Annotated in this window: 47 protein-coding genes (1 of these 47 running past the window's edge); 31 read left to right on the top strand and 16 right to left on the bottom strand. The window is 41.5% G+C overall.

Annotation, left to right across the window (positions count from 1 at the left end; all coding sequences use genetic code 11):
- Both mnmA and AB5217_RS08695 read left to right on the top strand, forming a co-directional pair.
- Window positions 1-764: the 3' portion of a tRNA 2-thiouridine(34) synthase MnmA gene (gene mnmA / locus AB5217_RS08700; RefSeq protein WP_032845211.1), read on the top strand. Its footprint begins 304 nt before the window's first position; the window shows 764 of its 1068 coding nt (coding positions 305-1068); its start codon lies beyond the left edge, outside the window; it ends in the stop codon at window positions 762-764.
- A gap of 172 nt (window positions 765-936) precedes the next feature.
- Window positions 937-1092: a hypothetical protein gene (locus AB5217_RS08695; protein WP_229115770.1), complete on the top strand. Its 156-nt coding sequence runs from the start codon at window positions 937-939 to the stop codon at window positions 1090-1092.
- Between the two features lie 22 nt (window positions 1093-1114).
- Here the strand turns inward: AB5217_RS08695 and AB5217_RS08690 are convergent, their stop codons facing one another.
- The 7 genes from AB5217_RS08690 to AB5217_RS08660 form a co-directional block, all read right to left on the bottom strand.
- A complete protein-coding gene (locus AB5217_RS08690) occupies window positions 1115-1774 on the bottom strand; it encodes a response regulator transcription factor (RefSeq protein ID WP_032845216.1) in 660 nt (219 codons plus the stop codon).
- Window positions 1775-1862: 88 nt separating this feature from the next.
- Entirely contained in the window at window positions 1863-2453 is a 591-nt protein-coding gene (locus tag AB5217_RS08685) for a DUF4251 domain-containing protein (RefSeq protein WP_004305931.1), read from the bottom strand.
- Between the two features lie 67 nt (window positions 2454-2520).
- Window positions 2521-3948 (bottom strand): Na+/H+ antiporter NhaC, encoded by a 1428-nt coding sequence (gene nhaC, locus AB5217_RS08680; RefSeq protein WP_368112778.1) that lies wholly within the window; start codon window positions 3946-3948, stop codon window positions 2521-2523.
- Window positions 3949-4104: 156 nt separating this feature from the next.
- Window positions 4105-4539, bottom strand: coding sequence for a hypothetical protein (locus AB5217_RS08675; RefSeq protein ID WP_004296952.1), 435 nt, complete (start codon window positions 4537-4539; stop codon window positions 4105-4107).
- A gap of 46 nt (window positions 4540-4585) precedes the next feature.
- Window positions 4586-5761: an MFS transporter gene (locus tag AB5217_RS08670; protein WP_004296951.1), complete on the bottom strand. Its 1176-nt coding sequence runs from the start codon at window positions 5759-5761 to the stop codon at window positions 4586-4588.
- A 26-nt stretch (window positions 5762-5787) separates the two neighbouring features.
- Window positions 5788-8211 (bottom strand): penicillin-binding protein 1C, encoded by a 2424-nt coding sequence (gene pbpC, locus AB5217_RS08665; RefSeq protein WP_004296950.1) that lies wholly within the window; start codon window positions 8209-8211, stop codon window positions 5788-5790.
- 14 nt (window positions 8212-8225) lie between these two features.
- The gene (locus tag AB5217_RS08660; RefSeq protein WP_032845209.1) at window positions 8226-13856 is read right to left on the bottom strand and encodes an alpha-2-macroglobulin family protein; all 5631 of its coding nucleotides are present in this window, start codon (window positions 13854-13856) and stop codon (window positions 8226-8228) included.
- Window positions 13857-13955: 99 nt separating this feature from the next.
- On the opposite strand from AB5217_RS08660, the gene AB5217_RS08655 reads away from it, so the two are divergent.
- Window positions 13956-14357 (top strand): FKBP-type peptidyl-prolyl cis-trans isomerase, encoded by a 402-nt coding sequence (locus tag AB5217_RS08655; protein ID WP_004296948.1) that lies wholly within the window; start codon window positions 13956-13958, stop codon window positions 14355-14357.
- A gap of 24 nt (window positions 14358-14381) precedes the next feature.
- Here AB5217_RS08655 and AB5217_RS08650 read toward each other — a convergent pair whose 3' ends face one another.
- The 5 genes from AB5217_RS08650 to AB5217_RS08630 form a co-directional block, all read right to left on the bottom strand.
- Window positions 14382-14768: a LytTR family transcriptional regulator DNA-binding domain-containing protein gene (locus AB5217_RS08650; RefSeq protein ID WP_004296947.1), complete on the bottom strand. Its 387-nt coding sequence runs from the start codon at window positions 14766-14768 to the stop codon at window positions 14382-14384.
- A gap of 165 nt (window positions 14769-14933) precedes the next feature.
- Entirely contained in the window at window positions 14934-16046 is a 1113-nt protein-coding gene (locus AB5217_RS08645; RefSeq protein ID WP_004296945.1) for an AraC family transcriptional regulator, read from the bottom strand.
- Window positions 16047-16174: 128 nt separating this feature from the next.
- Window positions 16175-16528: a DUF1622 domain-containing protein gene (locus tag AB5217_RS08640; RefSeq protein WP_004296944.1), complete on the bottom strand. Its 354-nt coding sequence runs from the start codon at window positions 16526-16528 to the stop codon at window positions 16175-16177.
- Window positions 16529-16869: 341 nt separating this feature from the next.
- Window positions 16870-17880, bottom strand: a complete 1011-nt coding sequence (locus AB5217_RS08635) for a GGGtGRT protein (RefSeq protein ID WP_004296943.1) — start codon at window positions 17878-17880, stop codon at window positions 16870-16872.
- Between the two features lie 20 nt (window positions 17881-17900).
- Window positions 17901-18602, bottom strand: a complete 702-nt coding sequence (locus tag AB5217_RS08630) for an iron-sulfur cluster assembly scaffold protein (RefSeq protein WP_004296942.1) — start codon at window positions 18600-18602, stop codon at window positions 17901-17903.
- Window positions 18603-18840: 238 nt separating this feature from the next.
- Here AB5217_RS08630 and AB5217_RS08625 point away from each other — a divergent pair, with 238 nt between their 5' ends.
- The 9 genes from AB5217_RS08625 to AB5217_RS08585 all read left to right on the top strand — a co-directional run bounded on the left by AB5217_RS08625 (window position 18841) and on the right by AB5217_RS08585 (window position 27430).
- On the top strand, window positions 18841-19245 hold the full coding sequence (locus tag AB5217_RS08625) for an HsmA family protein (protein WP_004296941.1): 405 nt from the start codon (window positions 18841-18843) through the stop codon (window positions 19243-19245).
- Between the two features lie 596 nt (window positions 19246-19841).
- Complete coding sequence (locus AB5217_RS08620) at window positions 19842-20342, top strand: DMP19 family protein (RefSeq protein WP_004310795.1); 501 nt, start codon at window positions 19842-19844, stop codon at window positions 20340-20342.
- 82 nt (window positions 20343-20424) lie between these two features.
- Complete coding sequence (locus AB5217_RS08615; protein ID WP_128857879.1) at window positions 20425-21207, top strand: hypothetical protein; 783 nt, start codon at window positions 20425-20427, stop codon at window positions 21205-21207.
- Window positions 21208-21233: 26 nt separating this feature from the next.
- On the top strand, window positions 21234-21779 hold the full coding sequence (locus AB5217_RS08610; protein ID WP_008021718.1) for a Yip1 family protein: 546 nt from the start codon (window positions 21234-21236) through the stop codon (window positions 21777-21779).
- 9 nt (window positions 21780-21788) lie between these two features.
- Window positions 21789-22241, top strand: a complete 453-nt coding sequence (gene smpB / locus AB5217_RS08605) for an SsrA-binding protein (RefSeq protein WP_008643258.1) — start codon at window positions 21789-21791, stop codon at window positions 22239-22241.
- A gap of 89 nt (window positions 22242-22330) precedes the next feature.
- On the top strand, window positions 22331-25078 hold the full coding sequence (metH, locus tag AB5217_RS08600; RefSeq protein ID WP_050486450.1) for a methionine synthase: 2748 nt from the start codon (window positions 22331-22333) through the stop codon (window positions 25076-25078).
- Window positions 25079-25089: 11 nt separating this feature from the next.
- Entirely contained in the window at window positions 25090-25689 is a 600-nt protein-coding gene (locus tag AB5217_RS08595) for a nitroreductase family protein (protein ID WP_004296933.1), read from the top strand.
- A gap of 71 nt (window positions 25690-25760) precedes the next feature.
- On the top strand, window positions 25761-25886 hold the full coding sequence (locus tag AB5217_RS08590; RefSeq protein WP_004296931.1) for a symporter small accessory protein: 126 nt from the start codon (window positions 25761-25763) through the stop codon (window positions 25884-25886).
- Window positions 25883-27430: a sodium:solute symporter family protein gene (locus tag AB5217_RS08585; protein WP_032843771.1), complete on the top strand. Its 1548-nt coding sequence runs from the start codon at window positions 25883-25885 to the stop codon at window positions 27428-27430. The genes AB5217_RS08590 and AB5217_RS08585 overlap by 4 nt, the downstream gene beginning before the upstream one ends.
- Window positions 27431-27466: 36 nt before the next feature.
- On the opposite strand, the gene AB5217_RS08580 is transcribed toward AB5217_RS08585, so the two are convergent.
- Together AB5217_RS08580 and udk are read right to left on the bottom strand one after the other, a co-directional pair.
- Window positions 27467-28858, bottom strand: a complete 1392-nt coding sequence (locus tag AB5217_RS08580; protein ID WP_004305959.1) for a transglycosylase SLT domain-containing protein — start codon at window positions 28856-28858, stop codon at window positions 27467-27469.
- A 24-nt stretch (window positions 28859-28882) separates the two neighbouring features.
- A complete protein-coding gene (gene udk / locus AB5217_RS08575) occupies window positions 28883-29494 on the bottom strand; it encodes a uridine kinase (protein ID WP_008648370.1) in 612 nt (203 codons plus the stop codon).
- Between the two features lie 108 nt (window positions 29495-29602).
- Here udk and AB5217_RS08570 point away from each other — a divergent pair, with 108 nt between their 5' ends.
- Window positions 29603-29902 carry a Dabb family protein gene (locus AB5217_RS08570; RefSeq protein ID WP_008774925.1) on the top strand — a complete coding sequence of 100 codons (300 nt, stop codon included), beginning with the start codon at window positions 29603-29605 and terminating at the stop codon, window positions 29900-29902.
- Window positions 29903-29917: 15 nt separating this feature from the next.
- Window positions 29918-31975, top strand: coding sequence for a protein-disulfide reductase DsbD family protein (locus AB5217_RS08565; protein ID WP_009000895.1), 2058 nt, complete (start codon window positions 29918-29920; stop codon window positions 31973-31975).
- A gap of 105 nt (window positions 31976-32080) precedes the next feature.
- Here AB5217_RS08565 and AB5217_RS08560 read toward each other — a convergent pair whose 3' ends face one another.
- A complete protein-coding gene (locus AB5217_RS08560; RefSeq protein ID WP_004296925.1) occupies window positions 32081-32785 on the bottom strand; it encodes a pirin family protein in 705 nt (234 codons plus the stop codon).
- A gap of 195 nt (window positions 32786-32980) precedes the next feature.
- Between AB5217_RS08560 and AB5217_RS08555 the strand changes: the two genes are divergently transcribed.
- The 17 genes from AB5217_RS08555 (at window position 32981) to AB5217_RS08475 (ending at window position 54821) form a co-directional block, all read left to right on the top strand.
- Window positions 32981-33583, top strand: a complete 603-nt coding sequence (locus tag AB5217_RS08555) for an RNA polymerase sigma-70 factor (RefSeq protein ID WP_004305965.1) — start codon at window positions 32981-32983, stop codon at window positions 33581-33583.
- A gap of 86 nt (window positions 33584-33669) precedes the next feature.
- Window positions 33670-34659, top strand: a complete 990-nt coding sequence (locus AB5217_RS08550) for a FecR family protein (protein ID WP_004310803.1) — start codon at window positions 33670-33672, stop codon at window positions 34657-34659.
- A gap of 208 nt (window positions 34660-34867) precedes the next feature.
- Complete coding sequence (locus tag AB5217_RS08545) at window positions 34868-38311, top strand: TonB-dependent receptor (RefSeq protein WP_022199198.1); 3444 nt, start codon at window positions 34868-34870, stop codon at window positions 38309-38311.
- A 23-nt stretch (window positions 38312-38334) separates the two neighbouring features.
- Window positions 38335-39726 carry a RagB/SusD family nutrient uptake outer membrane protein gene (locus tag AB5217_RS08540; protein WP_032843770.1) on the top strand — a complete coding sequence of 464 codons (1392 nt, stop codon included), beginning with the start codon at window positions 38335-38337 and terminating at the stop codon, window positions 39724-39726.
- A 27-nt stretch (window positions 39727-39753) separates the two neighbouring features.
- The gene (locus AB5217_RS08535; RefSeq protein WP_032843768.1) at window positions 39754-41718 is read left to right on the top strand and encodes a PQQ-binding-like beta-propeller repeat protein; all 1965 of its coding nucleotides are present in this window, start codon (window positions 39754-39756) and stop codon (window positions 41716-41718) included.
- Between the two features lie 6 nt (window positions 41719-41724).
- On the top strand, window positions 41725-42606 hold the full coding sequence (locus tag AB5217_RS08530) for a sugar phosphate isomerase/epimerase family protein (protein WP_004310806.1): 882 nt from the start codon (window positions 41725-41727) through the stop codon (window positions 42604-42606).
- 1 nt (window position 42607) lies between these two features.
- Window positions 42608-43666 carry an MBL fold metallo-hydrolase gene (locus AB5217_RS08525; protein WP_032843766.1) on the top strand — a complete coding sequence of 353 codons (1059 nt, stop codon included), beginning with the start codon at window positions 42608-42610 and terminating at the stop codon, window positions 43664-43666.
- Between the two features lie 20 nt (window positions 43667-43686).
- Complete coding sequence (locus AB5217_RS08520; protein WP_004305975.1) at window positions 43687-44586, top strand: glycerophosphodiester phosphodiesterase family protein; 900 nt, start codon at window positions 43687-43689, stop codon at window positions 44584-44586.
- 12 nt (window positions 44587-44598) lie between these two features.
- Window positions 44599-45966 (top strand): MFS transporter, encoded by a 1368-nt coding sequence (locus tag AB5217_RS08515; protein WP_004310809.1) that lies wholly within the window; start codon window positions 44599-44601, stop codon window positions 45964-45966.
- Between the two features lie 206 nt (window positions 45967-46172).
- Window positions 46173-46829: a DUF2490 domain-containing protein gene (locus AB5217_RS08510; RefSeq protein WP_022199201.1), complete on the top strand. Its 657-nt coding sequence runs from the start codon at window positions 46173-46175 to the stop codon at window positions 46827-46829.
- A 306-nt stretch (window positions 46830-47135) separates the two neighbouring features.
- On the top strand, window positions 47136-49040 hold the full coding sequence (locus AB5217_RS08505) for a fimbrillin family protein (RefSeq protein WP_032843764.1): 1905 nt from the start codon (window positions 47136-47138) through the stop codon (window positions 49038-49040).
- Between the two features lie 73 nt (window positions 49041-49113).
- The gene (locus AB5217_RS08500) at window positions 49114-49605 is read left to right on the top strand and encodes a PaaI family thioesterase (RefSeq protein ID WP_004296910.1); all 492 of its coding nucleotides are present in this window, start codon (window positions 49114-49116) and stop codon (window positions 49603-49605) included.
- 258 nt (window positions 49606-49863) lie between these two features.
- On the top strand, window positions 49864-50715 hold the full coding sequence (hisG, locus tag AB5217_RS08495) for an ATP phosphoribosyltransferase (protein WP_004296908.1): 852 nt from the start codon (window positions 49864-49866) through the stop codon (window positions 50713-50715).
- A gap of 41 nt (window positions 50716-50756) precedes the next feature.
- Window positions 50757-52046 carry a histidinol dehydrogenase gene (hisD, locus tag AB5217_RS08490; RefSeq protein ID WP_032843762.1) on the top strand — a complete coding sequence of 430 codons (1290 nt, stop codon included), beginning with the start codon at window positions 50757-50759 and terminating at the stop codon, window positions 52044-52046.
- On the top strand, window positions 52006-53103 hold the full coding sequence (hisC, locus tag AB5217_RS08485) for a histidinol-phosphate transaminase (RefSeq protein ID WP_050486451.1): 1098 nt from the start codon (window positions 52006-52008) through the stop codon (window positions 53101-53103). Before hisD ends, hisC begins: the two co-directional genes overlap by 41 nt.
- A gap of 3 nt (window positions 53104-53106) precedes the next feature.
- Complete coding sequence (hisB, locus tag AB5217_RS08480) at window positions 53107-54231, top strand: bifunctional histidinol-phosphatase/imidazoleglycerol-phosphate dehydratase HisB (RefSeq protein ID WP_004296905.1); 1125 nt, start codon at window positions 53107-53109, stop codon at window positions 54229-54231.
- Window positions 54232-54260: 29 nt separating this feature from the next.
- Window positions 54261-54821 carry a dual specificity protein phosphatase family protein gene (locus AB5217_RS08475; protein ID WP_032843775.1) on the top strand — a complete coding sequence of 187 codons (561 nt, stop codon included), beginning with the start codon at window positions 54261-54263 and terminating at the stop codon, window positions 54819-54821.
- A 117-nt stretch (window positions 54822-54938) separates the two neighbouring features.
- On the opposite strand, the gene AB5217_RS08470 is transcribed toward AB5217_RS08475, so the two are convergent.
- On the bottom strand, window positions 54939-56864 hold the full coding sequence (locus AB5217_RS08470) for an NAD(+) synthase (protein ID WP_032843760.1): 1926 nt from the start codon (window positions 56862-56864) through the stop codon (window positions 54939-54941).
- Window positions 56865-57671 lie beyond the last annotated feature (807 nt).

Here is a 57671-nt window from a genome sequence, read left to right as displayed (position 1 = left end):
AATTCGGCTGCTTTGAACAGCGAGTCGGGAAAGACTTCGACTTTACGGCAACCGGTCATTATGCCACCACCTTGCAACGCAACGGTAAAACTTGGTTGGGTACAGCGAAAGACCCTGTGAAAGACCAGACAGACTTTCTTGCACAGATTGATTATCTGCAAGTTTCCAAACTCATGTTTCCCATTGGAGGTTTGATGAAACAGGAAGTACGTGAGATTGCCAATAAAGCCGGATTGCCGAGTGCCAGAAGGAAAGATAGTCAGGGTATCTGTTTTCTCGGAAAGATAAACTACAATGATTTTGTCCGTCGCTTTTTAGGAGAAAAGGAAGGGGCGATTATTGAATTGGAAACCGGAAAGAAATTGGGTACACATCGCGGCTATTGGTTTCACACAATCGGCCAACGTAAAGGGCTCGGATTGAGTGGTGGTCCCTGGTTTGTAGTCAAGAAGGGTATTGAGGAAAATACCATCTATGTATCTCGTGGCTACGGTGTGGAAACACAGTACGGCAATGAGTTCCGGATGCATGATTTCCATTTCATTACTGATAATCCCTGGAAAGGGCAGGAGAAGGAGATAGACATCACTTTCAAGATTCGCCACACTCCCGACTTTACCAAAGGAAAACTGATACAGGAAGGGGAGAAGCAATTTTATATTTTGTCCTCTGAAAAGCTACAAGGCATTGCTCCGGGACAGTTTGGGGTGATTTATGATGAAGAGGCGAAAGTTTGCGTGGGAAGCGGAGAAATCATCTGTTAAATAGTTTATTTTGAAAGGTGAGGATTCGATAATCAGGATAATTTTCACTACTTTTGTTTCGCAGAATAATAAATAAAGGAGGATTGCTTATGACAACGATGGAATTGAAAAGTCTGAAAATGGACTTGGTGAGGAACTCCTGAGCTTGAATGATGAGAAAAAGCTCAAATGAATGAAGACTTATCTGAAACGTCTCAAAAAAGAACCGGAATTTATTAGTAAAGAAGAACTTATTGCGGGAATTGACGCTAGACTGAAAGAAGTTAAACTTTCCATAGATGGCAAGCTGAAATTAAAGGATGCTTTTGAATTGCTTGATGAATTATAAGTTGAAGTAGAAAGAAGTTTTTTTAGATGTAGTATTCCGCTAAATCCACAATTCCTGCCCTCATCGCATATTTAGTAGCCTCGTGCACATTATTCACCCCCAATTTGCGAAAGATATTCTTACGATGGCTGTTGATCGTATGGAAACTAAGATTTTTCTCTGCAGCAATCTCTTTCGTCGTTTTCCCTAATGCAATTTCTTTTAGGATATTCTTTTCTGTCTGCGTCAGCAAATGGTCGTCCATGCTTGACATTGCCAGCGGAGAAGAAGCTCCCGAAAGCAGCAGATTGCTGACATGGTTGCAAATATACCGTTGTTTGCGGGTGGCGCATTGAATGGCAGTCATGATTTCTTCTTTTGAGTTATCTTTCATCACTACTCCGAAAGCCATGCTGCTGAATAATACCTGACGGAGAAAGTTCAGGCTTAGTTCATCAGAGAATAGAATCCAGTCGGCTTCCTTGAATCTTTCCTGCAAGACAATCAACTCATCCGCCCCGGCAAAATTGAACAATGTATAATCCAGTACAATCACCGCTTGCGGATGCAATCGTAACTGCTGAATCAGTTCAGCCTTACTATCAGCTTCTAAAAGGAGGGATACTTCCTTCTGTTTATTTAGCAGAAACATCATTCCCGCCTTACTGATATCCTGATTGTCTGCAATGATAAATTCTCTCATAAGCCATACTGAATAAAAAAACTCCGCTACAAATGTACGCATTTTGCGCGATTTGTAGCGGAGTTATGATAAGATTCTTGTATCCGGATTACCAGGAACGTCCCTTGAAGATATTTGACTGGTCAAGCGGAACGATATTTCCGTTCAATGTCAGGTTGTTGTTGCTGAAGTTCGGGCTGATACTAACCGAAGCTGTATTGTTTCCACTGCTCATATTAATAAATACTTGAGCGGAGATGCCGATACCCTGAACACTGAATGAACAGTTCACATTTCCTTTTTTGTCGATATTCATCTTCATATCCGAAGAATTACCATCTACTGTCACACCACCGATTCCGTTAGGACCTGGGTAAGGAGTGTTGAAAGCAGTCTGTACGGTAGCTCTGTTGCCGTTCATCAGGACGAAGTTGGTGTTTGAAGTAACAAAAGCACTCATACCGTTGCGGAAGACAACCTGATTAGCTTCCAATACAAATTGCTTGTTTTTCAAAGCCTGTACAGCTTGTTGATAGGCTGCCATGTCCTGCACCTCTTCTTCGGCACGGAGTTTCGCTCTCTCTGCATCTCTTTGAGCTTTTCTTTCTGCGCGGCGTGCTGCTGCGTTACTTTCTTGTGCATACATCATTGTGCTTGCACTCACTAATACTAATGCTACTAATGCAATAAACTTTTTCATAACTTTTTTTTGTTTAGGTTTAATATGTTGTTCGTTTATTGCAAAAACAAAGTGTATGCCAGATTGTTCACGAACGTCGTGCAATTTTATATCCGATGGCTGCCACGGTGATACTCATTAAAGGACTGATAATGTTGAAAAAACAATAAGGGAGATACACAAGTGTGGGTACACTCAAGATGGTGGCTTGAGTCATTCCACAGCTGTTCCACGGGATCAATACGGATGTAACGGTTACTGCATCTTCCGTGGTACGGCTTAGTAAGCAACTTTCATACCCTTTCTTGGCATAAATATCGCGAAACATATTTCCCGTCAGAATAATACTGATATATTGATCGGCAGTGGTCAGATTAAGAAACAGACCGGAACAAACCGTCGCACTGACCACGCTGACTGTTTTCTTCATAAAGCGCACAAAGATGGAAGTGATACTTCCCACCATGCCGCTTGCTGTCATTGCTCCGCCGAAACACATGGCACATAGTATCAACCAAATCGTATTCATCATTCCTGACATGCCACGTGTGGCAATTAAATCTGTCAGAACGGCATTATCCGTGTGTAAATTTGTCTCTCCGTAGATAGTCATCATTAGTCCTTTAAACAGTGAATCGAATCCGGAAGCGGCAATTCCTGAAATTTCTTCCAACAAATCCGGCTGAAAGATCAAAGCAAAAACAGCAGCCAGCAGGGTAGACAGGAACAGCGTAACGATAGACGGCACTTTCTTCGCTATCAATATCCCGGTTGCTACGGGAACTATCAGTAGCCACGGAGTGATATGAAACTTTTCATTCAGAGCTGTTGCCACTTCTGCGATGTGTTGTGTATTGTTGGCATCATGAGAGAATCCTGCTACGGTGAAAATAATTAGCGTAATGACAAGAGATGGAACCGTAGTAATCATCATATAACGGATGTGACGGAACAAGGGAGTGTCTGTGATAGAAGAGGCCAGGATGGTGGTTTCGGATAAAGGAGATATTTTATCTCCGAAGTATGCTCCTGAAATAATGGCTCCGGCAATCCAACCGTCTTCAAAACCTTGCGCCTTTCCGATACCCATCAGGGCGATACCGATGGTAGCAATGGTAGTCCACGAACTTCCGGTCATAACGGAAATCAATGCGCAGATGATGCAGGTAGATGCCAGGAAGAAACTGGGATGGATAATTTGCATCCCGTAGTAGATTAGCGTAGGCACTACTCCACTAATCACCCAGATCCCGCTCAACGCACCGATTATCAATAGAATAATAATGGCTGTTGCCACTCCGGCAATATTGTTGGTGATGGCGAGCTCATAATCTTTCCAGGGAATTTTATAGAACACCATACCGATAAGGATACAAATAGCTGTAGTGGTGAGTAGTGACACTTGGCTTCCGCCGCTTAGGGCATCACTGCCAAATGTGCGGATAGTGGCAAACAATAATAACACCAGTACAATGATCGGTATCAATGATACAATGGGAGAGGGGGCTTTCTTCATGTTGATTCTTATAACCTTTTATTTGTTTTCCGGCTACTGTTTTGTTTATAGCCGCGCAAAGATACAACAAAAAAGAATGAAATCTTTTGCTTCAAAACGTCAGGCAATAAAAATTATTATAAGTTTGTATTTGATTGGAATATGTATAAGACCGGCTCAATTAGCGAAAGTCTTACGCCTTATCCACCAGTAACGGATGAAAAGTACCCCTGTCAGGATGAGGGCAATGGATAATCCGGTATAGAAAACAGAAATGAACGTTTCGGGCAGAAGATGGAAGCTACGTATGGTAATTCCCAGAGAAATCATGAAGATCATTGTAATCCAACTTTTCACATCGAAAAAGGAGAACGGGCAATTTCTGTGTTCTTTCTTTTGTTCGATTCGCTGGGTATGTTTATAATAAAGCCTTCTGAACACCAGAACGAAGAATAACAAGAAAACGACGGTAGCTTCTCCTATTTTGAACATCCAATCTTGGGAGGTGTTTAACCAGGTTACAATTCCTATTCGCAGAATATTGGCACCGGCTATAATCCAGACGGTGCCGGCTGTGATAAGTAAGATTTGTCTGTTAACTCCGTATTTCATTGGCTTTTTTATTGTAATAAACGGTTTGACCGTCTGTTTTGTTGACTCACTTCTTGTAGAAAGTCGTAATTAATAAAGAAATTCCGGTTAAAACGACTCCGGTACCGATAACTCCGTGCCAACCATACAGTTGCCAAAAGCTGCCCGCCAGAAATGTTCCCATTGAACCGCCAATAAAGTAAGTAGTCATGAAAACTGTATTGATACGGTTCGAAGCGCGCGGGTCTAGTTCGAAGATACTTGTTTGGTTGCTAAGTTGGATACATTGCATCCCTATGTCAATGATGATGATTCCGGCAATGATACCAATAAAAGTGTTTTCACCGATGAAGAACAGTAACCAGGCAAAGAGAATCAATCCGCAACCGATAAAGTTAAAGCGGCGTACACCTACTTGCTTTACGTATCTTCCTACGAAAGAAGCAGTCAATGCTCCGGCCACTCCGCAAAGTCCTAGCATACCGATTACGTCGCTGTTGGCGAAGAACGGGGCTTGTCCCATTTTAAAAGCCAGACAGGACCACATGGCGAGGAGGGAACCGAAATTCAGTGCCGCCCGGATCGAATAAATGCGCAGTTGCGGGTATTCTTTCACTAAGGCTAACAGAGATTTCATCAGGCCGCTATACTTTCCCTGAAAGTTGGTCTGAATGTCAGGAAGGACTTTTAATACAACGATTGCGCAGATAAACATCATGCCTGCAGCGATGTGATACATTTCCCGCCAGCCAATCAGTTCACCGATAAATCCGCTGACGACACGTGAAGCCAGAATGCCGGTCAATAGTCCTGATAAGACAATCCCTACATTTCTGCCTTTATTTTCCGGACGGGAGAACTGGGCGGCTATCGGAATGAATATTTGTGGAATCATCGAACAAACTCCCGTGAGGAATGAAGCGATAAGTATCAAATGAAAATAGTGCGTCAGGGCGATAGTCAATAGAGAGAATATCAGAACGGTGAAGTTGACCAGGATGATTTTCTTACGCTGATATAAATCTCCCAGAGGGGTGATAAACAACAATCCTGCCGCATAGCCTATTTGCGTGACCATGGCAATCAGGTTAGTTCTGAACTCTGATATGCCAAGTTCATGGCGTATCATATTTAATAGAGGTTGAATATAATAGATGTTGGCTACCGAGACACCGGCCACAATAGCAAGTGTCCAGAGGATAGATGCCGGTAGTCCACCGTTTTCTTTTAATGGCTGTTTCATGCGGCAAAGATAATAAAATAAGATGTTTATTCGATAAAGAAAGTGGTGGAAACTGTGTTGCCTTCTCCGTCTACTGCCGTCAGGGAATGTTTGCCGGGAGCAGGTTGCAGGGAAATTTTGTGGAAATCCTGTGTCTGTGTCTGATAGGTGTCGTCGAGATGCCAGAAGATAGTGGCATTGGGATTGCTGTGTGCCAGTTCCACCGTGATAAAGCCTTTGCTGCCATCCAGTTGCTTGGGCAGCTTGATGTGGGCGTTCATCGGAGGGTAGATGAACTGCATGGGTTGGAAAGAATCTTCTCCGCAGCCGGCTTTGAAAGGTGGCAGCGGTTTATATTCCGGATGGTGTTGTTTATAGTACCATTCCCATACGGGCGGCAGGGCAAACCATGATTTCTGAATGGTAGGTTCCGTGTTTGCACAGTTTTCATAGATGCGGTGGCTTTCGTCGGCGGATAGTGTGACGAGATGATGGTAAGGACAAGCCTCTGTCCGTAATCCGACGGGAAGGATCAGTACGGTGTCGGTTTCTTCACAGAAACGTCCTTTCAGATGACCGGATTGACGGCATATCTCTGCATCAACAAAAATTCCTGTGGGACGTTCAAACCAGGGTGAAGATGGGAGATAATTGAATATATCGAATAATACGGGACCGGCTGTCTGTGCACCGACCAATCCGGGTTTTCCTTCTCCGGTTGCATTTCCTACCCATACGCCTACTGCATAGCGGGGAGTCACGCCAACGGCCCAGGCATCACGGAATCCGTAACTCGTTCCGGTCTTCCATGCGATAGTCTGCATCGAGGGGATTGATTTCCAGTCAATTTCTTCAGGGCGGTTGACTTCTGTTAAGGCGGAAAGGGTGAGCCAGGCCGCTCCTGCCGAAATGACTCCTTCTGAAATAACTCCTTCTGATATATCCTTTCTCGAAGTTGTTTTTCTTGAAATGGTCTTTCCTGAAGTAACTTTTCTTGAACCATCTCTTTCCGAAACTGTCTTTTCTTCTGTTCCCAGTAGTATCTGCACTTCCTTTTCTTGGGGAAGGTCGTTGGAATGACTGTTGGAGAGGCTTCGTCCCATTTGTGCATAAGCATTCGTCACATCCCATAAAGTAGCTTCGGCACCTCCTAAAATGAGTGATAATCCATAATGGGAGGCTGATCGGTTGATAGTCTTGAACCCCATTTGTTGCAGCATGTGATGAAATTTGGGTACTCCATATCTTTGTAACATGGTGACAGCCGGGATATTCAATGAGCGGGCAAGAGCTTCGGAAGCGGGGACGGCTCCTTCAAACTGCAGGCTGAAGTTTTGTGGAGTAAAGCCGTTGATATTAACGGGTACGTCCGGTAACAGCATTTGCGGTAATAGACTTCCCTCCTGTAGCATGGCACCATAGAGAAAGGGTTTTAAAATACTGCCTGTACTTCTGGGAGCTTGAATCACGTCTACTTGATTCCCCCCTTGCTTACGGTCGAAATGTACATTTCCGCAGTATGCTACCACTTGATTGGTGGGAATGTCTATAATTAGGATAGCCAGGTTACGGATATCACTTCGATTAAATTCATTGCTCCACCGTTCCGCCAAACTCTCTATATGGGTTTGTATTCCTTTATCGATGGTTGAGCGGGTATATAATCCGTTTCTTTCTTGATAAAAGCGGGTAACCAGGTGGGGGGCTATTTGAGGAAGAGGATGTGGTTCGTCGGGTAACGGTTCGCTGATAGCCAATTCATAGGTGGACGCATCAATAATCTCTTCTTCAAAAAGTTGTTTCAATAAACGGTTGCGTTTGGAAAGTAGTGTTTTTCGTCCTTTGGATAGATGAATCATGGCGGGGGCATTGGGCAGGACGGCCAGCATGGCTGATTCCGCCCATGATAAATCTTCGGCAGAATGACCGAAGTAGCGCCAGGCAGCAGCATCCAGTCCTACTACATTTCCTCCGAATGGTGCATGGGAGACATACATGGATAAGATTTCCTCTTTGGAAGTCCGAAACTCCAAACGGGTAGCCCAGATCATTTCGATGACTTTCTCTCCGATAGTTCTGGGTTTGTTCCGGGCGAGACGGATGGTCTGCATGGTAAGGGTACTGCCTCCGCTTACAACACGTTTATTCTTTAAATTCTGATAGAGTGCTCTTCCGGTAGATAGCGGATTAACTCCCCAATGGTGGTAAAAGTGTTTATCTTCGAAGGTAATAAGACATTGCTTGATTTTTTCAGGTGTTGTCTTTCGGGGAGGAAACCGCCATTGACCATCCGAAGCGATACGTGCTCCCAGTAATTCTTCGTTTCGATCAGTCACAACGGTGGAGTAGGGTACATGAAACAGTTGCCGGGGAAGGCAAAAGATGTATCCTATCATCAAAAGAGCAATGCTTATTGTCATTACTTTCTTAGTAACAGATAATCGTTTGAAGAATTTATATATAGGATTCATTTAAATGTTAAAAGCTATCGACTGACAGTTGTTCTTCCCGCTTTGCTGCGTGCCTGTACGTTTACATCATACATTGCTTCACATTGAACGGCAGGAAGAATAAAGTTACCTGCATAAGTCGCTTGCAGTCTGACAGTGAATACTTTTGTTTCACCACGACGCAAATTGAAATAAGTTAATACCCTGTCATCGCGTATATCCAGATAATTATATTTGCTGACGGATTTACCGGAACCGTCGGCTGCTCCGCTTTCCGTTTCGGGGGCAACCATTCTTTCGTTGTATATTTCCCAACCGGACGGTATGATATGCGTCAGTGCCAGATTGGTGTAATCGGAAGTTCCGCTAATATTGGATATGGAGGTGATAGCCATAAAGTCAGTTCCCTGTATAATATCATTGACAGAGATCGGTGTACCGTTCAGGTTGGCATATCTTATATCCATGCGAAGATTGTCGCTGATGGCCGGTAATGTATCGTTCAACAACTGTGTGCGTGTGATAAGGTCTACGCTAAGCGCTCCTTTTCCTTGATTCTTCACAGCAATCATACCGGATTTGGGAGTGGTGGCGATTTCCTTTTCAAACACAGCTTTAGCCGATTTCACGGCAGGTTGTTGTTTGTCGTTCCATGTCCATACGAAATCCAATGTGCCTGACAGCTTTTCAGCCAGACGTCCCATTGCCATAAGAGCAAAAGCGGTGGATTGTGTACTGAACCACTCCTCTTGTGACAGATTCTTTGAAACGACTTTTGCCTGCTGTAAAGCATCCCGTTCCCGGTTCATCAGGATCAGTGTTTCCAGAATCATAGCTTCATCACGGTCGGAGGAACCGTAAATCTGATTCATGGAAGAGTAGGGGCTTACTGTTGTTTCCGCATTATACACCAGTTCTTCAGCCGGTTTCATCTTTCCGGTCAGTGCATAGGTTGCTGCCAGTCTCCATTTAGCCTGAATGGATAATCCTGCCTGTTCTTTCATCCGGTTCATGGCCCCATATTCCGGTGCTCCTGCCAATGCAAGCGTATATAAACGGAAAGCCTGTTGCAATTCCGACTGCCATTGTTGCCAGCCGCTTGCATCCTGCGGCATCCGCCAGTTCTGTGCGGCAGCACGTTGGAAACGCTTCCACTTGTTCAATACGTTCGAATGAACGGCGTATCCTTTTTCTTGTGCCAGTGTCAGGAACATTCCTGCATAAGAACTGATCCATTCGTCGGCAACAGCATTTCCCGGCCAATATACAAATCCGCCATTGGGGAGTTGACGACCATAAATCTGCCGGATAGCTTCCTGTAGATTTGTCTTTATCTTTTCGGCTTCTATCTTATCTATTGTTTTGAATTGACCGACAAACAGAAGAGGCAAAGCCTTGGAAGTCAACTGTTCCGTACAATGGTGCTGATAGTTGTATAAGAAGTCGAACCGGCGGCTGATATCAACCGAAGGTATGCGTGATACTTCCAGCTTTATCTGGTTATTTGCAGAAGAACTGCTTAGATTGTATGAAAGTTCTTTGCTTTGTCCGGCTTCTGCCCATTGACTGTTGCGCAGGGTTACTATCGGATTCGGGTTGCGTACTTCTATTTCAATGGTTTCTTTAGTTTGTTGTCCGCCACCATTGGCTGTCAGATGGATGGTAGCCTTTCCTGTTTTACTACCTGTTTTTAAGGTAAAGAACACGAGCTGGTCATCCGGTTGGCTAAATTTGAGCGACTGTTGGTTGGCCCCTACAATCTGTACTCCTCCACCGGATGCCTGAAGTGATACGGTTACATTCTTCACTTGATTTTCCATCGCAAAGATATTTACCGGAACGGTGATTTCTTCCTGAATACTAAGCACACGGGGCAAGGTGGACAACATCATTAACGGAGTCCGCACGAAAGCCGTTTTTTCCGCATTGCCGTACGCTCCCTCTTGTCCGGCAACCACCATGGCACGTACCGAACCTACATACATCGGAAGTTTCAGCGTATGCGTCTGGCTCTTACCTTTTCCCAGATAGAAAGGACCTATAAACTTGACTACCGGTTTGAAGCGGTTTGCTTTTGCATCGGCAGGTTTTAATGTGGCGTCTCCACCCGTACTGAAAAGTGAACTGTAACTTCCGGCGGAAGCTCCCAATACATTATCATACATATCCCATGTCCGGATGCCGAGTGCTTCGCGTGAATAGAAATCATTCCATGGGTCCGGGGTTTTGAAATTGGTAAGATCCAGCAAACCGTCGTCTACAATAGCTAATGTATAAGTCATCGGTTTTCCGGTCTTTTCGCTGACGGTCACATTGAAGTTGGTTTCCGGGCGTAACACTTCCGGCATCTGTATCTGCGGTTGCAACACCGTCTGACTGTTAGTCACGAATACCGGAACGACGCCATACATACGGATAGGCAGGTCATTGACTGTTTGCGCGTGAGGCTGTAACAGACTGATATGCAGATATACATTCGGAGTCATCTCCGGTGTAATCTTGAATGTATATTTCGTATCTCCTCCGTTGGAAACCTCTATCCATTCTTGTCGTAATACGGTAGAACCGTTTTCTATGGATACCAGTGCACGTCCTCCCGCTGCTGCAGGAATGATTGCTGTGGCTGTTTCTCCTATTTCATAAGAATCTTTGTTCAGCGAGAAAGCAAGCATCTTGATACCGCTGGGATCAGTCTTGCTCGAACGTCCCCGCCATTCCGGCCAGTCAACATAAACTGTACCTCCGGTGGCATGTCCACTCTCTTTATCTTTCACGTAAACCAGGTAGCGTCCCCATGACGGATAATCGATACGGAATTTGAAAGATGCTTTTCCGCCTCTTGTCTGTAAATTGCCGCTGGCAACAGGAGTGATGGAACTGTTGTTGATATACGTTCCGAAAGATTCACCACTGTTTTCCCACCACCAACTCCAGCCGATGCGGTATATTTTGTATTCCAGATTAGAACTGTTCACTAACTGTCCCTGCGTGTTTACAGTTACAATATCGAATACATGATCTTTGTCAGTTTCAATATATTTGCCTTTTGGCTGGTTCAGATTGATACCGACATAAGAGGTGAATGGTGAGAATGGAATTGTTTGAGTGTAGATGCTGGCATCTCCTCCCGGTTCGAACACGCGGGTGGTGAAAGTGGCGTTCAGCATACCCGGCGCTTCCGTTGCGGTCGGAACTTTCAGCATGACATTTGCTTTTCCTTCTGCATCCAGTGTGCCGTCAAATATATCTGTTTTGATAGTCGTGAAATCCGTAGCCGGATTGTTAAAGATATATTGTCCGTAATTCTTAAACTGTGTATTCACTTTCGATAAAGACATTTCTACTTTGGCTTTCAGTTTGGAGGCAGTTGCTCCTGTCAGCCAGGTTGAAGTGAGTGGGGCATAGAAATTCTTGTCCGTGGCTTGAAGCACCTTCGGCAATGCCAGATTTATTTTCAAGCGGTTGGGCTTTATGGTTTCGATACGCAGACCTTTGTGGAAGGTGGTTCCTCCCACCTTAATATACGCATTCCAAAGTCCGGTCGGGTCTGTTGCCTGTGTCGGAACGTCGAATGTATAGAATCCGTTCATTCCTTGTGTTGAAATCATTTTTGTGTAGAACTGTCCTCTCGGATTGTAAATCTCCAGTGCTACGGGATGCTTGTCGGGGATTCTCTTTTCGCGGTCTTCCAATATAAAGGAAATGTGCAGCGTGTCTCCCGGGCGCCATACTCCTCTTTCGCCATATATAAATCCTTTCAGTCCCTTTTGAATATCTTTTCCTCCCACGTCGAATCTGCTGACGGACTGTTCTTCACCGTCCACAACGCGGACGTACGCTTTTTGCTTGTCCGATTCTGCCACGATAATGAAAGGCACACCGTTCGGAGTGATTTCAACGAATCCTTCTCCATTGGTTTCTCCTTTCCCTATGGGTTGTAATTGGAAATTATACGCTGTTACCTGTGCTTTCCCTATCGGTTTTGTATCCAAAATATTACTAACGGCAATCCACAGTTTATTCAGTGAGTTCCGTTTTACAATCATTCCCAGGTTGGAAGCAAAAACGTTGCAGGCAGCTGCCCGGTCTGAATCCATATAATAAGACGGATGGCAGGGGTTGTCGCGTTCCGTCCATCGGTACACACTCCAGTCCATTGTTCCGCCATTGTAATAATAGTAGGCTTCGGGGGTATTCCAGATTGCTTCATCTTCTTCGGACAAAACACTTCCACTTACTTTGGTCAGCCCGTCGGAGGTGCTGCTGTCGGCGAATTTCATATCCTGATTCTCGCCTCCTCCACAAGGATAAGCGGAGTATTCCTGACGAAATGAAAGTATGACACGATAGATGGCACCCGGTTCCTGGTGGATTAATCCGGCAAGGTCTATCGAGTAATCTCCCCAATGATGAATGTCTTTGGAAGCATCTTTGGCAAGCCATAATGTTTTCTTGTAAACCAGTCTTCCCGAACGGCGTAGCTCATTGGCCGAGGCCAGTGAATTGGTTTGCATAAACATCAATACATTGTTCTCGAAAATGCGGATCACGCTCAAATCCACAGCGTATAGGTTGACAGCCCTGAAAGGAATAATCAGACTTTTCGAATCGGGCAGGATAGCGGCGGTAGTAGACATTTCCACTTGTGGCTTCAGACTTACTTCACTGAATGAGATCGTATGAGAAGTTCCCAATGCTTTACCTTGACAGTCTTTGACTCCTTCATGGATATTCAACGTCAGTTTGTTCTGTGTGTTTGCTTCGAAATAGATAAAAACTCTGTTCTCACTGATTTGGAAGATCGATGAGGAGATTTCCGGGATCTCAATCAGTCCTTTTAAATCTTGAGTAGTGGATAAGGGAGCGGAGAAAACAATCTCGATTCCATTTTCCGGTTGGTCGATGCGTTCGGCAGACATGAAACGGAAACAATCTTTCGCCGGTATCAGTACTTCTTCGCTTTGTTTACGGTCGATGCCGGCTGCGTTGCCGTTGGCTGTGATAGTCAAGGGGTAATCATCAGCTTCTCTGGGGATTTGTCTGATACTAAACAAATACCGGGTATGATTGTCGGTTGCGGTGACTTCCACCGGATAACTCTTTTTTCCGTCACTGGCAGTCAGCATCTTTTCTACCTCTTCCTTTTTCACTACGTCGCTGAAACGTATCTCTCCTTTAATATTTATTTCATTCGGTCGGGTAGCTGTAATCGGCAATGATTCCAGTTGCAGGGTGAAGTTACGTTCCTGTACACGGAATGAGAAGTTGAACTCTTTCAGCTTTTTGTCCACTTCGATGAAGTCTCCGAGCCGGAAAGTTCCTTCGTAAAGTGTTCCCGGTTTCAGCGCTCCTTCTTCGGGCACAAATTCAATGGTGTTGTTGCTAACCCAATATGCTTTTCCTTTTAATGAAGGTGAGAAACTGAACGGATTGCTTTTTAACTCATTGTTCATATCCACCATGGGTTGGTCGTGGGTCAGTTCTATACGTATGGTCGAATTTTGCGAGATGACTCCTCCCGTATACGCATTTACATACGGTGCATAATCGGCAGAAGGAATGATGTCTTTTTGAGTGCGTGTGCATGAATATAGGCCCACAGTCATCATGATAAGTAAGAATAGTCCGGTAGCACTGATGCTACGTGTAGTCTTTGTTTGTCCCATAGTGAGAAGTTTTTTATAGTTCAACAAACAAATATACAGTTTTTATGCTAAATCCTTTGTTATTCTGATTATTTTTGCAAGTTCTTAATCAATTTATTTATGGGGAAAAAGAAAGAATACAAAGAGGCCAATCGGCGATTTTTGAAAAAACTATCTTTTCAGGAAGGTGTTTTCGCGTTGCCGTGTGGAATCTATTACAAAGTTTTGGAAACTGGCGAAAGTACGATTTCTCCGGGTGCACGGAGCATTGTTACCGTGCATTACAAAGGAAGTCTGATTGATGGCCAGGTGTTTGATAATTCTTATGAGCGTACTTGTCCCGATGCCCTACGTCTTAGTGATGTAATAGAAGGGTGGCAGGTGGCACTTCAGAAAATGCATGTTGGTGATAAATGGATTATTTATATTCCTTATGCAATGGGATACGGTATCAAATCTTTTGATTCTATTCCTGCCTACTCGACATTGATCTTCGAAGTGGAATTGCTTGGTGTTGCATAGAGCATAAAGATGAGCTATATACAATCAGATACATGGATATTTTTCTTTTAGCTTTTTCATAAAAGACTTGCTTACTTGTAAAAGTTCCATCTCATTAAATGGAGGAAGCAATATGCAATTGTTGTCTTCAATCGAAACCAGATAGCTTATATTGATAATGTGTGACTGGCTAATCTGGATAAGATAGGGATGCAGACTCAATATCTTTTGTGAGTTTGTATTTCTTTTGAGTGCCAGGGTATGATTATTATTTAATACAGCTTCCCATAGTTTACTCTTGGAGTTATACCGGAAATAGCCAATCTGTTCTAAATGGATTAGTTGCAAGTTTCCAGTAATGGTAGTATATAAAAAGATCTTTTCTTCTTGATGTTTTTCTGTGTCGGTGTGATTACAATTGTCAATATTCATATTCTATTTATCTTAGTATTCGATTAATCTGTTGATGATGCCAACGTCGTAGTTTTATTTTGCATCAAAAGTAACGGATTGCTTTTAGCTATAAAAATAAAAAGTGTCTCATTCCTGAAATGAGACACTTTTTACTATTAAGAATTGTGCTTTTAAAAAAAGAAATTATTGTTCTACTCTTTGATTCTCAATGAATTTACTGGGTGATACACCATACTTTTCTGAAAAGTTACGATAGAAAGTTGCCCGGGAGGTGAAACCGCATGCAAACATCAGTTCTTTTACATTACTCTTTGGATTTTCGGCGGCTAACTGTCTGAAATATTCCAGTCGAAGATAATTAATGTATTCCCGGAAACCTGTAAAGCCCTGACTTTTGATTGCTGCTGAAATATCATGTTCCTGTTTATTCAGGGACTTGGCTAAAAGTTCTATATTATACCGTTGATCGGTATAGGGATGCTGTTCCTGAAGATAGGCTTCAATCGTTGAGAAGAGCGGGAGAGTAGGAGATGGCTTTCCAGCTTGTAGCATTATAGTGCTTTCCGTATTCTTTGCATTATGAATCATGTTTATATGGTTCGAAAACGGATTCTCATAACGTAAATATTGTATGGAGAATAAGACCGTAAAAACGATTGCCATAATGCCGAACAGATTGAAAACAAATTCATTGATATTTAGAGTGAACAAAATGTATATCCCTAAAAATACGAATAGAAAACCGATGAATAGATACATGTTATTATTTATCCTGCGGTAGGTCTTGTTATTCATCATCGGATAAATAAGAAGAACGAGTGGGGTAAAAACGGATAACAGGAATATGCAAACCCTAAGCTTGACATCTATTTGATGGATATTCGGAATAATTTCATCTATGGAGTGGATGGGAGTGATATTCCCATTGAAACCTAAATAACTGATTCCTACAGTTATCGTAATGATGGGTAATAATAGAAAAGTAAATATTCTGAAATGGTTCAGATAGCCCGGTGATAAAGAAGCGATAGGGAACAGGGCTACAATATTTGCTAAAGCATACCATTTGAGCATTTTCTCTATGTTGAGCAATTCTGTGAAGTTGTATTCCGGAGTGTCTGTGACAATTGTCAACCATCCGATATTTTCCCATGAAAACATAATGCCGATGCCGGTTGCTATAATTCCCCAATATAATTTCGGATAATTGTCTTTAGCACGTATAATAAGGATGATTCCTATAATTAACGCAATCAGATCAAGTGTAAGCTCAATAGATAGATGTGTAATTCCCATTTTTTTGACGTGTTTCTATTCCTTGCCAGTCAGTGTGTAAATGTTTCCCGTACAAAGGTAGGCAAAATAGAAATATCAGGCAATAAAAAAGATATGGCTTTGGAGAAACTTAGTTGTGCGGCGATATGCTATATTTCTTTCGCTGAATCATTTTCGGCCAATTCTTTGATCTCTTTATTCAAAAATACAGAAAGCACAGTTCTTACTACAACCACTCCACCCAGGATTGCCAATTCGTCCAACGTTGGATCAACCACAGTTTTTAGTATGTCGGAAGCAATTAGAAATTCCAATCCAAGCAAAAGGTAAGTGCCAAAATCCGCCCTCAACTGCCGTATATTGTTAACCGTATATGTTCCGTTGAATCGTTTTATTTCATTGCGTAAAAAGGCGATGAAGCAGACTAATACTCCGTAAGTGACAATTAGCAGACTAATAACACTGATAATAGTGGCAAGTGTATTTAAGAATGTGAGTAGCATTGTTGTATAATGTTTTAGTATCTGTTATGTAAACAGGCGAAGTCATACAAAAGTTCTCGAATTAGCTACATTATTTGCTCTTACAGGTTTATATTTGTATATTCAAGTTAAAAGCTACCTATTTGTCCAGTTTAAATAGTGTCTGGAGGGTATTCAAAGTGGGTTGAAAGTGGATGTAAATCAAACACTGATTGGTACAAAGGAGAAAGAAAAGATGATATGGTTTATATGAAGTAATACATTTCTGAATAAATTTATCCATATCAAATTATTACAAATAAAAAGAACTCCTGTAATCGTTAAGATTACAGGAGTTCTTTATCTATATAAAGTAACCTGAATTACTTACCTAAAGCCTGAGCAACATCAACCGCACAAGCTACTGTACATCCTACCATCGGGTTGTTACCAATTCCCAGGAATCCCATCATTTCTACGTGAGCAGGAACTGATGAAGAACCAGCGAACTGTGCATCAGAGTGCATACGACCCATCGTATCCGTCATACCATAAGAAGCAGGACCGGCAGCCATGTTATCCGGGTGAAGAGTACGACCTGTACCACCACCAGAAGCAACAGAGAAATAAGGTTTGCCAGCAAGAACACGTTCTTTCTTGTAAGTACCAGCAACTGGGTGTTGGAAACGAGTCGGGTTAGTAGAGTTACCTGTGATAGATACGTCTACACCTTCTTTCCACATGATAGCTACACCTTCGCGAACGTCGTCAGCACCATAACATTTTACTTTTGCACGAGGGCCGTCAGAGTAAGCGATTTCGCGAACAACTTTCAGTTCACCTGTGAAATAATCGAATTGAGTCTGAACATAAGTAAAGCCGTTGATACGAGAGATGATCTGAGCAGCGTCTTTTCCAAGACCGTTCAGGATGCAACGCAACGGTTCTTTACGTACTTTGTCTGCTTTTGCAGCGATTTTGATAGCACCTTCAGCAGCAGCGAAAGATTCGTGACCTGCTAGGAAAGCGAAACATTTAGTTTCTTCGCGCAGCAACATAGCAGCGAGGTTACCATGGCCGATACCAACCTTACGGTCGTCAGCTACAGAACCCGGGATGCAGAATGCTTGCAGACCGATACCGATAGCTTCAGCAGCTTCAGCAGCGTTTGTGCAGTTTTTCTTAAGAGCAATAGCAGTACCTACTACATAAGCCCATTTTGCGTTTTCAAAACAGATAGGCTGAGTTTCTTCACACGTTTTATAAGGATCAAGTCCGGCAGCTTCGCAGATAGCGTTAGCTTCTTCGATGTCTTTGATGCCGTTAGCGTTCAAGGCTTCAATGATACCTTTGATACGACGGTCTTGGCTTTCGAATTTTACTTCTCTAATCATAGTTTTCTTTCCTCCTTATATTATTCGTGACGTGGATCAATAGATTTAACTGCTCCCTGTTCTGCTGTTACGCGTCCATAAGTACCTGTAACTTTCTTCAAAGCTTCGTTAGCATCAGTACCTTTCTTGATTTCGTCCATGAACTTACCCATGTGTACGAATTCGTATCCGCAGATTTCGTCGTTCTTGTCCAAGAAGATTTGTTTGATATAACCTTCTGCCATTTCAAGGTAACGAGGACCTTTAGCCAAAGTACCATAAAGAGTACCTACCTGGCTACGCAGACCTTTACCCAAGTCTTCCAAACCTGCACCGATAATCAAGCCACCTTCAGAGAAAGCTGATTGAGTACGTCCGTATACGATTTGCAAGAAAAGTTCGCGCATTGCAGTGTTGATAGCGTCGCAAACAAGGTCAGTGTTTAATGCTTCAAGAACTGTTTTACCCGGAAGGATTTCAGAAGCCATAGCAGCTGAGTGAGTCATACCAGAGCAACCGATTGTTTCGATCAAGGCTTCCTGGATGATACCTTCTTTAACGTTCAGTGTCAGTTTACAAGCACCTTGTTGAGGAGCGCACCAACCGATACCGTGTGTCAAACCAGAAATATCAACGATTTCTTTAGATTTTACCCATTTGCCTTCTTCGGGTATGGGAGCCGGTCCATGGTTAGGACCCTTCTTTACAACACACATGTGTTCCACTTCGTGTGAATAAGTCATAATTAGCTCTTTTTTTAAGTGATATAATTAAAAATACGTAGTCACGATTCTCTAAATCGCCCACAAAGGTAGTCGATTTATTTGTTTCTGCAAATCGCCTTTTATTACTTTTTTGTGAAAAGTGACAAATCTGTTTACGTTTTTTTGTCGTTTGTAAAGTCGGGATTGCATTTGTGAAAGATTGAGACCGGGAGAACTATCTATTCTTTGCTTTGTTGTTATTAGAAAAAGAAAATTTATGGAACTGAATCAAGTAGATATACATTATTTAATAGCGGCAATTTGCGTTATTTCATCTGCACTTATTTTTTATACGATAGGTGTTTGGGGAGAACGTCTTCAAAGGAAATTAAAGTTTTGGCATCTCATTTTCTTTCTTCTCGGGTTGTTGGCTGATACGGTGGGTACAAGCCTGATGGAGCATATTGCCGAACTGACTCATCTGCATGACGAAATGCATACGGTGACAGGGGCAATTGCTATTCTTCTGATGTTTGTACATGCGTTATGGGCGATATGGACCTATGTGAAGGGAACGCCTATAGAAAAGAGACATTTTAATCGTTTCAGCATTGTAGTTTGGTGCATTTGGCTTATACCTTATTTAATAGGGGTTTATTTGGGGATGCGATTACACGTATAGGATTAGGCAGCAGATAAATAGGGGGAGAGGGATTATTCCGCTAAAAGCTTACGTTATTTAGTTCAAAAGGATACAAAAATGAGGGTGTTCGGAGAGGGGTGTACAAAGCGCTGAAACGCCCACCAGTAAAGGGGGAAAAGCCAATGAAAACCAGTAGAGTAGAGAAGAGTAAAGAAGAGTAAGTAAAAGTATTATTTCTGTTATAAACAACAGCAATAATACTGGGCAGAGAAGATGGCTTTGGATGCTGCCGTTGTCGGTTCGGATCACTTCGTCGGTACCGTTTCTGTTCCCGTGTCCCTCATGAACTGTTCGTCCGGCAGATGACCGACTTTTGTCTGGTAGGTTGTTGATGCTCGCCCGGTAGGTAACGGACATTCACACGGTAGATAACCTACGTTTGTACGTTAGGTAAATTCAATATTATTTCACGGGCTACCGTTTCAATACTTGTTTGCTAAAGTATCATTTGCTTCAAAACCGTACCGGAAGGAATGAAACGGATTGATAATTGTTTTTAGTAAGATTGTAGGCGTATCATTATTAGATATGGGATTAAAGTTGTAACTTTGTTGCTTCAAATATTAAATGAAGATATGATCGAAGTTTTAGAGTCTGCTTTACAGAAGGCTGCGGGTGAAGGAATGGATGAATTTATCCAAGCGTTTACAGATAAATATAAAGAGATTATCGGTGGCGAACTAACTGCCGAAACAATGCCTCTGCTGACAGGAGAACAACATTCTTTGCTGGCATATCAGATTTTTCGTGATGAGGTGATGGTAGGGGGATTCTGCCAATTGATTCAGAATGGCTATGGTGGCTATATCTTTGATAATCCGTTTGCGAAAGTGATGCGTTTGTGGGGAGCGGAAGAATTCTCTAAATTAGTTTATAAGGCTAAGAAAATCTTTGATTCCAACCGGAAAGATTTGGAAAAGGAACGGACGGATGATGAATTTATGGCTATGTACGAGCAATATGAAGCTTTTGATGAGTTGGAAGAAGCTTATTTAGAGATGGAAGAACAAGTCACAGCATTGATTGCAAGCTACGTAGATGATCATTTGGAACTTTTTGCAAAAATAATAAAGTAACGGATGCAGTATTTTTTAAGTACTTGCATTTATTAATTATGAATTAGAATTTATATCTTTGCAAAATCTAAAAAATATGTTTATGAAACAAGTGAAATTTTTCTTGGTGGCTTTGATGGCTGTGGTTATGGGTATGTCAGTTACTTCTTGTATGAAAGGAGAAAATAATACAGTAGTACCTGTATATGGTGTGATTACTTTAGTAAATACATTCCCATACCAGTTTCAAGTAGAAGGTAGTAACGTAATATTTGAGGCTAGTTCAATGTCAATCCCTGGTTTATCTAGTGATGCATATAGTGGGGATATTGTTCTGCTGAATGCACAATATGATACGGAAACGCAACCTGTTGATCAGAACACAAAAAAGATCATTGTGGAAGCTGCTGGAGCTGAAAAGTTGAATGTTAACTCATACGTTTCTTCAGATGATGTAACGTATAATCGTTCTATAATTTCTCTGAGTAGATATGGCTCTAGTGTTTCACCTTATCTTTACAGTGCAAAATGGATAATATTTCCTATGCCTTTCTGTGTCGAAAAAGAAGAGAATGTGTCTAGTCATACTTTTTATTTAGTGTATGATAAGGAGAATACTGCAAATGATGATAATACTATGGTATTACGTTTACGCCATACTTCTACTGAAGATGCCGATAAAGAAAAGACTGTAGTGACTCGTTATAGGGCTTTTAATATAGCTAATGTTGTAAGTCGTTTTGAAGGTACTAAACTCAAAACTATTAAAATTATAGTACCAGAACAAACGGGTGATTCACCTAAAATTGAAGAAGGTTCAAATAATGGGTATAAGGATGCAACTTATACTATTAATGATTATGATAAATACGTAACTAACAATTGAACTACAAAGAACTATTTAACATAGCAATGAAATTGATTTCCTCTCCGGCCAAGGCTTGGGAGGAAATTTCTATGGAAGAGGATAGGCGAAAAGTATTTATGGCTTTTGTCTATCCTATGATTGGTTTATGCGGTCTGTCCGTATTCATCGGTTCGTTATTGACGAATGGGTGGGGAGGTCCGCAAAGTTTCCAGATAGCTATGACCAATTGTTGCGCCGTAGCTGTAGCCCTGTTCGGTGGCTATTTTCTGGCAGCTTATGCCATCAATGAAATGGGAACAAGGATGTTTGGTCTGCATAGCAATATGCCGTTGACACAACAGTTTGCAGGATATGCATTGGTTGTGTCTTTCCTGCTTCAGATAGTAACCGGACTATTACCTGATTTTAGAATTATTGCTTGGTTGCTGCAGTTCTACATCGTCTATGTGGTATGGGAGGGAGTTCCTATACTGATGGGAGTAGAAGAAAAACAACGATTAAAATACACCCTTTTGTCGTCTGTATTGTTAATACTATGTCCGGCGGTGATACAGATCGTGTTTAATAGACTGACGGCTATACTTAATTAATGAGTAAAGATGAAACAACCTCCTGTAAATATAAAGAATAAACGGGCTACGTTTGATTACGAGCTGATAGATACCTACACAGCAGGTATTGTATTGACCGGTACGGAAATAAAATCCATTCGTTTGGGAAAAGCCAGTCTGGTAGATACGTTTTGCTATTTTACGAAAGGCGAATTGTGGGTGAAGAATATGCACATCGCCGAATATTTCTATGGATCGTACAATAACCATACGGCACGTAGAGAGAGGAAGTTGTTGCTTAATAAAAAAGAATTGGAAAAACTTCAGCGGGAGATGAAAAATCCCGGCTTTACGATTGTTCCTGTACGCTTGTTTATCAATGAAAAAGGTTTGGCGAAACTGGTAGTCGCTTTGGCGAAAGGTAAGAAAGAATATGATAAACGGGAATCTATAAAGGAGAAAGACGACCGTAGAGATATGGCAAGAATGTTCAAGCGGTAACTAAAAACCGCTATAAGATAAACGCCGGACTGCGAAGAGTCTGGCAGATGATGGCAGAGTAGGTAATTAGGAATTAATGTGATAGGGTAATGAAAAAGACAATTTCTCAAGTCGTATCCGAGCGCATCCTTATTCTGGATGGGGCAATGGGTACAATGATTCAACAATATAACCTCAAGGAAGAAGATTTTCATGGTGAACGATTTGCGCATATCCCCGGACAGTTGAAAGGGAATAACGACTTATTGTGTCTCACACGTCCCGACGTGATTCAAGATATTCATCGTAAATACCTGGAAGCAGGTGCGGATATCATCGAGACCAATACATTCAGTTCAACCACAGTTTCTATGGCTGATTATCACGTAGAAGAATACGTGCGTGAGATGAATCTTGCAGCCGTAAAACTGGCTCGTGACCTTGCTGACGAGTATACAGCCAAGAATCCCGATAAACCACGTTTTGTGGCCGGCTCCGTAGGACCTACCAATAAAACCTGTTCTATGAGCCCGGACGTGAACAACCCGGCTTATCGTGCTTTGAGTTACGACGAACTGGCTGCATCCTATCAGCAACAAATGGAAGCAATGCTCGAAGGTGGGGTTGACGCCATTCTGATTGAAACAATCTTTGATACTCTAAATGCCAAAGCTGCAATTTTTGCTGCCGAACAAGCCATGAAAATGACAGGCGTAGAAGTGCCGATCATGTTATCTGTAACAGTGTCTGATATTGGCGGACGAACATTGTCCGGACAAACATTGGATGCATTTCTGGCTTCTGTGCAACATGCCAATATATTTTCAGTCGGTTTGAATTGCTCATTCGGTGCCCGTCAGTTGAAGCCGTTCCTGGAACAGCTGGCATCCCGTGCACCTTATTATATTAGTGCCTATCCGAATGCCGGGTTACCGAATAGTCTGGGTAAGTATGACCAGACACCTGCGGATATGGCTCATGAAGTGAGAGAATATATTGAAGAAGGATTAATCAATATTATTGGTGGCTGTTGTGGTACGACAGATGCTTATATTGCTGAATATCCCGCCCTTGTAGAAGGAGCTAAACCACACGTTCCTGCCTCTGCGCCGGATTGTATGTGGCTCTCCGGACTTGAACTGTTGGAGGTGAAGCCGGAAATAAACTTTGTGAATGTCGGCGAACGTTGCAACGTAGCCGGTTCGCGCAAGTTCCTTCGTCTCATCAATGAAAAAAAATACGATGAGGCTCTTTCTATCGCCCGCCAACAAGTGGAGGACGGTGCTTTAGTGGTCGATGTCAATATGGATGACGGATTGCTGGATGCAAAGACAGAGATGACTATTTTCCTGAATCTTATCATGTCCGAACCGGAAATAGCCCGTGTTCCGATTATGATCGATTCTTCCAAATGGGAAGTTATTGAAGCCGGACTGAAGTGTCTTCAGGGCAAATCAATCGTCAATTCTATTTCTTTGAAAGAGGGAGAGGAAGTTTTCCTTGAACATGCCCGAATCATCCGGCAATATGGAGCCGCTGCTGTGGTCATGGCGTTCGACGAGAAAGGACAGGCAGATACAGCCGCCCGTAAAATCGAAGTTTGCCAACGGGCTTACCGTCTTTTGGTTGACAAAATTGGTTTTAATCCTCACGATATTATTTTTGACCCCAATGTGCTTGCTGTAGCTACGGGGATTGAAGAACATAATAACTATGCTGTAGATTTTATTGAAGCTACCGCTTGGATAAAGAAAAATCTCCCTGGTGCACACATCAGCGGAGGAGTCAGCAACCTCTCTTTCTCTTTCCGTGGCAACAATTATATCCGTGAGGCCATGCATGCAGTGTTCCTTTATCACGCCATCCAACAAGGAATGGACATGGGAATTGTGAATCCGGGAACTTCCGTATTGTACACTGATATTCCGGCTGATGTCTTGGAAAAGATAGAAGATGTTGTCTTAAACCGTCGTCCGGATGCGTCGGAACGGCTTATCGAATTAGCGGAATCTCTGAAAGCAAACATGAGCGAAACTGCCGGACAACCGGCTGTCAAGCAAGATGCCTGGAGAGAAGGAACTGTTCAGGAACGTTTGAAGTATGCCTTGATGAAAGGAATTGGAGATTTTCTGGAACAGGACTTGGCAGAGGCATTGCCTCTTTATGATAAAGCTGTCGATGTAATTGAAGGACCGCTGATGGATGGAATGAACCATGTTGGTGAACTGTTTGGTGCCGGTAAGATGTTTCTTCCCCAGGTTGTGAAGACTGCCCGCACCATGAAGAAAGCCGTAGCTATCTTGCAACCGATCATTGAATCGGAAAAAGTGGAAGGAAGTGCTTCGGCAGGTAAAGTGCTACTGGCAACTGTAAAGGGGGATGTGCACGACATCGGAAAAAACATTGTAGCTGTAGTGATGGCCTGCAATGGTTATGATATTGTAGATTTAGGAGTAATGGTTCCTGCAGAAACTATCGTTCAGCGTGCTATTGAAGAAAAGGTAGATATGATCGGGTTGAGTGGACTGATTACTCCATCTTTGGAAGAAATGGCTCACGTGGCTGTTGAACTTGAAAAAGCAGGTTTGGATATTCCTCTTTTGATTGGTGGAGCCACTACATCGAAGATGCATACGGCATTAAAGATTGCTCCTGTTTATCATGCTCCGGTAGTACACCTGAAAGATGCTTCCCAAAATGCAAGTGTCGCTTCCAAATTGCTCAACCCGCAGGCAAAAGCCGAGCTGGTGAATGAATTGGAAACAGAATATGAAGCACTCCGTGAAAAGAGTGGGCTGATGAAGCGTGAAACTGTTTCGTTGGAAGAAGCACAGAAAAATAAGTTGAACCTGTTTTAAACATTGTCACAATGAAAAAGATTTTCTCTTTCTTATGTCTGATTGTAGCAGTCACTGCTATGACCTCCTGTTCTTCTGCAAAAGAAGAAAAAGGAACATCCGGAACCGGAAATGCTGTGTTGGATAATATTTTCGAGCGCAAAAGTGTGCGTGCTTATCTGAATAAAGGAGTAGAGAAAGAGAAAATCGACTTGATGCTTCGTGCCGGAATGGCTGCTCCTACGGGTAGGGATATCCGTCCATGGGAATTTGTGGTAGTATCTGATCGTGCCAAACTAGATTCAATGGCAGCAGCACTTCCTTATGCCAAAATGCTGACGCAGGCCCGTAACGCCATCATCGTCTGTGGAGATTCAGTACGCTCGTCATATTGGTATTTAGATTGTTCTGCAGCAGCACAGAATATTTTGTTGGCTGCTGAAAGTCTGGGATTGGGTGCTGTATGGACAGCGGCCTATCCTTATGAAGACCGTATGCAAGTAGTGCGTAAATATACTAACCTGCCCGATAATATTCTTCCGCTTTGTGTCATTCCTTTTGGCTATCCGGCTACAAAAGAGAACCCGAAACAGAAATTTGACGAGAAAAAGATACATTATAATCAGTATTAGTAAACAAAAATTTTGTCTTTTCAATAATTTCCTTACATTTGCGTCTAAATTGATTAAAATCTGATACGCAAATGTTTGGAATAGACGACCCTTTTATTATTCTGCCTTACCTGCTTTCGGTGGTATGTGTGATTTTTGCTGCCTGGTTTGGGCTGAAATATTGGAATAAGGACGACGAAAAAGACGAAACCCGATGAATACATTTACTCTTGGACTAATTGTGGTAGCTTATCTGCTGTCACTGGCCTACCTCGGCTTTTTGGGATATAAGAAAACAACGAATACCAGTGACTATTTGGTAGGCGGACGTCAGATGAATCCTATCGTAATGGCACTTTCTTATGGTGCTACGTTTATTTCTGCATCTGCTATTGTAGGTTTTGGAGGAGTGGCGGCTGCTTTTGGAATGGGTATTCAGTGGCTCTGTTTCCTCAATATGTTTGTTGGGGTGGTTATAGCTTTTATTTTTTTCGGTTTGCGTACCCGGCGTATGGGGGCGAAGTTGAATGTGAGTACTTTCCCTCAATTATTAGGCCGTCATTTCCGTTCCCGTAATATACAGGTATTTATTGCTGCTGTTATTTTCATCGGAATGCCGCTTTATGCAGCGGTTGTAATGAAAGGTGGAGCCGTATTCATCGAACAAATCTTTCAGATTGATTTCAATGTTTCCTTATTGATATTTACCTTGGTTATTGCTGCTTATGTCATAGCAGGGGGAATGAAAGGAGTAATGTATACAGATGCTTTGCAAGGAGTTATCATGTTTGGCTGTATGTTATTTCTGTTGTTTTCTTTGTATCAGGTGCTTGATATGAACTTTATCGAAGCTAATAAAGAATTGACTGCCATTGCTCCGCTAGTTCCGGAAAAGTTTAAAGCGCTAGGACATCAAGGATGGACTGCAATGCCCATCACAGGTTCTCCACAATGGTATTCGCTGGTAACTTCTCTCATTTTAGGAGTAGGAATCGGCTGTCTTGCACAGCCGCAGTTAGTGGTTCGCTTTATGACCGTGGAGAGTAGCAAGCAGTTGAACCGCGGTGTATTTATCGGTTGTTTCTTTCTGATTATAACAGTAGGGGCTATCTATCATGCTGGAGCCTTGAGTAATCTTTTCTTCCTGAAAACAGAAGGAGCGGTTGCTACCGAAGTTGTGCAGGATATTGATAAGATAATTCCATATTTTATTAATAAAGCGATGCCCGACTGGTTTGCCGCACTCTTTATGTTGTGCATCCTTTCAGCCAGTATGTCTACGTTAAGTTCGCAGTTCCATACGATGGGTGCTTCGGTAGGCTCTGATATTTACGGAACTTATAAACCCCGTTCACGGAATAAACTTACCAATGTGATCCGTCTGGGCGTATTATTCTCTATCCTGGTCAGCTATATTATTTGTTATATGTTGCCTCATGATATTATAGCCCGCGGAACTTCTATCTTTATGGGAATTTGTGCAGCCGCTTTTCTTCCGGCCTATTTCTGTGCTTTATATTGGAAGAAAGCTACTAAACAAGGCGTCATGACAAGTCTTTGGGTGGGAACAATCGGCAGTCTGTTTGCTCTTGTGTTTCTTCATCAGAAAGAATCTGAAGCATTAGGTATCTGTAAAGCGTTATTCGGACGGGATGCGTTGATTACCACTTATCCTTTCCCTGTGATTGACCCGATATTATTTGCCTTACCATTATCTGTATTGGCTATTGTCGTAATCAGTCTGATGACCTATAGGAAATAAGTATTAGGTATTACACCTAATACTTAATACTTTATCTCATGCTTTTATTTTCTTTTTGTAGGATTCGTAGCGCGACATAATATCTCGAACGAAATTGTAAGTCTCGATGCCACGGAAATATCCGTTTTTGCAGACAGGATCGTTGAAGTATTCTTGATTGCTTTTAAGCAAGATGAAGTTTTCTACATTATCTTTCCATACTAATTTGTTTTTCCCGTATTTTTCGGCTAGTGCCATTGCGTCATATATATGTCCCAAACCGGCATTGTAAGATGCCAGGATAAAATTGAGCCGTTCCTGCTTATCGGGAATCATGCTGAAACTCCGGTCGGTGGCAGTAATATATTTGATAGCCGCTTTCACACTTTCCTCCGGATTCTGCTCTTTGCCGGGAGGTACTCCCATTGCACGTGCTGTGGCAGGCATTAACTGCATGAGTCCTTTGGCACCTGCCCAAGATACAGCGGTAGTGTCAAAATTGGATTCTGTATACGCTAATGATGCAAGCATACGCCAGTCCCAACCGATGTCTTTGGAATACTTTTTGAATAAATGGTCATAATGAGATATCTTTCCTTCTTTTAAGGAGAGGATAGGAGAGTGCGGCATCATTTTACTATTCTCAAAATAACGTTTCATACTGGCTGTGTAAGCAGGAGAAGTCATGTTTTCCTGATGCCATTGGGTAGCGGCGGCTGCGAGCTCGGGGCTGTCTTTTCGTACCGCCCACGAAGAACGTTGATCGAAACTGATGGACAGGCCGATATTTAAATTGGGATAATAGGTCTTATTAAGTCTGGCTAAATCATTGTCGGCCACCGTATACAGAATTTTTCCTTGCGCTACTTGCGTAATCAAGTCCTCAATAGTGATACTGTCATTGGTGACTTCATGAATCCGGATACCTCCTCCTAATTCACTATTCAGATTGACGAGGCGGTCATAATATTTCCCTGGTTTTACGTATATATCTTTTCCTACCAGTTCGGTTACATCTTTCAACGGCTTCTGTTTTCCTCTTCCTTGCTGAACAATTACCTGGTGAGTAATTACATCTTCGCCACAATAAAGAAGACTGTCTTTCCACTCTTTGGTGATTGGCAGATTATAGGCAATCATGTCTCCTTCACCTGCCAATAATTTTTGGATCATTTCGTCGACGCTGTTGGCTACTTCAATCCTAAGTTTTAGTCCCAGGCTTTTGGCAAACTGTTCACTAAGTTCATATTGGAACCCCATTTCTTGTCCCCGGTAAATGAAATAGGAAGTAGAGCTATATAATGTCAATACAACGAGTTCGCCACTATCTTTTATTTGTGGAAGATCACGCGCTGTCTCATCCATCTTGTTATGATGCTTATTCCGGCATCCGAGCATACAACAAAATAGAATAAGAAATAAAGGAATACTCAGTGTCTTGACATTCATTTCTTAATTTTTAATTTTCAATTTTTAATTCTTAAGGTGCTTCTTGATGTACATAGTCAGTATATCAATAGCTACCCTATTACTGCCTCCTTCCGGTACAATAAGGTCGGCATATCGTTTGCAAGGTTCGATAAATTGCAGGTGCATAGGTTTTAAAACCCGTGTATAGCGTTCCATTACAGCTTCGGCAGTACGTCCGCGCTCAATGACATCTCTCTGAATGACACGAATCAGGCGTTCGTCGGGATCGGCATCAACAAATATTTTGAGGTCCATCATATTGCGCAGCTTTTTATCACATAAGGCAAGGATTCCTTCAATGATAACCACCTCACGAGGTTCGATATGAATGGTTTCGGGCTGGCGCGTGCATGTGAGATAAGAATAGGTGGGCTGTTCGATACTCTTCCCTTCTTTCAGCGTCATGACATGCTTGGATAGCAGACTCCATTCAAAAGCATCCGGATGGTCAAAATTGATATTCTGGCGTTCTTCAACCGGGACATGACTACTGTCTTTGTAGTATGAATCCTGTGGTAAGAGTACTACTTCTCCTGCGGGGAGGCTTTCTATAATTTTCCGTACGACGGTGGTCTTTCCGGAGCCCGTTCCGCCTGCTATTCCTATAATTAACATCTCTTTAAATGTATATTTGAACCAAATAGAGTATTTTTGCATTACTATTAATGTGGTAAACGCATTAACAAGACAAATATAGAAACAATTCATTAAAATAACAACGTAATGGTAAAACACATTGTATTATTTAAGTTAAAAGACGAAGTTCCTGCTGAAGGGAAACTGGAAGTCATGACTAAATTCAAGGAAGCGATAGAAGCTCTTCCTGCTAAAATTTCTGTAATTCGCAAAGTGGAGGTCGGATTGAATATGAATCCTGGTGAAACATGGAATATTGCGCTTTACAGTGAGTTTGATACACTAGAAGATGTTAGATTCTACGCAACACATCCCGATCACGTAGCTGCCGGAAAGATTCTGGCTGAAACGAAGGAGAGCCGTGCGTGCGTAGACTATGAATTATAAACCCCAAAAATAAAGATGAGAAAAATAATTTCTTTCCTGCTTTTAAGCTTTGTTGTATATGCATTGCAAGCGCAGATCAAAGATCCGGTAAAGTTTAAAACAGAGCTGACAGCTCTCTCCGATACGGAGGCAGAGGTGGTGTTTACAGCTACCATGGATAAAGGTTGGCATGTTTATTCTACCGATCTGGGAGATGGCGGCCCTATTTCCGCAACATTCAATGTTGATAATAAATCGGGTGTCGAGCTTGTAGGCAAACTGAAGCCTGTAGGCAAAGAAGTATCTACTTTCGATAAATTGTTCGAAATGAAGGTACGCTATTTCGAGAATACAGCAAAGTTTGTGCAGAAAGTAAAATTCACGGGTGGAGCTTACGCAATCGAAGGTTATCTGGAATATGGAGCTTGTGATGACGAGAGTTGTCTGCCTCCTACTCAGGTGCCGTTTAAGTATTCCGGAGTAGCAAAAGCCGGAAATGCCGCTGCAACAAAAACAGAGCAACCGGAGCAAAAGGTAGCGGATAAGCAAAAAGAAGAACCCGTTCCTGCTGCTACGAAAGATTCTTCTGCGATGATGGAACTGGTGCCTGCAACTACAACCGAAGCTGCTACGGATATTCAGCCTGCTGTTGCATCGGGTGATCTTTGGAAACCGGTAATCAGTGATTTACAAGCCTTAGGAGAAGAACATGGTCAGGAAGACATGTCCTGGATATATATATTCATAACAGGTTTTCTGGGTGGATTATTGGCATTGTTTACCCCTTGTGTATGGCCGATTATTCCGATGACAGTCAGTTTCTTCTTAAAACGTAGTAAAGACAAAAAGAAAGGAATTCGTGATGCGTGGACATACGGTGCATCTATCGTAGTGATTTATGTGGCATTGGGCTTGGCTATTACTTTGATTTTCGGAGCCAGTGCATTAAACGCTTTATCTACCAATGCTATTTTCAACATTCTCTTCTTCCTGATGCTGGTGATTTTTGCTGCTTCATTCTTTGGAGCGTTTGAAATCAGGCTGCCGTCGAAGTGGGGAAATGCAGTAGATAGCAAAGCTGAATCTACGACCGGATTGCTAAGTATTTTCCTGATGGCTTTCACGCTTTCATTGGTATCTTTCTCTTGTACAGGTCCGATTATCGGCTTCTTGCTGGTACAGGTATCTACAACAGGAAGCGTAGTTGCTCCGGCAATCGGTATGTTAGGATTTGCCATCGCTTTGGCATTGCCGTTTACACTCTTCGCCCTGTTCCCGTCTTGGCTGAAATCGATGCCAAAGTCCGGCGGATGGATGAATGTTATCAAGGTTACGCTGGGTTTCCTCGAATTAGCATTTGCACTTAAATTCTTGTCAGTTGCTGATTTGGCTTATGGTTGGAGATTGCTTGACCGCGAAACATTCCTGGCTTTATGGATTGTCATCTTTGCTTTGCTTGGATTCTACCTGTTGGGCAAGATCAAATTCCCGCACGATGACGATGATAATAAGGTGGGAGTAACCCGCTTCTTTATGGCGTTAATCTCTTTAGCATTTGCCGTATATATGGTTCCCGGTTTGTGGGGAGCACCATTGAAAGCCGTATCTGCATTTGCTCCGCCTATGCAGACGCAAGATTTCAATCTGCATAAGAATGATGTACACGCGAAATTCGATGACTATGATTTAGGAATGGAATATGCCCGTCTGAACGGAAAACCGGTTATGCTCGACTTTACCGGATATGGTTGCGTAAACTGCCGTAAGATGGAAGCAGCGGTATGGACTGACCCGAAAGTGAGTGATTTGATTAATAACGACTACGTATTGATTACACTTTATGTAGATAATAAAACTCCGTTGACTGAACCTGTGAAGATTATCGAAAACGGTACAGAACGTACTTTGCGTACTGTCGGCGATAAATGGAGCTATCTGCAACGTGTGAAATTCGGAGCTAATGCCCAGCCTTTCTATGTATTGCTGGACAATCAGGGTAAACCGTTGAATAAGTCGTATGCTTATAACGAAGATATTCCTAAGTATATTGAATTCTTACAGACCGGATTGGAGAATTATAAGAAAGGAAAATAATGATTTCTCCGATAATGACCAATCTTGGATAATGAATAAAAAAGCGGTCTCATCTTTTCGATGAGGCCGCTTTTTGAATAGAATAAATTGAAATTTTAGCGAAAATTACATGGGTACTTCTATTAATAGAAGTTGGGTTCCTTTTAATATATGTATCGGGAATTCTTTTGTATCCCAAACACCGATACCATCACGTTTGGACAGCCGTTCTTCCGCCACTGTGATTTCTCCTTCAAGTACGAAGATATATACCCCGTTACCTTCCTGATGCATCTTATATTCGATTGTTTTTTCCGTATCGAAACTTCCCATAGAGAACCATGCATCTTGTTTGATAGAAGCTGGAGTCTTCCCGTTCGGAGACAGGATTAGCGCCAGTTCATTTGGTTTCAGGAGCGGACGAATATCGAAGTTGTTATACTCCGGTTTGGTGTTTTCAACTCGTGGAAATACCCATATCTGCAGGAATTCCAGTTGTTCTTTATCACTGCCATTGTATTCACTGTGATAAATGCCGCTGCCTGTACTCATAACCTGAATATCACCCGGAGTGATGGTTTTTGTGTTTTGTACACTGTCACCATGTTTCAGGTATCCTTTTAGGGGGATGGAAATCACTTCCATATTTTTATGCGGATGTGTATCGAATCCCATAGACGGGTCTACACTGTCATCGTTCAGCACTCGTAATGCTCCGAAATGAATTCTTTCCGGATTATAATAGTTGGCAAAACTGAATGTGTGATGGGTCTTGAGCCAGCCGTGATTGAAATAGCCTCTTGATGAAGCTCTGTCGATTACTTTTTTCATAATCTTCCTTTCTTTTTTAATAGAACTTTGGTGTGCGTCTTATTTGCACTTTACTATTACTAATAACAATGGAAAGGTAGATAAAGTTCTTAACGGGAGATTTAATAAGAAGGGAGCTTTATTTTTTTATTTCAGAAAAAATACATACGTTTGTAACATCATAACAATACCTTTGTGGCCAAAAATAAAGAAAGTATGTACGCAACAGACACTCTAATGGATGAACGGGAAGTGGTTCTCCGTCTGATAGACGGAGATGAAGAGGCCTTTTGCGAACTTTATGCCGCTTATAAGAATCGTTTGCTCTACTTCGCCCTGAAATTCGTCAAGTCGCATGAATTTGCGGAGGATATATTTCAGGATGCGTTTACGGTAGTTTGGCAAACCCGTCGTTTCATCAATCCCGAAGCCTCTTTTTCTTCCTATCTTTATACTATTGTGCGTAATCGTATTTTGAATCAGTTGCGGGATATGGCTAATGAAGATCAGCTGAAAGAGCAGATTCTTTCTCAAGCGATCGATTCAACGAACGAAACGAATAATCATATTCTGCTCAATGATTTGAAAGAGATTATTGCCCGTGCATTGGAGCAATTAACGCCCCGCCAGCGTGAGGTATTTAAAATGAGCCGTGAACTACAGATGTCTCATAAAGAAATAGCCGAAGCATTGGGCGTTTCAGTTCATACAGTGCAAGAACATATTTCTCTTTCTCTAAAAGTGATTCGTTCCTATTTGACTAAATATTCAAGTACATCAGCCGATGTACTTTTGATTCTATTGTGCTTGAATTTATAATAAATGTTAATCACACCCTAGCTCTTTCTTACTTTTGTGTATTACTTATACAAAGGGAAGGAAATTAATATCCTTATTTTGAATATATGATGAAAGATACTAAAACAGAAAAAGATAAATTGCATCGCTATCTGGATGATCTTTATACCCGGGATGATGCTTCACAGTTGTTGCAAAGTATTAAGGATTCAGAAAACCAAGATATATTGGACGAACTGGCAGCAGAGGTTTGGGAAGAATCCGGGAACCTGCAACCTGGTAATGATTTGGAGCGGGAAAAATATAAGAGAGAGGCACGCCAATTACTGAAGCGTATTGAACACAAAAAACGTACATGGTTCCGCCGGGCTTCTGTGGTGGCAGTTAGTACAGCGGCTGTAATAGCCATTATCATAGGGAGTGTCAACTTTTTCCGGTATATGAATGCACAACAGGTCACACTGGCTGAAATCACCACTTCCTTTGGTGAGAAAAGACAAGTGACTTTGCCGGACGGAACTCTTTTGGTTCTGAACTCTTGTTCGCAAGTGCGTTATCCGGATCGTTTTGTTGGAGATCTCCGTGAAGTGGAACTTGAAGGTGAGGGATATTTCCGTGTTGCCCGCAATGAAAAGATGCCATTTATTGTGAGGACGAAGCGGCTGGATGTTCAGGTGTTAGGTACCCGATTTGATGTAAAATCCTATTCAACAGATGAAATAGTGTCTGTGAGTGTGGAGAGTGGTAAGGTACAGGTTGATTTACCGGAAGCGATGATGAGGCTGACTGCTAAAGAACAGGTGCTTATCAATACTGTTTCCGGAGAATATAGTAAGAAAACGGAGGATAGGGGAGTGGCTGTCTGGATGAAAGGCGGGTTACGTTTTTACAGTACACCTATCCGCGATGTGGCAAAGGAACTGGAACGGGTATATAATTGCCGGATTACTTTTGCTTCCGGTCAGGATTTCAACAACTTGATTACCGGCGAACATGATAACAAGAGTTTGGAAGCGGTACTTAAATCCATTGAATTTATCAGCGGTGATATCAAATATAAGAAAGAGGGCATCCATGTGCTTCTTTATAAAGAATGAGATGAATAATAGATAATGTTTAACCTTTTAAAAAATAATAGATGAAAACAGCTCCTTCATGAACCTCCCCAAAATGATAGAAGCACTCCAAAGGAATGCCTCTATCCGCAATCCGGACGGATATTCATAAGCTTCGACCCAAATGAATAACGTATCGCGCATTGCTTGTTTTTAATAACTTTAGTCAATTACTAAAACGCACAAATTTATGAATAATCTTCTTATTTGTAAAGGGATAAGTAAAAATAGCTGTTCGTTTTTAGCTTTTTTACTATTCACCTTCATTTTAATAGCTCCGGCTGCTGCTCAGACATTGAAAGAGCATGATATTACGCTTCGTGTGCAAAACGAGCCGGTAGAGAGTGTTTTCAATAAAATCAGCAAACAGACTAATTTTAAGTTTCTCTATGATCAGGAGACGGTGAACAAGGCTCCGAGAGTTTCTTTCGACATTAAAAATGCTTCATTAAAACAGATTCTGGGAGAAATTACTTCCCAGGCCAAGCTTTATTTCAATAGGACCGATCATACAATTGCTGTTAGCAAACAGCCGCTTAAGAAAGAAGAAACTGTTCAACGTACACGTACTATACAAGGTATTGTTGCAGATGATAAAGGAGAACCGGTGATTGGTGCCAGTGTGCAGATTAAGGGAGAGGGTAGTGGTACGATTACCGATATCGACGGACGTTACTCAATCATGAATGTACCGGAGTCTGCAACATTGACCATCTCTTATATTGGATATAAAACGGTAAATATCTCTGCAAAGGATAAAAATACGGCGAAAATCACGTTGGTAGAAGATAGTAAGATGATTGATGAGGTAGTAGTGGTGGGATATGGAGTTCAGAGGAAAAGAGACGTCTCTACTTCTATTTCTTCCGTGAAAGCTGAACAAATTGCGGACGTTTCTGCTTCAGACTTTCGTCAGGCGTTGGCGGGTAAGATGCCGGGGGTACAGGTTACACAGCCAAGTGGTGATCCGGAGGGAAGTGTAAGTATCCGTGTTCGTGGTATCAGTACGGTTAATGCCGGTAGTGATCCTCTTTATATTATTGATGGCGTGCCGGTAGAACGTGGATTTGCCAATCTGAATAATAATGATGTCGAATCTGTGGAAGTTTTGAAAGATGCTTCGTCGGCAGCTATTTATGGTAGTCGCGGTTCCAACGGTGTCATTATTATCACGACCAAGCAGGGACAATCGGAAAAGATGAAAGTGCAGTATGATGGATATTATGGCATCCAGAGTGTTTCGAAGAAACTTTCAATGATGAATGCATATCAGTTTGCCGAATTTGCAAAGGATGGTCATGACAACGCTTATCTGGATGCTAATCCCGGAGGGTCACCGGATGACCCGAACGGAATGCGCCCGAACTCATGGGAACGTATTCCTACCGAACTCTTTCCCTATCTGAATGGTGATAAGGGGTTGACGGATACGGATTGGCAAGATGCTATTTTTCGTACTGCTGCTACTACCAGCCACAATGTTTCTATTTCCGGCAGAGGAAAAACAGTCGGCTATTTCATTTCTGCCAACTATTATGATAAAGAGGGTATTATAATTAATTCCGACTTTAAGAAATATAGTATGCGTATGAATTTGGACGGGAAATATAAAAGACTGAAATTTGGTTTGAATTTTTCTCCTTCCTATTCTACTTCCAATCGGGTAGATGCTTCCGGATCTAATGGTATTGTGCAATCGGCATTGATGATGCCTCCGGTATGGCCGGTGTATAATGCGGATGGCAGCTATAATTATCAGGGAAACGGCTATTGGAGAATTGGAAATGACTATCAGCATAATGCCGTATTGAACCCGGTAGCCATGGCAAACTTACAATCGGATGTTGTAGACCGTATGGCGATTGTCGGAAAAGTTTTTGCTGAATTGGAGTTGTATAAGGGGCTTACTTATAACATTTCTTTTGGTGGCGATTATTATGGTTCGCATAATGACCAATATCGTTCTTCGGAACTTCCTTTATTGGGACAAAAGTATTATGATGTAAAGTCAAATCCGACAGCCTACAGTTCATCAGGTTTTTATTTCAACTGGTTGGTGGAGAATAAAATCAATTATAACACAACGATTAAAGATGCTCATTCCATCAATGTGGTCTTAGTACAGTCGGCTCAAAAAGAGACATATAAAGGAGATAATGTGACGGCGACCGATTTCCCGAACGACTATATACAAACAATTTCCGGAGGTACGGTGACGAAAGGTGCATCCGATAAAACCCAATGGACGATTGCTTCTTATCTGGCGCGTATGCAGTACAGCTATAAAGGTAAATATATGGCTTCGGCGGCTATTCGTGCAGACGGTTCTTCCCGTTTTGGCAAGAATAATCGGTGGGGATATTTTCCTTCAGCTTCTTTGGCGTGGAGAATAAGCGGAGAAGACTTCTTTATGAAGGCTAAGTGTCTGTCGTTTGTTGATGATTTGAAGTTAAGAGCGAGTTATGGAGTGACCGGTAACTTCCAGATTGGTAATTATGATCATTTGTCTCTGATGGCTTTGGATAATTATGTGCTTGGCACAGGTAACGGACAATTGGTGAATGGTTATAAGCCAAGTACCATAAAGAATGAAGATTTGAGTTGGGAAAAGAATGCGATGGTGAATGTGGGTGTTGATTTGCAGATGTTCAAAGGATTGCTGGGATTAACTGTGGATTATTATAATACCAATACCTCTAATATGTTGTTGAATGTACCAGTTCCCCACCTGACCGGATATAGCACTGCATTGATGAATATCGGTAAAGTGAATAATAGGGGATGGGAAGTTGCTTTGACCTCACAGAAGAATATAACTAAAGATTTCGGTTATTCGTTTAATGCTAATTATGCCACTAATACGAACGAAGTGAAGGCACTCGGTCCGGGTAATGCTCCTATCATATCTACCGGTAGCGTAGATCATGCTTATTACATAACGAAAGTCGGTGAACCCATCGGATGTTATTATCTGTTGGTGCAGGATGGAATTTTCTCCAATGAAGAAGAATTAAAAAAGTATCCTCATTTCAGCAATACCCAGCCGGGAGATTTCCGCTTTGTGGATGTAGACGGGGATGGAGTGATGGATTTGGATAAAGATCGTACAATCGTGGGTAACTATATGCCCGATTTTACCTATGGGTTTGGTGGTAAAGTCTGGTTTAAGGGATTTGACCTTGATTTTAATTTTCAAGGAGTATATGGTAATGAGATTCTGAATCTGAATCGTCGTTACATTGATAATCTGGAAGGTAATACCAATGGCACCACTATAGCCTTGAATCGTTGGAAAAGTCCGGAAGATCCGGGAAACGGTCAGGTGAATCGTGCCAACCGTAAGTCAAAGGGGTATAATGGTCGTACTTCAACCTGGCATCTGGAAGATGGTTCTTATCTGCGACTGCAGAATGTGACACTAGGATATACCTTGCCGAAGAACCTGACTCAACGCTTTTTCGTGGAAAAATTAAGAGTTTACGTTTCCGGACAAAATTTATGGACTTCGACTAATTATAGCGGATATAATCCGGAAGTAAATGCACGTCCGAGTAATTCTCTTTCACCGGGTGAGGATTATGGAACTTATCCATTAGCTAAAACATTCTTGTTTGGGCTAAACATAACACTTTAATCATCCTTTAAAATACACGTTATATGAAAAAATATAAACTAATACTATTCCTATCAACTGCCTTGTTATCAGTTGCTTGTACAGATAGTTTCTTCGATTTGGAACCGAGTAGCAGTGTGCCTACCGACAAGGTATATAAGACAGCGGAAGATTTTAATGTAGCTGTGATAGGATGTTACTCCAAATTGCAGACACAAGTTTCCTATTTTACAGAGTGTTGCGAATATCGGAGTGATAATTTGACATTGAGTGCGCCCACTGCCGGAACACAAGACCGTTATGATATCGATCAGTTTGCAGATAAAGCCTCTAATGGAATTTTGGAAGATGCCTGGGCAAACTTTAATAATGGAGTCTATCGTTGCAATCTTGTATTAGATAGAATTGATGAGGCCAACTTCGACGCAACTCTGAAAAAACAATATAAAGGCGAAGCTCTTTTTATCCGTGCCCTTACTTATTTTAATATGTATCGTTTATGGGGAGGGATACCGATGACTAATAAAGTGGTGACGGTGGCTGAAGCTCTTAAAATCGGGCGCAGTTCCGATCAACAGGTTTATGATTTTCTTGTCGGTGATTTGAATCAGGTTATTAATGAAAATATGTTGCCGTCTTCTTATACAAGTGCCGATATGGGACGAGTGACTTCCGGTGCTGCAATGGCATTGCTCGGCAAGATTTACCTGACTTTCCATAAATGGACGGAGGCTCGCAATGTGCTATCTCAACTAGTGGGTCGGTATTCTTTAATGACTACTCCCGAACAAGTGTTTGACGTGAACAATAAAATGAATGATGAGATTATTTTTGCTGTTCGCTTTAATAAAGATGTTGAAGGAGAAGGACATGGATATTGGTTCTCTATTATTAATCTGACTGATGATACCAATCAGACAAAGTCTCTGAAAGAGTGCTACAAAGATGGGGATAAGCGCAAGAATCTGATTACCTATGTAAAGGTGGAAGATAAAGTATGCGTGATGAATAAATTTAAAGATGTCAAAAGTGCGACCTATAATACAGTCGGTAATGACCAGATTATTCTCCGTTATGCCGATGTGCTGTTAATGTACGCCGAAGCTTTGAATGAAATCAGTTATAGTAATTTGCAGAATTCAGAAGCTATGGTTGCTTTGAATGCTGTGCATACTCGTGCCGGATTGTCTCCGCTTCAGATAACAGAGCTTCCCGATCAGGATAGCTTCCGTAAAGCGATTATGTTGGAACGTCAGCAGGAGTTTCCTTATGAAGGACAGCGTTGGTTCGATTTGGTACGTATGGGAGGTGCTAAGGAGGCTATGAAAGCAGAAGGACATACTATTCAGGACTATCAATTCCTGTATCCTATTCCAAAAACGGAGTTGGAAAGAATAAACAACACAGAACTGTTGTGGCAGAATACGGGATATTAATAGGATTAAACTAAAAGAAATCAAACGATGAAAAAAATACTATATAGCTTGTTGTTTATTTTCACGGTAGTCTTTACTGCTTGTGAAGAAGATCTGCCAAAGGCAAGTTTCGATTTATATGAACTGAAGTCACTAACGGCAACAGCCGGAGATATGAATGTGACTCTTTCCTGGGAAGCATACGAGAATGCCCGTCCGAATGAATATTTGATTCTTTGGACTTCCGGATCATCAGAAGCGGAAGGAGGCGAGATGACTGTGGATGCAAAAACAATGACTGCCACTATCAATAATCTGGTGAACGATGTTGCTTACACTTTTTCTGTGCAACCTCGTTATGAGGGAGGATTGGCCAGTAAAACTACTGCTGCCTGTACACCGAAGAATGCAAGATATCCGATTTCTGATCTGACGGCAGCAGCCGGCAATGAAAGAGTGCGTTTGAGATGGACGAAACCTGCGAGTGAACGTTTCACTCGCTATCAGGTTACCGTGAATCCCGGTAATCAGATTATCAATCTGGATGATACTTCATTGGAAGAATACATCGTTGATGGTTTGACTAACGATCAGGAATATACATTTAATGTAGCCTGTGTTTATCCTACAGGCAATTCTATTGCGGTGGAAACTTCTGCTACTCCCGGATTGATCTATCCTATTCTCGCTAGTACGGAACTGGTTGTGTGGGAGCCTTCTACCTTTGCTTATAACGATATGTATTTCATGGCTGGTGAAGTGAAATCGGTAAGTTGGGATTTTGGTGATGGTACGACATCGGGAGAAAACAATCCGGTGCATGCTTTTACTACTACCGGTACTTATACAGTGGCTGTAACGGTGACTTATGTTAATAATACCACCGAGTCGGGCAGTCTGACTGTCACGGTCGGCAATTATAAATGGAATTCTGTCGATTTGAACTTCGGTGGACTTACCGGATATGTAAAGACCTCCAATCCGGTGTTCTCTCCGGATGGAAAAACAATGTATATCCCGACATCTACTCCTGCGGGTCATTTATTTGCTATTGACGTAGTGAGCGGTGAATTCAAGTGGGTGTTTGCTATCAGTCAGATAACTTATGGCGGAGGTGCGTTGGTGGCTCCTGATGGTACAATCTATCAGTGTGTAAGAAATGCCACTATTAATAATGTATATGCTATTAATCCGAACGGAACTCAAAAGTGGGCAATAAAATTGGATGCTGCGATAGGAGCTTTCCCTGCATTGTCGGCCGATGGTGTTCTTTACTGTCTCACCAATAAGAGTACGTTGTATGCGCTGGATGCATCCAGTGGTGCTATTAAATGGCAACAATCGCTTGACGGAGCAACCGGTAGTGCTGTGGCTATTGATAAAGCCGGAAATGTTTATGCAGGTACAAGTGCAGCCATTTATTCTTTTAAATCGAATAAAGAGCAGAATTGGAAATTGGAAGAAGTGAATGTGACAGAACAGGCTACGTTTGCTTTGAAGGATCAGGTACTTTATGCGACTTTGAAAAACGGAGGACTCGTTGCTGTTGATATGACAAACGGAACAAAGAAATGGACGTATCCGACTACAAAAGGAGATGCTTATTTCCCGATTGCTGATAAAAATGGCAATGTCTATTTTACTGAAAAAGGATCGCAGACTGTTCATGCAGTAAATGCCAGCGGATCTAAAATCTGGGAGAAAAATGTGGGTAACAATTTGAACTACAGTGGAGGTGCTTTGAGTACGGATGGTATTCTTTATATAGGTACCCAATCGAATAACAAAGTGCTGGGACTTGACATCACTAATGGAAACATTGTTTTTGAAGAGACTGTGGGACAACAGGTCATGGCAGCTGTTAGCATTGGTCCGGACAGACGGCTTTATTGCGGAACGATCGGATCTAATAATATCAGTTCGATAAAGGCTTTTGCTGTCAATAAGACATTAGCAACAGACTCCTGGAGTATTCGTGGTGGTGATATTCAAGGTACAAACCGTCAAAAGTAAGCGATAATGAGAGTTCCTGTTTTTATCTTATTTATGGCGATGACAATGGGTTTATATGCACAGAAATATAAAGTAGGTACGACTACAGCTTTGTGGAAAGTACCTGCTTCCACAGACTTTTCTCAAGCCCGGTCTGTGGGGGTAGAGTATGTGGAAGTAGCATTTAACCAGTGTTATAGAGGAGTTCCGGCAGATGAAGTTGTTCCTCGTATCCGGGATATGAAAGCAAAAATTGATAGTGCCGGTATCAAGGTCTGGTCTATACATCTTCCTTTCTCACGCACGTTGGATATATCGGTGCTGGATGAAAAGAAAAGGAAAGAAAATGTAGATTTTATGGCGGAGATGATTGGACAGTGCGCTCAGTTTCAGCCGAAATGTTTGGTACTGCATCCTAGTTCCGAGCCTATTGCTGACAGTATTCGGGCACAAAGAATAACTAACGCTTCCAGGTCTATCGCTTATCTGAAAAAATATGCGGATCAAATAGGAGCACAGTTGTGCATCGAAAATCTGCCGAGAACTTGTCTGGGTAATACTCCTGAAGAGCTTTTGGAAATAATCAAAGATACTCCGGGTGTGAAGGTTTGTTTTGATACCAATCATTATACTAAAGGGACGACAGGGCATTTTGTAGAAACTGTTGGTGAACGTATAGGTACTATACACGCTTCGGACTTTGATTTTGTCAACGAGTGTCATTGGCTTCCTACACAAGGTGACATTCAATGGGGAAAGTTAATGCATGCACTCGAAGGAATCGGCTATGAAGGGGTTTTCATGTATGAAGCTACCAAAGACCATGAAAACGACAATACGCGTCCGACACCGGAACGGGTGGTTGAGACTTTCAATAAAATAATTAATGACTATAAAAATCAGAAATAAGATGGATATAATAAGAAAAATACAATATTTACTGTTTTGTCTTTTGGCAATAGGTTTTGTTGCTTGTGATGATGATGACAACAACAGTACCGAAACTGGTCATGAAGGAATTCTTACGCAATTGGCAGAGGAAGTAGATGCCACTGCACAACAGTTGTGGAGTTCTTCTCCTTTGATTGTCAATACCGGACGTACCACTACTTTGACCAAGATCCAGGGATATGCGGATAAGTGTAAAGATGATTATTTCATCAGTTATCTGAATGGCTTCGATCAGGCAAGTACGAGTATGGAAAAGTGTGATCCGATTATCTATTTTTATCGGAGTGCATTTGATCGTGTAATGGATGGAATTAAAAACTCAAAAGTAGAAAATGGTACGGCAGCGATCTGGTTACTCTATAATATGGGGTATGTGGTAAAAACTCCGTCAGGATGTTTTGCTATTGACATTTCTCATCGTTGGGCGAAAGAGCTGGCACCTTATATTGATTTTCTCTGTGTTACACACAAGCACTCCGATCATTATAGTAATGATCTTATCCAGGCTATGTTTGATTTAGGTAAACCGGTGTTATCCAACTATTTGAAAGACACGACATATCCTTATACTGCAAAGGGGGATAAAGATTATGAAATTGGAAAATTCAAGATTAAAACCTGTATCACTGACCATAACAATGCCGGGTTATCTAATTTTGTGACTGTGTTTTCGATCAATTGTGGGGAAGATACCGGTAATTTCGTTTTTATGCATGTAGGAGACTCTAACTATAAACCGGAACAATATACGAATCTGGCTTCTCATGTGAATGTTTTGATACCGCGTTATGCTCCCAATGCTCTGACCGAAAATAATATTCTGGGTTCAGGTGCGGGACAGGTGGAGCCCGATTATGTCTTGTTATCACATATCTTGGAACTGGCTCATGCAGGTGTTGATGAATCAAGATGGTCATTGGATATGGCACTCGAACGGGCTTCGAAGATTAACTGTGAACAGACTTATGTACCAATGTGGGGAGAAAAACTAGTCTGGAAAAACAATAAACTGAATTAAAATTCTTAATGCTTGAACTTATGAAACGGATATGTAACTTCATACTTCTTCTGTGTTTGGTGCAACTGGCTGTTGCTCAAAATAGAATAGCTGAAATCAGAGAAAATCTGCTGGGAAATCATCCAGATAAAATATTGGTTGTATCCCACCGGGCTGACTGGCGTAATGCCCCGGAAAACTCATTGCAAGGTATACAGAATTGCATTGATATGGGTGTCGATATGGTGGAGATCGATTTGAAACGAACCAAAGACGGACATTTAGTAGTGATGCATGATAAAACGATCAATCGTACCATGTCTGGAAAAGGACTGGTGGAAGATTATACATTGGCCGAATTGAAAGCAATGCGTCTTAAAAATGGAGTAGCTTGTAAGACAAGACATCAGATTCCTACATTGGAAGAAGTGATGTTGCTCTGCAAAGGTAAGATCATGGTAAATATTGATAAGGGGTATGATTATTTTCAGGAAGCTTATATTGTACTCGAAAAGACGGGAACGGTTGACCAGTGTGTTATCAAAGCCGGCCTTCCTTATGAACAAGTGAAAGCCGAAAACGGTGCTGTATTGGATAAAGTGATTTTTATGCCTATTGTACAGTTGCATAAAAAAGGAGCCGAAGCTATTATTGACAGTTACAAGACTCACATGAAGCCTGCTGCTTATGAGTTAGTGTTTGATAATGATAGTCCTGAGGTGCTTAACCTGATAAAAAAAGTGCGTGATACGGGTTCTAAGTTGTTTATAAACTCTCTTTGGCCCGAATTATGTGGTGGTCATGATGACGACCGTGCAGTAGAACTTCATCAACCGGATGAAAGCTGGGGATGGATCATTAATCAGGGAGCCAAATTAATTCAAACTGACCGTCCTGCCCTCTTATTGGAGTATCTGCGCAAAAAGAAACTTCACGACTAAATAGACTTTTTCATGTTGAAACAACTTATAAACTTTTACAAGGTCTCTTCACCGAGACCTTGTAACGGGGAAGCTTTGTCTTCATCCGGCTCACAACATCTTCATTCCGATGCCCGTCGTCTGAAATACCTGAAATGGTCTACTTTCCTTTCAGCCACTTTCGGTTACGGCATGTACTATGTTTGTCGTCTTAGCCTGAATGTCGTGAAGAAGCCCATCGTAGATGAAGGAATTTTCTCCGAAACGGAACTGGGAATTATCGGTTCGGTATTGTTCTTTACTTACGCCCTTGGAAAATTTACGAATGGTTTTCTGGCTGACCGTAGCAATATCAACCGCTTTATGACTACCGGTTTACTGGTAACTGCTTTAGTGAACTTGTGCCTGGGTTTTACCCATTCTTTTATTCTGTTTGCTCTCCTTTGGGGGATTAGTGGCTGGTTTCAGTCTATGGGTGCTGCTTCTTGTGTAGTGGGACTTTCCCGTTGGTTCACGGACAAAGAACGGGGTTCCTATTACGGGTTTTGGTCTGCCAGCCACAATATCGGTGAAGCGTTGACCTTCCTAATTGTTGCATCTATCGTTAGTGTATTGGGGTGGAGATACGGTTTCTTTGGTGCCGGTATTGTTGGTTTGCTTGGTGCTTTAATTGTGTGGAAGTTCTTCCATGACACTCCCGAGAGTCAGGGCTTTCCTCCTGTAAATGCTCCAAAACAGAAAGAGGAGATGAGTGTGGTGGAAACGACAGACTTTAATAAAGCCCAACGCCAGGTATTGATGATGCCTGCCATCTGGATACTGGCTCTTTCGAGTGCTTTTATGTATATCAGTCGCTATGCTATCAATAGCTGGGGTGTTTTTTATCTAGAAGCGCAAAAAGGATATTCCACGTTGGATGCCAGCTTCATTATTTCCATCTGTCCGGTCTGTGGTATCGTAGGTACCATATTTTCGGGTGTTATTTCTGACAAGTTATTTGGCGGTCGTCGAAATGTTCCCGCCCTGATTTTCGGATTGATGAATGTTCTTGCACTTAGCCTGTTCTTGTTGGTTCCCGGTGTACACTTTTGGATAGATGTGTTGGCTATGGTTCTTTTCGGTTTGGGTATCGGAGTTCTCATTTGTTTTCTGGGTGGCCTGATGGCAGTCGATATTGCTCCCCGTAATGCGTCGGGAGCAGCATTGGGGGTAGTCGGCATTGCCAGTTATATTGGGGCCGGATTACAGGATGTAATGAGTGGTGTTCTGATAGAGGGGCAAAAGACGGTTCAGAATGGAGTCGATGTTTATGATTTCACTTATATCAATTGGTTTTGGATAGGAGCGGCTTTATTGTCTGTATTTTTCGCTTTATTGGTGTGGAATGTGAAGCCGAAGTAATGATTTGAATAACAATGCTTTATAAAAAGGGACTTTTCCCTTTTAAACCAACGGGTCGTTTCTTTTAAAGGAACGACCTGTTTCACACCGAGAAACAACATGTTCCTTTTAATGAAACGCAAACAGTTTTTCAGTATTATTTCAGTATCATGCTTTTTCTTTGCCGGAGATAATTTGTTATCTTTGTAACTTTAACCCGAAAATCAATGAGTAGAATAATATTAAATACTAAGACTTGGCTATTATTTGTGCTGTTGTTTGGAATATCATTTTCTGCATGGGCACAAAGTGACGATTTTAATACATGGACTAAATTCAAGGTAAACCATAAGATAGATTCCCGGTTTTCAGTTTCAGGTGATTTGGAATTGCGCATGAAAGATGATGTGAGTAAATTGGATCGTTGGGGGCTGACTGTTGGCGGAAGTTACCGACCCTATTCATTTTTGAATCTGGGGGTTGGCTATGAAACCCATCTTCGGAATTTGGGTGACTCGGACTGGAAGTTCAGGCATCGCTATCATATAACTGCTACTGTCAGTTTTCGTTATCAATGGTTGAAAGTAGCTGTAAGGGAAAGATTTCAGCAGACTTTTGATCGTGGCAACTCTGAAACTCGTTTGCGTTCCCGCTTGAAATTATCTTATGCTCCTACAAAAGGAATTGTTTCTCCCTATTTCTCTGTTGAAATCTATCAGAGTTTGGATGACGTTTCTTTTTGGAGAGCCGATCGTATGCGTTATCGTCCCGGAGTAGAAATAGCTTTGGCCAAACGTTGGTCGTTGGATGCATTCTATTGTTATCAATATGCATCTTCGCAAGGCAGACACATTGCCGGAATAGAAGTGGGATATTCTTTCTGAAATTAGCAGGCTCTTAATATAATAATGTGAGAGTTTAATTCTTTGTTCCTGACTAGTCGTTTGTAACTTGTTGATTGTTTGCGTTATAGATGAAAATGTGAAATTTTCCTATAGAAACTATACTCCGACTTAATATAATTATATACTTTTGCTTTCAAGACATCAAAATGATATCTTGAAATTGATGATTCCTCAGTACAACAGACGTGTTGTTCAGTATCCCATAACCGAAAGCGAATACTTCCTCTTATGCTATTCTTTCTGTTCAATCAAAAGTTTCTATTGGAAAATTAAAAAATAAATATGATGAAACTATTTTATAACCTACAAAGGGGCGTGGGTTTACTTGTTTTTTGTACTATCTTGCTTAGTGCTTGTGTGAACCATATTTCGGAGGAAGAGGAGGATAGTGTTAATAATGGAGATATTCCATTGAAATTTATTGCCGATATTCGTGAATCAGTTGGTACCCGTATGGCAAATAATAACTTTGCTGAAGGGGATGAAGTCGGTCTGTTTGCTCTTGCCGGAACCACTACAATGCAAGAAGAACGTTATGTGGATAATCTTCATTTCATACGTTCATCCAATGGTGAGTTTGAATCTAACGAGTCGGTATACTATCCGGATGATGGAGTTACATTGAATTTAATCAGTTATTATCCTTATCAAAAGAGTGGCGTGGGGATAGGGGAGAGCACCATGCAGGTGGCGGTTTCAACGACTCAAAATATTCCTGACGATTATTCACATTCTGATTTCCTAATTGCTTCTAAAGAAGAGGTCTTAGCCAGTAAGGAGGCGGTCGCTCTGACCTATAATCATCAGTTTTTTCGTCTGAAAATTGTTCTTATTCCTGGAGAGGGGGAGAATTTGGAAGATATGTTATCCGTTAAGCCTACGCTTTCGGTGAGTGGCTTTTATACTAAAACAAGTTATGATTTTCAGAAAAAGACTTTCTCTGGTTATTCCGAAGAGAAAGATATTATTCCTGCAGGAGAATGGGAGATAAAAGACGGACGACTGATAGGAAAGGAATTTATTTTGATACCGCAGGAGGCGACTCCGGGATACCAATACATAACGTTGGAAGCTGCAGGAAAGCTATATATAAGCCCATTACCATCTACTTTACAATTAAAAAGTGGAAAGCAGCGCGAATTGGAAATAAAGTTTGTATCAGCCGAAGATGTATTAATGAGCAAAGTGAATGGGGAAATCGGAGATTGGGACGGAACCGAAATAGATCATACAGAATCAGTCACGCTTCATAAATACATAGATGTTTCGAAGTTAACTTTTGAAAAGTCGAATGTGTATAAAGTGTTACATTCGGGAAAGCAAGTAGCTGAAATATGTAAGGAGTATCTTGTTACTCCGGAATTTTCTTCGCAGGCAATCGTTGCCTATCCGATGAAAAAAGATGGTAGTGTGGACTTATCTCAAGGTGTTGTAGCACAGTTGCTAGGGAAATCCGGAAAAGTGAATGGAGGAAGCGTATCATGGAATATGGAAGATTACTCATTGGCCTATGTTGACGGAATTTTGCCGATTCGTAATAATGTATATGTGATGGCAAACGGAACCGTTTCTTTATCTGTTACGACAGCAGATGACGTACTATCTGTTTTGGCTTTGGAAGATATCGTTCGTGATGTACGTGGAGGAATCATTCATAATTATCCGTTAGTGAAGATTGGAACACAATATTGGATGCGGGATAATCTGGAGGCATCTTCGTATGTTGGCGGTGAAGCACTTCCCAGACTGGATGCAGTGACAGCGAATGTTGTCGGATATCTGCAATCTACTACGGAACACTATTTTTATACAGCTAATGTAGTACTTTCTAATAAAATTCTGCCTGCTCATTGGAGTATACCGGATTGGAAAGACTGGAACATTTTAAAAGACTATCTGAATGGAGAGGCTTCTTTGCTGAAATCAGGTACTTGGTTACCTTTGAAAGCGGGAGAACAGGTACAGCCTGCAACTAATTTATCCGGTTTTAATGGAATACCTGTAGGAATGTATGTGGGGGCTTTTCAAACTGATTACGAGAAAAAACATCTGGCATATTGGACACTGGATAATGCAAATGCCGCTATCGATATCAAGGTTTTCTATCTGAAAAGTGATACGGATATCATTGAAGAATCTAATGCGGGTGTTGATACAAAAGCCTTTGCCATTCGTTGCATCAGAAAGTAAATCGACGAAAAAGGCTTCTCTTTTCCATAAATTGCTTATATTTGGGAAGTAAAACTAACTAAAAGAGAGAACTATGAAGAAGATAATAAATCCCTGGAAAGGTTTGGAAGGGTACAACTGCTTTGGTTGTGCTTCCAATAATGAAGCCGGATTAAAAATGGAATTTTACGAAGATGGTGACGAAGTGGTAAGCATTTGGAAACCACGTCCCGAATATCAAGGCTGGATTGATACCTTGCATGGCGGTATTCAAGCTGTCTTGATGGATGAAATCTGTGCCTGGGTTATACTTCGTAAACTACAAACCACGGGGGTGACGTCGAAGATGGAAACTCGTTACCGAAAATCGATTGATACCAAAGATTCTCATATCGTATTACGCGCGTCTATTAAAGAGGTAAAGCGGAACATCGTTATTGTTGAAGCAAAGTTATATAATAAGGATGGAGAAGTCTGTACAGAATCAGTTTGTACTTACTTTACTTTCTCGAAAGAAAAGTCGAAAGATGAAATGCATTTTTCGAAATGTGATGTAGAATCGGAAGAGATATTACCATTAATTTGAAATAAAAACTTAAGTTTTTGTGATAAATGTTTGGTAGTATCAAACAAATACTTTACTTTTGTCGCAGTTAATAAAAGAAATATGAAATATACAGCTACACATCATCATCATCATTTTCCTAACGAATAATCGGTGGGCGTGGATGATATTGTGTATAACTATATAAACGATAACGAAGGCTTACCGAATGCGGTAAGCCTTTTTTGTTTTTCAACGCAGATTGTATTTGTAATTAATAATTAGTAATTAAATAAAGTCATGTTAAGAATCGCAGTACAAGCCAAAGGACGTCTCTTCGAAGAGACAATGGCACTTTTAGAAGAGTCAGATATCAAGTTAAGCACTACTAAACGTACCTTGTTGGTACAGTCTTCTAACTTTCCTATCGAAGTTCTATTTCTTCGTGATGATGATATTCCGCAAACGGTAGCTACCGGGGTAGCTGATTTGGGAATTGTTGGTGAGAACGAGTTTATGGAAAAGGAGGAAGATGCGGAAATTGTCAAACGTCTGGGATTCAGCAAATGTCGTCTGTCACTGGCTATGCCGAAGGATATTGAATATCCCGGTTTGTCATGGTTTGAAGGCAAGAAGATTGCTACCTCTTATCCGGTTATTCTTCGTAACTTCCTGAAAAAAAATAGCGTAAATGCCGAAATACATGTGATAACCGGTTCGGTAGAGGTGTCTCCGGGTATTGGATTGGCTGATGCCATTTTTGATATTGTAAGTTCCGGTTCTACTTTGGTCAGCAACCGCTTGAAAGAAGTGGAAGTTGTAATGAAGTCGGAAGCATTGTTGATTGGCAACAAGAACATGAGCGAAGAGAAAAAAGAAGTGCTCGAAGAATTGCTGTTCCGTATGAACGCAGTAAAAACAGCTGAAGATAAAAAATATGTATTGATGAATGCTCCAAAAGACAAACTGGAAGAAATCATAGCTGTATTGCCCGGTATGAAGAGTCCTACAGTGATGCCATTGGCACAGGAAGGCTGGTGTTCTGTTCATACAGTACTTGATGAAAAACGTTTTTGGGAAATTATCGGAAAATTGAAAGGACTGGGAGCAGAAGGTATTTTGGTACTGCCGATTGAAAAGATGATTGTATAAATAGATAGGAACGAAAATTCGTTCCTGATAAAATATGAACCATGAAATTGATTAAATATCCCTCAAAAGAGCAATGGACAGAACTTTTGAAACGTCCGGCACTAAATACGGAAAGTTTGTTCGATACTGTTCGTTCTATTATAAATAAGGTAAGGACAGAAGGCGATAAAGCAGTATTGGAATATGAGGCTGCTTTTGATAAAGTAACCTTGTCCGCACTTGCTGTGACTCCTGAAGAGGTTCAAGCCGCCGGGACATTAGTAAACGATGAACTAAAGGCTGCCATTTCTTTAGCTAAACAAAACATTGAAACATTCCACTCTTCCCAGCGTTTTGTCGGGAAGAAGGTAGAGACAATGAATGGGGTAACTTGCTGGCAAAAATCAGTGGGAATCGAAAAGGTCGGCTTATATATTCCGGGTGGAACAGCACCGCTTTTCTCAACTGTATTAATGTTGGCTGTTCCGGCTAAAATTGCAGGATGCAAGGAAATCGTACTTTGTACGCCTCCCGATAAGAATGGAAATATTCATCCGGCTATCCTTTTTGCTGCGCAATTGGCAGGTGTCAGCAAAATATTCAAGGCTGGTGGTGTGCAGGCTATTGCCGCTATGGCCTATGGAACGGAGAGTGTCCCCAAAGTATATAAGATATTTGGTCCTGGCAATCAATATGTGACAGCCGCCAAACAGTTGGTAAGCCTGCGTGATGTAGCTATCGATATGCCTGCCGGTCCTTCAGAAGTGGAAGTTCTGGCTGATGCATCTGCCAATCCGGTTTTTGTGGCAGCAGATCTTTTGTCACAGGCAGAACACGGAATAGATAGCCAGGCTATATTGATTACCACTTCCGAGAAACTGCAAACAGAGGTGATGGCAGAAGTGGAGCGTCAATTAGCAGAACTTCCCCGTCGTGAAATTGCGGCGAAATCACTGGAGAATAGTAAATTGATTTTAGTGAAGGATCTGGATGAAGCATTGGAACTGACTAACGCGTATGCTCCGGAACATCTAATCATAGAAACGGAAAACTATATGGAAGTGGCCGAACGTGTGATAAATGCAGGTTCTGTCTTCTTAGGTTCGTTAACTCCCGAGAGTGCCGGCGACTATGCTTCCGGAACGAATCACACCCTGCCGACCAACGGTTATGCCAAAGCCTATAGTGGTGTAAGTCTGGATAGTTTTATCCGTAAGATTACATTTCAGGAAATTCTCCCGGAAGGAATAAAAGCTATCGGTCCTGCTATTGAAGAGATGGCGGCTAATGAACAGCTGGATGCACATAAAAATGCCGTCACAGTTCGTCTCAAAGCAATTCAAAATTCATAATTTAAAACTTAAAGAAGTGAAAACGTTACAAGAACTAACCCGACCGAATATCTGGAAATTAAAACCCTACTCTTCGGCACGAGATGAATATAAAGGAGTTACAGCCTCTGTTTTCCTGGATGCAAACGAAAACCCTTACAATACGCCTCATAACCGCTATCCGGATCCTATGCAGTGCGAACTGAAGACGTTGTTGTCGAAAATCAAAAAAGTATCCCCTGAACATATTTTTCTTGGAAACGGTAGCGATGAGGCCATCGACTTGGTTTTTCGTGCATTCTGCGAACCGGGAAAAGATAATGTCGTAGCCATCGACCCTACTTATGGTATGTATCAGGTTTGTGCCGATGTGAACGATGTGGAATATCGGAAAGTATTACTGGATGATGACTTCCAGTTCTCTGCCGATAAACTGCTGGCGGCTACCGACGAACACACCAAATTGATTTTCCTTTGCTCGCCTAATAATCCGACAGGAAATGATTTGCTCCGTTCTGAAATAGAAAAGGTGCTTTGTCAGTTCGAAGGATTGGTGATGCTGGATGAGGCTTATAATGATTTTTCCCAGGCTCCGTCTTTCCTCGAAGAGCTGGATAAATACCCCAACCTTGTCGTATTCCAGACCTTCTCCAAGGCTTGGGGATGTGCTGCAATTCGCTTGGGTATGGCTTTTGCTTCCAAAGAAATTATAGACATTCTTAGTAAAATCAAATATCCCTATAATGTCAATCAGTTGACTCAACAACAAGCTATTTCTATGTTGCATAAGCACTATGAGATAGAACGTTGGGTGAAAACGTTGAAGGAAGAGCGTGATTATCTGGAAGCGGAATTTGAAAAACTTCCATGTACCATTAAACTGTTCCCGTCCGATGCGAATTTCTTTTTGGCAAAAGTGACGGATGCCGTGAAAATCTATAATTATTTGGTAGGGGAAGGAATAATAGTGCGTAATCGCCATAACATTTCACTTTGCTGCAACTGTTTGCGTGTGACTGTCGGTACTCGTGTCGAAAATAATACCCTATTGGCAGCTCTTAAAAACTATCAAGGATAATTTATGAAGAAGAAAGTATTATTTATAGATAGAGACGGCACGTTGGTGATCGAACCTCCTGTAGATTACCAACTCGACTCATTGGAAAAACTGGAATTCTATCCGAAAGTATTCCGTAATTTGGGCTTTATCCGCAGTAAGCTCGATTTTGAATTTGTGATGGTCACTAACCAGGATGGATTGGGTACACCTTCTTTTCCGGAAGAAACATTCTGGCCTGCCCATAACTTGATGCTTAAAACATTGGAAGGGGAGGGGATTACTTTTGATGAGATTCTGATAGACCGTAGTTTTCCTGAAGATAATGCGCCCACCCGCAAACCGCGTACCGGAATGTTGACGAAGTATCTGGATAATCCGGAATACGATCTTGCCGGAAGTTTTGTAATAGGCGATCGTCCCACAGATGTGGAACTTGCCAAAAATATCGGTTGCCGGGCAATTTATTTGCAAGACTCGACCGAAGCTCTGAAAGAAAAAGGATTAGAAGAAGTCTGTGTTCTTGCAACTACTGATTGGGATCGGATAGCCGAATTCCTTTTTGCCGGAGAACGGAAAGCGGAAGTACGTCGTACTACAAAAGAAACAGATATTTATGTTGCTTTGAATCTTGATGGAAATGGAACTTGTGACATTTTTACCGGTCTTGGCTTTTTCGATCACATGCTTGAGCAGATTGGAAAACATTCTGGCATGGACTTAACCATCCGTGTTAAAGGAGATTTGGAAGTAGATGAACATCATACGATCGAAGACACTGCTATCGCACTGGGCGAATGTATCTATCAGGCTTTAGGTAGCAAACGAGGGATTGAACGTTATGGCTATGCCTTACCGATGGATGATTGTCTTTGTCAGGTTTGTCTGGACTTTGGCGGTCGTCCCTGGTTAGTTTGGGATGCTGAATTCAAGCGTGAGAAGATAGGAGAGATGCCGACGGAAATGTTCCTTCATTTCTTTAAGTCACTTAGTGACGCGGCAAAGATGAATTTGAACATTAAAGCGGAAGGACAGAATGAACATCATAAGATAGAAGGAATTTTTAAAGCCCTTGCCCGTGCTTTGAAAATGGCAATTAAAAGAGATATCTATCATTTTGAACTTCCATCCAGTAAGGGTGTGCTTTAATGTTTTTTAGAATCATATCCATATTGCTTATGCAAAAGCAAATCCCACTATGCTTATTGGCGATAGTCTTATCCGTCTCTCTTTTCGGTCAAAATCTGAAAGCGGATAAGATTATTCTGCCTGATAGTGATTTGACAAATTTGTATCAAATAGATTCGGGCGTATATCGTTCGGAGCAACCTTCAAAAGAGGGCTTTAAAGCTTTAGAAAAGTATGGTATTGGAGAAGTACTTAATCTACGAAACAGACATAGTGATGATGACGAAGCAAAAGGAACAAGTATAAAACTTCACCGGGTAAAAACTAAAGCACATTCGATTAGTGAAAAGCAATTGATACAGGCATTACGCATTATTAAAAATCGTAAAGCGCCTATTGTTTTTCATTGTCACCACGGCTCTGACCGTACAGGGGCTGTTTGTGCGTTTTATCGTATCATTTTTCAGAATGTTTCAAAAGAAGATGCAATCCATGAAATGACTGAAGGAGGCTATGGCTTTCATCGAATTTATAAGAATATTATTAGAAGAATCAAGGAAGCAAATGTGGAGCAAATAAGAAAAGAAGTAATGGAAGGTGGAGAGTTATAATATGCCATATCTTTACCATCGCTCTGTCACAGCTGTGCCACCGTATTGTCACAACCATGCCATCATGCTGGCACAGTTGTGCCAATGCGGTGGCACAAGCCTATTGATAGGACGTCCTTACAAGGCCTCTATTTCTTTAAGCCACATGGCTGAACTGGCATCGCTCGGCATTCTCCAATCTCCTCTCGGGCTGATAGAAATACTTCCTACTTTAGGACCGTCCGGCAAGCAAGAACGCTTGAACTGTTGATTAAAGAAACGACGGAAGAAGGTAGAAAGCCATTTCTTGATGGTTTTTTCATCATACATATCTTTGAATGCAATATTTGCCAGATAGAATATCTTGGAAGGCCGGAAACCGAAACGTAAGAAATAATATAGGAAGAAGTCATGTAGTTCATAAGGACCCACCAAATCTTCTGTTTTCTGTTTAATTTCTCCGTTTTCATCTGCCGGAATCAGTTCCGGACTGATGGGAGTATCTACAATATCGAGTAAAGTCGCTTTCGAATTTTCATCCATGCCATTTACTGCCACCCATTGTACCAAGTATTTTACGAGAGTTTTAGGGACACTCGCATTCACTCCATACATGGACATATGATCGCCATTATATGTTGCCCATCCTAGTGCAAGTTCTGATAAATCTCCTGTACCAATAACCATTCCCCAAGTCTGGTTCGCCACATCCATCAATATTTGTGTACGTTCGCGTGCTTGAGAATTTTCGTATGTGACATCGTGTACATTAATATTATGGTCTATATCCTTAAAATGTTGAATGCAAGCATCTTTGATACTGATTTCACGAATAGAGATACCCAGCGATTTCATTAGATCGATGGCATTATGATAAGTACGGTCGGTCGTTCCGAATCCTGGCATCGTAATGCCGAGAATATCCTTTCTGGACAATCCCAACTTATCAAAAGTCTTCACACATACAAGTAATGCCAATGTTGAATCCAACCCGCCAGAGATACCGATTACAGCAGTTTTAGCTCCTGTATGGACAAGCCTTTGTGCCAATCCCGCTACCTGTATGGAGAACACTTCTTCACAATGCTCATTTAGCTCTATTCCTTGCGGTACAAAAGGATGAGAATTAAACTTCCGGGTTAAGGTTAGCTCTTTGCTGTTGACAAATTCAGTCGCAATAGAAACCGCCTTTTTATCCCCTAAGTTTGCTTGATTAGCTGCAAAGGTTGTATTTATCCTGCGTTCTGCCCGGATACGTTCCACATCAATTTCGCTGATAATCAGCTGTTCTTTCATGCTGAAACGTTCGCTGTGTGCAAGCAGTGAACCGTTTTCATAAATGAACCCGTTACCGGCAAATACTACATCGGTAGTAGATTCTCCAAAGCCACAAGACGAGAATACATATCCGGCAATACAACGTGCAGATTGTTGGCTGATGAGAGAACAAAGATAATTATTCTTTCCAATACCTTCATTATCAGCAGACATATTGAAAAGAATTTCTGCACCTTGCAGTGCTAATGAAGAACTCGGAGGTATAGTAGACCAAAGGTCCTCGCATATCTCGATGCCAAAAGTCGTATCTGAAGTCTCAAAAAGCAGATTAGAACCTATCGGAACGATTTGTCCACAGAGACGTACACTATTTGTTGTCAACTGAAGCGCCGAAGTAAACCAGCGCTGTTCGTAGAATTCTTTATAATTCGGCAGATAGGTCTTGGCGGCAACTCCCAACACTTTCCCTTTCTGAATCACTACGGCTGCATTGATTACTGTCGAATTGACACCGACAGGCATACCAACAATAGAAATGATGTCTAATTGGCGAGTGTTATTCAGAATTTGCATCAGCCCCATTTCTGCTTCTTCCAGCAAAAGTTGTTGTCCGAACAGGTCGCCACACGTATATCCTGTGATACTCATTTCCGGGAAAATAATGATCTGCACTCCTTTTCCTTCAGCCACTGCAATCAGACTTTCTATCTTCTCTACATTGAATTTACAGTCAGCCACTTTTACGTGTGGCACGGCTGCAGCTACTTTTACAAATCCGTAGTTCATCTTATACCTTATTTATATATAATGGGTGCAAAAATAGGAAATACTTTTGAATATCTATCTTTTTTGCATTGAATCCTCTCGATAAGCTATTTTGTGTGAGATATGGCATTGTTGTTTAAACAATTAAAATAACTATCAAAATGATTGTTAATGTCAGGTTTATATTGAAATATATTGTGTATTTGTTTCTTAAATGAGTAATATATGCTTAAATATATAGCAAAAAGATATAAGTGGAAATATGGTATAAAATATGCGACATATTGTTTCTTTTATTTAAATATAATATATATATTTGTAGCCGAAAAAGAACGATATTGGAAGTATATAACACCTAAACAGAACAAGTGATATTAGTGTTTAATTTATAACTTAAGAGAGCAGATGGTCATACGTTTAATTCACACAGCAGTAACACGAAAAAATTATTTGGATATTTGGCGCAATATTAAGAATTTGCCAAGTTAGTCTATTCCCATTCTATATTTATAGATAATAATAGCCTATCCCGGGTCGGTGTAGAATATGCTTAAAGCCGATTTTGGGGAAGGAGTGTATTACTATTCCATATGCGAAGATAAGCGTATTCCTAATTGTAGATAAATCTATAAAAATAAATCAATTTCATTAATGGGGACTTCTATAAATTAAATCCCTGATTATAAGTTGCATAAGCGGATAAAATGCTTATATTTGCAGAAACAGACAAAATAATCATTGATCATGAACAAGTTAAGCCGCTATCGCAAGTTACGCTATAAAAGTGTGTTTGAATCCGAGAATCAATCGTCTCGCCTTAACGTGATA

Origin of the sequence: Bacteroides sp. MSSM.1001136sp1_RTP21357st2_D2_RTP21359_211015, from assembly GCF_040913205.1 — a bacterium.
Taxonomy (GTDB): domain Bacteria; phylum Bacteroidota; class Bacteroidia; order Bacteroidales; family Bacteroidaceae; genus Bacteroides; species Bacteroides ovatus.
The sequence above is the reverse complement of the archived record's forward strand: the minus strand, read 5'-3'. Positions and strand labels throughout refer to the sequence as shown.

Bases quoted from the DNA above. Each gene is read 5' to 3' on its own strand.
- pbpC (WP_004296950.1), bottom strand. From the start codon at position 8,211: ATGAATCCTATATATAAATTCTTCAAACGATTATCTGTTACTAAGAAA.
- AB5217_RS08635 (WP_004296943.1), bottom strand. From the start codon at position 17,880: ATGATTAGAGAAGTAAAATTCGAAAGCCAAGACCGTCGTATCAAAGGT.
- udk (WP_008648370.1), bottom strand. From the start codon at position 29,494: ATGTTAATTATAGGAATAGCAGGCGGAACGGGCTCCGGAAAGACCACC.
- nhaC (WP_368112778.1), bottom strand. From the start codon at position 3,948: ATGAAGAAAGCCCCCTCTCCCATTGTATCATTGATACCGATCATTGTA.
- smpB (WP_008643258.1), top strand. From the start codon at position 21,789: ATGAAACAACCTCCTGTAAATATAAAGAATAAACGGGCTACGTTTGAT.
- AB5217_RS08610 (WP_008021718.1), top strand. From the start codon at position 21,234: ATGAAATTGATTTCCTCTCCGGCCAAGGCTTGGGAGGAAATTTCTATG.
- AB5217_RS08525 (WP_032843766.1), top strand. From the start codon at position 42,608: ATGGATATAATAAGAAAAATACAATATTTACTGTTTTGTCTTTTGGCA.
- metH (WP_050486450.1), top strand. From the start codon at position 22,331: ATGAAAAAGACAATTTCTCAAGTCGTATCCGAGCGCATCCTTATTCTG.
- AB5217_RS08645 (WP_004296945.1), bottom strand. From the start codon at position 16,046: ATGGGAATTACACATCTATCTATTGAGCTTACACTTGATCTGATTGCG.
- AB5217_RS08695 (WP_229115770.1), top strand. From the start codon at position 937: ATGAAGACTTATCTGAAACGTCTCAAAAAAGAACCGGAATTTATTAGT.
- AB5217_RS08660 (WP_032845209.1), bottom strand. From the start codon at position 13,856: ATGGGACAAACAAAGACTACACGTAGCATCAGTGCTACCGGACTATTC.
- AB5217_RS08530 (WP_004310806.1), top strand. From the start codon at position 41,725: ATGAGAGTTCCTGTTTTTATCTTATTTATGGCGATGACAATGGGTTTA.
- AB5217_RS08650 (WP_004296947.1), bottom strand. From the start codon at position 14,768: ATGAATATTGACAATTGTAATCACACCGACACAGAAAAACATCAAGAA.
- AB5217_RS08595 (WP_004296933.1), top strand. From the start codon at position 25,090: ATGAAAAAGATTTTCTCTTTCTTATGTCTGATTGTAGCAGTCACTGCT.
- AB5217_RS08625 (WP_004296941.1), top strand. From the start codon at position 18,841: ATGGAACTGAATCAAGTAGATATACATTATTTAATAGCGGCAATTTGC.
- AB5217_RS08545 (WP_022199198.1), top strand. From the start codon at position 34,868: ATGAATAATCTTCTTATTTGTAAAGGGATAAGTAAAAATAGCTGTTCG.
- AB5217_RS08520 (WP_004305975.1), top strand. From the start codon at position 43,687: ATGAAACGGATATGTAACTTCATACTTCTTCTGTGTTTGGTGCAACTG.
- AB5217_RS08475 (WP_032843775.1), top strand. From the start codon at position 54,261: ATGCAAAAGCAAATCCCACTATGCTTATTGGCGATAGTCTTATCCGTC.
- AB5217_RS08590 (WP_004296931.1), top strand. From the start codon at position 25,761: ATGTTTGGAATAGACGACCCTTTTATTATTCTGCCTTACCTGCTTTCG.
- hisG (WP_004296908.1), top strand. From the start codon at position 49,864: ATGTTAAGAATCGCAGTACAAGCCAAAGGACGTCTCTTCGAAGAGACA.
- hisC (WP_050486451.1), top strand. From the start codon at position 52,006: ATGCCGTCACAGTTCGTCTCAAAGCAATTCAAAATTCATAATTTAAAA.
- AB5217_RS08560 (WP_004296925.1), bottom strand. From the start codon at position 32,785: ATGAAAAAAGTAATCGACAGAGCTTCATCAAGAGGCTATTTCAATCAC.
- AB5217_RS08630 (WP_004296942.1), bottom strand. From the start codon at position 18,602: ATGACTTATTCACACGAAGTGGAACACATGTGTGTTGTAAAGAAGGGT.
- AB5217_RS08640 (WP_004296944.1), bottom strand. From the start codon at position 16,528: ATGCTACTCACATTCTTAAATACACTTGCCACTATTATCAGTGTTATT.
- AB5217_RS08535 (WP_032843768.1), top strand. From the start codon at position 39,754: ATGAAAAAAATACTATATAGCTTGTTGTTTATTTTCACGGTAGTCTTT.
- AB5217_RS08620 (WP_004310795.1), top strand. From the start codon at position 19,842: ATGATCGAAGTTTTAGAGTCTGCTTTACAGAAGGCTGCGGGTGAAGGA.
- AB5217_RS08655 (WP_004296948.1), top strand. From the start codon at position 13,956: ATGGGGAAAAAGAAAGAATACAAAGAGGCCAATCGGCGATTTTTGAAA.
- AB5217_RS08505 (WP_032843764.1), top strand. From the start codon at position 47,136: ATGAAACTATTTTATAACCTACAAAGGGGCGTGGGTTTACTTGTTTTT.
- hisD (WP_032843762.1), top strand. From the start codon at position 50,757: ATGAAATTGATTAAATATCCCTCAAAAGAGCAATGGACAGAACTTTTG.
- AB5217_RS08615 (WP_128857879.1), top strand. From the start codon at position 20,425: ATGAAACAAGTGAAATTTTTCTTGGTGGCTTTGATGGCTGTGGTTATG.
- AB5217_RS08550 (WP_004310803.1), top strand. From the start codon at position 33,670: ATGATGAAAGATACTAAAACAGAAAAAGATAAATTGCATCGCTATCTG.
- AB5217_RS08565 (WP_009000895.1), top strand. From the start codon at position 29,918: ATGAGAAAAATAATTTCTTTCCTGCTTTTAAGCTTTGTTGTATATGCA.
- AB5217_RS08515 (WP_004310809.1), top strand. From the start codon at position 44,599: ATGTTGAAACAACTTATAAACTTTTACAAGGTCTCTTCACCGAGACCT.
- AB5217_RS08670 (WP_004296951.1), bottom strand. From the start codon at position 5,761: ATGAAACAGCCATTAAAAGAAAACGGTGGACTACCGGCATCTATCCTC.
- AB5217_RS08470 (WP_032843760.1), bottom strand. From the start codon at position 56,864: ATGAACTACGGATTTGTAAAAGTAGCTGCAGCCGTGCCACACGTAAAA.
- AB5217_RS08580 (WP_004305959.1), bottom strand. From the start codon at position 28,858: ATGAATGTCAAGACACTGAGTATTCCTTTATTTCTTATTCTATTTTGT.
- hisB (WP_004296905.1), top strand. From the start codon at position 53,107: ATGAAGAAGAAAGTATTATTTATAGATAGAGACGGCACGTTGGTGATC.
- AB5217_RS08585 (WP_032843771.1), top strand. From the start codon at position 25,883: ATGAATACATTTACTCTTGGACTAATTGTGGTAGCTTATCTGCTGTCA.
- AB5217_RS08555 (WP_004305965.1), top strand. From the start codon at position 32,981: ATGTACGCAACAGACACTCTAATGGATGAACGGGAAGTGGTTCTCCGT.
- AB5217_RS08690 (WP_032845216.1), bottom strand. From the start codon at position 1,774: ATGAGAGAATTTATCATTGCAGACAATCAGGATATCAGTAAGGCGGGA.
- AB5217_RS08675 (WP_004296952.1), bottom strand. From the start codon at position 4,539: ATGAAATACGGAGTTAACAGACAAATCTTACTTATCACAGCCGGCACC.
- AB5217_RS08570 (WP_008774925.1), top strand. From the start codon at position 29,603: ATGGTAAAACACATTGTATTATTTAAGTTAAAAGACGAAGTTCCTGCT.
- AB5217_RS08510 (WP_022199201.1), top strand. From the start codon at position 46,173: ATGAGTAGAATAATATTAAATACTAAGACTTGGCTATTATTTGTGCTG.
- AB5217_RS08540 (WP_032843770.1), top strand. From the start codon at position 38,335: ATGAAAAAATATAAACTAATACTATTCCTATCAACTGCCTTGTTATCA.
- AB5217_RS08500 (WP_004296910.1), top strand. From the start codon at position 49,114: ATGAAGAAGATAATAAATCCCTGGAAAGGTTTGGAAGGGTACAACTGC.
- AB5217_RS08685 (WP_004305931.1), bottom strand. From the start codon at position 2,453: ATGAAAAAGTTTATTGCATTAGTAGCATTAGTATTAGTGAGTGCAAGC.